Here is a 55686-nt window from a genome sequence, read left to right on the forward strand (position 1 = left end):
CAGGCTGTACGGCGAGGACTCGTACGGCTGCAGGAATTCAGGGAGTTCGGTGCCGTAGTAGGCGAACACTCCCGGCCCGGCCTGCCACCGAGCACCGGCCGCGCCCGCCGCGGAGCGGTCCTCGAACGGCACGTCGAGCACCCACACGCGCTCGCCGGGAGCGGGAGCGCGGAGGTCCGGGTCGGCGGACTTCCGCGTTGCCGCTCGGCGCGGCTTCCGGGTGAGAGCGGCGCGGCGGCTGCCGGCGCGGACGGTGCGGGCGGTGGTGGTGGGTTTGCGAGGAGGCATCGCGAGCAGTCTGACCGATCGAACCGACAACCCGCCCCACCGCCCGGCCGTAGCCTTGCTCGATGCGCCCCCTCCGCTACTCCATCAACGTCTCGATCGACGGGTGCTGCGACCACACGGCCATCCCCGCCGACGAGGAACTGCACGAGGTCGCCGCGGACAACCTCGCGCGCTCCGACGCCCTGCTGTTCGGTCGAGTGATCTACCGGATGATGGAGGAGGCGTTCCGTGGTCCGTCCGATCCCGACGACCCCTTCGCCCGCGCGATCGACGCCGCCCACAAGTACGTGGTCTCATCCACGCTGACGAGCGTCGACTGGAACGCCGAGCTGATCCGCGGAGATCTGCGGACAGCCGTGGAGGAGTTGAAAGCGCAGCCCGGCACCGGCATCGCGACGGGCGGCGTTACTCTGCCGCGCGCACTGGCCGAGATGGGTCTCATCGACGAGTACGAGTTCATCGTGCACCCGAGGATCGTGGGCCACGGGCCGTCGGTGTTCGGCGGCCTGCGCCAAGCCGTCGATCTCGAGCTGGTCGACCGTCGTGACCTCCGGTCCGGGGCCGTCGTGCTGCAGTACCGCCCCGTCGGGCGATGAGTTCGGCTCCCTCGTCGGGTCGATACGACATGACCATTCACACGCTCGCCGTCGACGGCGCCACCCTCACCTACGACGTCCACGGCGACCTGTCGTCGGGGACGCCCTTCGTTCTCGTCGCGTCACCGATGGACGCGGCCGGATTCGAGTCGCTGCGGTCCAGGATCAAGGACCGCCCCGTCGTCACCTACGACCCGCGCAACGCCGGCCGCAGCCGGCGCGACGAGCCCACTGCAGCCGTGACGCCCGAGCAGCACGCAGACGACCTCCACGCCCTGATCGTCGCTCTCGGTGTCGGTCCGGTCGACGTGTTCGCCTCCAGCGGCGGAGCCGTCAACGCTCTTGCCTGCGTCGAGCGCCATCCCGATGCGATGCGCACGCTCGTCGCCCACGAACCCCCCGCCGGCGGCGTGCTCCCGGACCGGGTCGCGATCTCCGCCATATGCGCCGACATCGTGGCAACCTACGACGCGTCCGGGATGGGCTGGGCCATGGCGAAATTCGTCGGCATCGCCATGCATCGCGGACAGGTCGACGACGGCTACCTCGCGCAGCCCGCACCCGACCCCGCGCAGTTCGGGATGCCGACCGACGACACCGGGGACCGTACCGATCCGCTCATGTCGAACCTGCGCGGACTCGGATGCGACTACGCGGCCGACGTCGATCGTCTCCGACAGGCGTCGACACGCGTCATCCTTGCCGTGGGGGAGGAGTCGGGCGGTCCTGACGATGGCGAACTGGCCGGTCGCGCAGCCCATGCCATCGCCGCCGCGCTGGGGAAGGATGCCGTCGTTTTCCCCGGTGGCCACAACGGCTTCCTGGGCGGCGAATACGGCCAGATGGGCAAGCCCGACGAATTCGCCGCCACTCTGCGCGAGGTGCTCAGCTCAGCTGAATGACGTCGAGCTTCCCCTCGGCATGCGAACCCCGCAGCCGCTTCTTGTCGTACTTGCCCACGCTGGTCTTGGGCACCTCGTCGATGAACGTCCACCGCTCGGGCAGTTGCCAGTGGGCGACACGCCCGTCGAGGAACTCCCGCAGTTCCTCCGGGGTGACCGACTGACCGTCCTTGACCACGACGGCAACCAGCGGCCGCTCGTCCCACTTCGGGTCCGGGACGCCGATAACGGCGGCCTCCAGCACGGCCGGGTGCTCGACGACGTGGTTCTCGAGTTCCACCGACGAGATCCACTCACCGCCGGACTTGATGATGTCCTTGGACCGGTCGGTGAGGGTGAGGTAGCCCTCGGGCGAGATGGTGCCGACGTCGCCGGTCCGTAACCAGCCGTCGTCGAACTTGTCGGAACCGTCGGCGCGGTAATAGCTTCCGGTGATCCACGGGCCGCGCACCTCGAGTTCGCCGACCTGCTCGCCGTCCCACGGCAGGACGGTGCCGGCGTCGTCGACCAGCCGCGCTCGGACCCCGGCGACGAAGCGCCCCTGAGTGCAGCGGCGGTCGAATTCGTCCTCGGGCGAGAGGCCCGCGTCGGGACGGCCCGACGTGCCCAGCGGCGACGTCTCCGTCATGCCCCACGCCTGGGAGATCGGCACGCCGTACTTCTCGCGGAACGCGCGAATCAGGCTGGGCGGGCACGCACTTCCGCCCACCAGCACCTCGCGCAGGCTCGACAGATCGACCGGGTGCTCCTCGAGGTGCACGAGCAGGGCCTGCCAGATGGTCGGCACCGCGGCGGTCGCGGTGGGGCGCAGCGTCGACAGCATCTCGGCCAGCGGCGCGGGCTGAAGGAAGCGGTCCGGCATGATCAGCGACGCCCCGACCATCAACGCGGCGTAGGGCAGCCCCCACGACATGGCGTGGAACATCGGCACGATGGCGAGCACCGAATCTCGCTGCGAGAGCGCCATCGCGTCGGTCATGCAGGCCTGCATCGAGTGCAGCCAGATCGACCGGTGCGAGTAGACGACGCCCTTCGGGTCACCGGTGGTGCCGGAGGTGTAACACATTGCCGCGGCGTCGGTCTCGTTCAGCTCGGGCCAGTCGAAGGTCTCGGGGCGGCCGGTCAACAGGTCGTCGTACCCGTGCACGGTGATGGAGCCCGGCGCGTCCACGGAGCTCGGATCCGCCCCGACCACCACGAGGTGCCGCACCGTCGACATTGTCGACAGCAGCGGGACGAGCAGGGGAAGCAAGCTGCCGTCCGCGATGATCACGTGATCCTCGGCGTGCTCGACGATGTAGGTGAGCTGCTCGGGAAAAAGGCGGATGTTGAGGGTGTGCAGCACGGCGCCCATCGCGGGCACCGCCATGTACGCCTCCATGTGGGCCGCGTTGTTCCACATGAAGGTGCCGACGCGCTGATCCCCGTCGACGCCGAGTTCGCGCAGACCGTGCGCGAGTTGCGCGGCGCGACGCCCGAGGTCGGCGAACGTCACGGTGGTCGGGCCCGTCTCTGACCAGGTGGTCACCGTCGCCGTCGCATGGATCGACGTTCCGAACCGCACGAGCTGCCCGATCGACAGCGGGGTGTCCTGCATCGTGCTCTTCATGGCGCTCCTCCGGTCGTCGAGTGGTCCCGGTCACATAGTGCCCGCTGCTGTCGTCGTCGGTGACGGAACGGCGGTGAGGAGGGCCAGGAAGGCCCGGGCGCTCGCGCTCGGGCTGCGCCCGGGCAGCGTGACGACGGCGATCTCCCGCGACACCGACGGAACGAGAGGCCGGTGGACGAGGCCGGCGAACGACATCATCGGCACGACCAGCTCGGGAACCGCCGTGATGCCGAGGCCGGCCGCGACCAGGCCCGCGACCGCACCGACGTTGTGTGCTTGGATCGTCGGACCGGGCGTGACCCCGATGCGCTCGAGTGTGGACGTCACGTACGTCGAGATGCTGGACTCGGGCCCGAACGCAATGAACGGCTGCCCGTTCAGGTCCGACCAGTCGACCGTCTCCCGCTGCGCCAGAGCGTGGCCCGGCGGGAGGGCGCAGACGAAACTGTCGGACCCGATCTGACTCCGATCGAGGTCCGTCGCGCCGCCGGCCGCCGCCACGACGGCGAAGTCCACGGCGCCGTGGCGCACCGCGTTCAACACGTCGTCACGCAGACCGTCGCGAATGTCGACGGCGACGTCGGGATACGCCGCGCGGAACCGCACGATGAACGGCGGCAGAAAGGTCGCGGCGATCGACGGCAGGCAGGCGACGGTCACCGTCCCGCGCTCACCGAAGACGAACCGCCCGATCTCGGCGAGGCCGTCGTCGAATTCGAGCAGGACCCGACGCGCTCGCGCGGCGACCTCGCGCCCGTCACCGGTGACCCGCACGCTGCGGGTGGTGCGTTCGAACAGGCGCGTGCCGAGACGACGCTCGGCTTCGGCGATCGCCCGGCTCAGGTTCGGCTGCGAGATCTGCAGGGCGGTGGCGGCCGTCGTGAAGCTCGCATGGTCGGCCAGAGCCACCACGGCCCGTAGGTGGGTGATGCCGAGATTGATGCCCATGGCGCATGAATGTATGCCTGGTTGACGTTGGACGTGCAGAAGTGATCCGGATAACACTGAGCCGTCCGAATGAAGGAGCGCACATGTTGTCTTTGCTGGGGTTCGGGACGATCCTGGTCATCCTCCTGTTGCTGTTCACGCAGCGCGTCGCCGCGATCATCGCCCTGGCCGGCGTTCCGCTGATCGCCGCGTTCGTGGCGGGGAACTCGCCGTCCGAGGTCGCAGCGTTCGTGAAGAGTGGACTGGGCGGCGTCGTCGGCGTCGCGACGATGTTCCTCTTCGCCATCGTCTTCTTCGGGATCATGCGCGACGCAGGCCTCTTCGACCCGGTCGTCCGGCGCATCGTCCGCCTCGCGGGCAACGCACCGCCCACCGTCGCGGTGGCGACGACGGCTCTGGCGGTCGCGGCCCATCTCGACGGCGCCGGGGCGACGACGTTCCTCATCGCCGTGCCGGCCATGCTGCCGATCTACGACCGCCTCGGGATGAGCCGCCTCGTCCTGGCGACCTGCGTAGGCCTCGGCGCCGGCGTCATGAACGTCCTGCCCTGGGGTGGTCCGACCGCCCGTGCGGCCGCGACGGTCGGTGTCGACGCGAACGAACTGTGGGTTCCGCTCATCCCGGCTCAGATTGCGGGCGTGGTGTTCGCCCTGGCCGTCGCCTACTACCTGGGCCGACGCGAGCGGATCCGGTTGGCCAAGGTGGCCGACGGTGACGCCTCCGCGGTGATCGAGGAATCGACCGCACGGGTCGGCGGGCGCATCGCGGTCGGGTCGGGAAGTTCGATCGGCTCGGGTGGTTCGACGCCGGTCGGGCCGTCGGCAGGCGGCGACGACTCCAGTACCCCGGTTGCATCCGACGCCGCGGAGGCCGACACCCCCGCCGAGAGCGCGGCCCCCGCGAGCGGCGATCCAGCGCTGTTGCGCCCGAAGTTGCTGTGGGTCAATGCTGCCCTGGTGGTGGCCACGCTCGCTGCCCTGATCGCATCGATCGCGCCTCCCGAGATGTGCTTCCTCATCGCGTCGATCCTGGCGCTCCTGATCAACTACCGCGGAATGAAGGCGCAGCAGGCCCGCGTCGAGGCCCATGCGGTGGGCGCGATGCTCATGGTCGGAACCCTGTTGGCAGCCGGGGTTCTGCTCGGCGTGCTCGACGGCAGCGGCATGATCGAGGCCATGGCCGTCAGCGCCGCGAACGTCGTTCCCGACGGAATGACTCCGGCGCTCCCGCTGATCGTCGGCGTGCTCGGCGTGCCGATGAGTTTGCTGTTCGGCCCGGACGCGTACTACTTCGGTGTGCTGCCGGTGCTGATCGAGGTGGGGGACCAGTTCGGGGTCAGCGCAGTGCATCTGGCGCAGGCGTCGATGCTCGGCGAGGAGACGGTCGGATTCCCGATCAGTCCGCTGACCGGCGCGTTCTACCTCCTGGTGGGTCTGGCTTCGGTGGACATCGGCAAGCACATCCGCCACATGATCGGGTGGGCCTGGCTGGTCAGTCTCGGCATGCTCGGCGTGGCCGTGCTGACGGGCGCCATTCCGGCGTGGGCCTCGTGACGCGCAGCGTGCGGGTCGGTGCCGGAGCGGGATTCGCCGGGGACAGAATCGATCCCGCGGTCACGCTCGCCGAACGGGGAAACCTGGACTACCTGGTCTTCGAATGTCTCGGTGAGCGCACGGTGGCCACCGGTCAGGCCCGACGCCTCGCCGACCCCACCACGGGATACGACCCGCTTCTCGCCGCTCGCATGTCGGCGGTCCTGGCACCGACCACCGCGTCGGGATGCACGATCGTCACCAATTCCGGTGCAGCCAACCCCGTCGCCGCCGCGGAGGTCGTGGCGCAGGTCGCACGCCGGACGGTCGACCGGCCGGTTCGCATCGCCGCGGTCACGGGCGACGACGTCCTCGACGCGGTACGCCGCGCCGACCCCGTTCTGTGGGAAACCGGACGACGACTGTCGGAGCACGACGACGCGCTGGTGTCCGCCAACGCCTACATCGGTGCCGACGCGGTGCTTCCGGCCCTCGACGCGGGCGCGGACGTCGTGGTCACCGGACGGCTCGCCGATCCGTCGCTCTACCTCGGCCCGCTCGTGCACGAATTCGGGTGGTCCCTCGACGACTGGCCCCTGCTCGGCGCCGGTACGGCCGTCGGGCACCTGCTCGAATGTGCCGGACAGCTCACCGGCGGTTACTACGCCGATCCGGTCACGAAACCCGTTGCCGGATTGGCTGATCTGGGGTTCCCGTTTGCCGACGTCGCGTCCGACGGCACCGCCGTCTTCGGCAAGGCGGACGGCACCGGCGGCGAGTTGACCATGCGCACGTGCGCCGAACAATTGCTCTACGAGGTCGGTCAGCCGGCGTCGTACCTCACCCCCGACGTCACCGCGGACTTCACCTCGGTGACCTTCGACGACCGCGGATCCGATCGCGTCGGCGTCCGGGGTGCCACCGGTCGCGCGCGGCCCGACGAACTCAAGGTGACCGTGGGGTTCCGCGGCGGATGGATGGGGGAGGGCCAGATGTCGTACGCCGGTCCGCGCGCCCTGCTGCGCGCTCAACTCGCGGCCGACATCGTGCGGGAACGACTCGACCGGGTCCACGGATTCGACACCCGCGGTATCGGTGTCGAATTCATCGGTGCGGGTGCGGCATTCCGCGGTGTGGTGCCGCCGACGGAGGCGCCGGAAGTGCGACTGCGGGTCACCGCGTCGGCGCCGGACCGCGAGACGGCCGCGATCGTCGCGTGGGAGGTCGAGAGCTTGTACACCAACGGGCCGGCCGGCGGAGGGGGCGCCCGCGGTGGACATACCGAGGTACTCGCCATCAGGTCCTGCTCGATCCCCCGCACCGTTGTCCGCACCGAGGTGCACACGGTGGACGTGACGACGGAGGTACACGCGTGAACAGCGAGGTGACCGTGGACGACGTCGCCGACGTCCGCACGGGCGACAAGGGAGACACGGCCATCGTCGCCGTCTTTCCCCGACGCTCCGAGATGTACGACGCGGTGCTGAACGCGATGTCGGAAGACGCGGTGGCGTCGTTCCTAGGCGCCGGGGTCACCGGGCCGGTGCGCCGGACGCCGATGCGGGGAGTGCGGGGCATCGTGTTCGAGGTACCGGGACTCCTCGGCGGCGGCGTCACCGGCAGTCCGGTCCTGGACGGACACGGCAAGTGCCTGAGCTATCTGGTGGCGACCATGCCGCTGCCAGGACTCGGTCACCCCTTGTAATAGACCACCTGATGTCCGGTGGCGAGGAGCTCGCCACTCGCCGACCACAATTCGGCCGACTGGTCGAAGTAGCCGCGGTGGAACCGACGCGCGTGCGCCGTCGCGAGCACGTGAGCGTCACCGTGGGCGGCCAGGTCCTCCGCCGTCGCGAAGTAATGGATGGTGAGCGAGATGGTGCCCGCCGGCAGGTACTGCCCACGGCGCTGAAAGACACGGGGGTAGAAGATGTCGGTCATCGACGTGAGAGCCACGTGGTCCAGCGGGCGCGGTGGGGAGTCGCGCACCCAGAGTGTGGCGACGGAGTCGGCCGAGCCGGTCTCGTCCAGAGCGCCTGCGTGGAACCGCATCTCGTAGTTCTGAGCCCACGCGATGAAGTCCGGCAGGCCGGCCCGCTCGACCTCGTCCGCGGAGGGAACGACAGGTGGGGCGGACTCGATGTCGTCCCACGTCTCCCTGCGGGTGCCGAACACCGCGGTGGCCGTGGTCGCGATCGTGCCGTCCTGCGACAGCTCGAGGTACCAGTGCTGGTTGCTGCGGTTGGTGCGCACCGGCCGCGCGTGAATGTCGAAAGGGCCCTCCGCGACCGGCCCGGCGAAATTGACCGTCAGGCTCACCGGGTCGCCCAGCCGGTCGGGGTGCAGCTCGATCGCCCGCACCAGGATCGCCGCGGTCACGCCGCCGAACGGCCCCACCATGTTGTTGTACGGCGCGGTGGTGCGGCCCCGGAAGCGTCCGTCACCGAGCTGCTCGAGCTCGAGGGCATCGTCGAACGGGTGGGTGCTCATCGGTCTCCCGGGGTCGGTCGGACTGGCCGACCCATTCCACCACCCTGCTCAGCTCACGTGCTCGAGAACCCGCCGCGCCCGCTTGGCCACGGCCTCGTCGATCAGATACCCGTCGGCGTCCACCCCGGTACCGTCGGCCTCCAGCGCCGCGAGGATCGCTTGCGCCTTCCGCACGTCGTCGTCGGTCGGCGACCAGACGTCCCGCGCCGCCGTGACCTGGGCCGGGTGGATGCACGCCCGCCCCACGAAACCGAGGCGCGCCAGGTGGCGGCAGTCTGCCGTGAACGCCTCGACATCCCGGAAGTTGCGGGACACCGCCGCGAGCGGAGCCTGCACCCCCGCCGCCGCACTGGCCGCGACCACCTGCGACCGGGCGAAGAGCAGCGCGCTGTCGTCCGCCTCGGCGTCGACACCCAGATCGACGGCCAGGTCGACCTCGCCGATCTGCAGGAAGCGCACTCGCGGCGCCCGCGCGATCGACAGTGCCTCGAACACCCCGCCGCCCGTCTCGATCATCGGGGACACCTCGGCCTGCGGGCACACCTCGGCCAGCAGGGTGTCCACCGCGGTCACCTCGTCGGCGGACCCGACCTTGGGCAGCCAGAACCCGGTCAGCGTCGGGTGGGCGACCGCGCGGACGTCGTCCGCCTGCAGCGCACCCGGGTTGACTCGAACCCAGATCTCGACGTCACCGGGCTCGACCCGAGCGACCCACTCGGCCACCGTGCGCCGAGCGGAGTCCTTGTCCTGCAATGCCACCGCGTCCTCGAGATCGAGGACGACGGCGTCGGCACCGGAGGCGAGCGCCTTGTCGAATCGCTCCGGCTTGGTGCCGGGAACGTAGAGGTAGGTGAGGGCGCCGCTCACCCGATCACACTCGAGCCCGCGACGAGGGACTTGGCGATGACCGTGCGCATGATGTCGTTGGTGCCCTCGCCGATGGCCATGAGCGGCGCGTCGCGGTAGAGACGCTCGACCACGAACTCGGTGGAGTAGCCGTACCCGCCGTGGATGCGCATGGCCTCCAGGCTCGCGGTGATGGCGGTCTCGGAGGCGAAGTACTTGGCCATCCCGGCCTCCATGTCGACGCGCTTGCCCGAGTCCGCCTGCGAGGCAGCCCAGTACGTCATGAGTCGGGCGGCCTGCAGCTGGGTCGCGATGTCCGCGATCTTGAGCTGGATGGCCTGGAAGTCGGCGATCGGCTGGCCGAACGCGGTGCGCTCCTTGGCGTACTGGAGCGCGGCGTCGTACGCGGCCTGGGCGATGCCGACGCTGCGGCCGGCGATGTTGAGACGGCCGATCTCGAGGCCCGAGAGTGCCTGCTGCAGACCACGTCCCTCGACCCCGCCGAGGAGGGCGTCGACCGGAACGCGCACGTTCTCGAGGGTGATCTCGCAGGACTCGGTTCCCTTGTAACCGAGCTTGCCCATGTCTCGCTGCACCTCGAACCCCTCGGTGGAGGTGTCGATCAGCAGCAGGCTCATGCCCTTGTGGGGCGGGGTGGCCGAGGAGTCGGTCTTCACGAGCACCGGCAGCACGTTCGCGTGGCGCGCGTTGGTGATCCACGTCTTGGCGCCGTTGACGACGTAGTGGTCGCCGTCGCGCTTGGCGGTGGTCTTGATGCCCTGCAGGTCGGTGCCGGCGCCCGGCTCGGTGAGGCCGACGCCCGTGCGCCACTCACCCGCGGACAGCTTGGGCAGCAATGACTGCTTCTGCTCCTCGGTGCCGTGCTTGGCGATCATCCAGCACGAGAGGTTGTGGCTGCCCACGATGCCGGCGATGCCCATCCACCCGCGGGCGAGTTCCTCGTAGACGAGGGTGAACGAGACCTTGTCGAGGTCGATGCCGCCGTACTCCTCCGGCGTGGTGATGCCGAAGAGGCCCATCGCCTTCATGTGGTCGACGATCTCGGTGGGGTAGCGGCCGGAGCGCTCCCACTCGCTCGCGACGGGGACGATCTCCTTGTCCACGAAGGTGCGGAGGGCCTTGCGGAACGCGGTCTGCTGTTCGTCGAACGTGAAGTCCATGGTGAGTCCTTTGTGTTCTCTAGGAAGAAGAGGCGAGGGCGGCGGCGAGGTCGAGCACCGCGGTGAGGTCCGATTCGCCGGCGAGATCGAGCAGCCGTGCGGAGAGTTCCTTCGCTCGCGGCTGGTGGCCGCAGTTGGCCAGGAACTTGTCGGTGAGGTCGTCGTCCGACAGCGGAAGTGCTGCGCTGCCGCGACTTCCGTCGACGGTGCCGGTGAGGACGCGGCCGTCCGTGAGCGCGACGACGGCGCGGCCCGGTGCGGCAGCGGCAGGGCCGTCGGTGACCAGTTCGACCGCGCGGACGCGACGCGCGGTGGCGAGCACGTCGGCGCGCGCGATGGACTCCTCGGTGTAGGTGGCGACGTCGACGACCCCGTCGTGCATCAGCGCGGCGACACTCCACGGCAGGTCGAACTTGCCGTCGTAGGTGCTCCGCGGCGCCGCGACGCCGGCATTGGGCCCGCAGACGATGGGGAGCGAATCCGAATGCACGGCCACCTCGACGTCGGCGATGTCGGACGCGGCGACGTCGTGACCGGCCACGGCGGCGGACACCGCGTCGAGGGCGACGTGCATCAACTGGCAGCTCGGGTACGGCTTGATCCCGATACGCGTTGCTTCCCAGCGGGTTCCGAGACCCTCGGTGAGCGCGGTGAAGTCGGCGGGTCGCGACGTCAGCGCGGCGTAGAGGCCGCGTCGCCCTTCGAGCACGGACGACGGTCCGGTGGCGCCGGCCGCGGCGAGACGAGCGGCGAGAACCCCGTTCAGGCTCGCCGAGCCGGGGTGCAGCGCCTTGGTGTCGGCGTCGGTGTCGAGGAACTCGAGCAGGCCGGCGCCGGACGACCCGGCGATCCCGAGGGCGTGGATCAGGGTCGCCGAGGGGAGCCGGGACAGCCGGCCCGCGACGAGCGCGGCCACCAGTGGACCGACCGCGCCGGTCGCATGGACACCGCCGGAATGGAACCCGTGGGGGCTGACTGCTCCCAGGCGGCAGGCGGTTTCGAGACCGATGGTCCCGGCGAGCAGGACGTCGGAACCGGACGACTGCTTCTCCTGACCGACCGCGATGGCGGCGGGGAGGGTGACGGCGGTGGCGTGGACGAGCGCACCGGCGTGGGTGTCGTCGAAGTCCAGCGCGTGCACCATCACCCCGGTGGCGAAAGCGGCGGCGGGCGCCGACAGCGCCTGCGTCCCGGTCAGCGGCCGGGCCTCGGAAGGACCGCCGAGCGCGGTGGCCACCGTCCACGCGGGACGACCGTAGCCGAGACGTGCTGCGGCAATGGCGTTCCCGACGCCGTCCATCAGATGCCGGGCTGTCGCGTGACGAACGTCGTGGGACAGGTCGGGCAGACCGAGGTCGGCCGCCCACTCGGCAAGCACGGTCGAGGTCATACGGTGGCCTCGACCGGTCCGAAGGCGCCGCCCGACCAGAGGTCGGCCACCCGGTCCGCGTCGTATCCCAGTTCCTTCACGACGTCGGCGAAGTCCTCGTTGCGACGCGGGGCGCGGCGGTACGTCGGACGCTCGGGACCGAAGTTGACCGGCGAAGCGACCTGCTTCACCGTGTCGTACACCGGATGCTCGGTCTCGACGACGAGATTGCGTGCGAGCGTGTGAGGTTCGGTGAGCGCGTGGGCGACGTCGTTGATCGGTCCCGAGGGGACTCCGGCCGGGCCGAGCAGCGACAGCCAGTGCGCCACGGTGTTCGTGGCGAAGGTGTCCTCGAGCATCGGGAGCAGGACGTCCTTGTTCTGCCCGCGCAGAGCGAAGCTGGTGAAGCGGGGATCCTGGCCGAGTTCCGGGCGGCCGATGGCGACCACCAGTCGCTCCCAGAACTTCTCCTTCGCGCAGCCGACGATCAGCCAGCCGTTGCTCGCCTCGAACGCCTGGAACGGGACCAGCGACGGGTGGGCGGAGTTCTTGGTCCGCACGGGCTCGAAGCCCGCGTTCAGGTGCCACGTGGCGGGGTAGGTGAGCAGACTCATCGCGGTGTCGTAGAGCGAGACGTCGCAGTCGCCGCCGATGCCGTCGCGACGCGCGGCGTGCAGGCCGGACAGCAGACTGATCGCGGCGACGAACCCGCCGGAGTAATCCACCAGCGACAGACCGGATTTGGTGGGCGGACCGTCCGGGTCGCCGGTGACGGACATCCAGCCGGCGAGGCCCTGCAGGATGTAGTCGTAGCCGGGCTCCTTGGCCCGCGGGCCGGTCATGCCGAAGCCGGTGAGACTGCAGCACACGATGGCGGGGTTGAGGTGCTTGAGATCGTCGTAGGTGATGCCGATCTTGGCCGGAACGTCGCCGCGCAGGTTGGAGTACACCGCGTCGGCGCCGCGCACCAGGTCCTCGAACACGCTGCGCCCGGCCGGAGTCGACAGGTCGAGGGAGAGGCTGCGCTTGTTGCGGTTGAAGGACTCGAAGAACAGCGAGTCCTCGCCCTGATTGAACGGGGGGACGTAGCGGCCGACGTCGCCGCCGGCGTTCGGGTCCTCGATCTTGATGACGTCGGCCCCGAGGTCGGCAAGGTGGAGGCTGCCGAACGGGCCGGCGCCGTACTGCTCGAGCGAGATGATGCGGACGTCCTCGAGTGGCTTCATGCGGTGGCACCCTTCTCCTCGGGCAGCTGCAGCGGCCCGTTCTGTGCTTCGGGGAAATAGTTCTGGCCGATGCCGCTCTCGCGCGTGGCGACCATGACCGAGCGCTTCCACGAAATGACCTCGACGCCATCCTGATTGAGGCCGCGGGTGATCATGGAGACGATGCCGGCGTAGGGGCGCGACTCGGACTTGCGGAGGCCGGTGCAGATGCTCTCGGCGTAGATGGTGTCGCCCTCGTAGACCGGGTGCGACATCGTGATGTCGGTGAACGCGAGGTTCGAGATGGCGTTCTGGCTCATGTCGAGCACCGAGATGCCCAGCACCACGGCGACGGTGAAGCCGGAGTTGACGATCACCCGACCCTCGGTGATGGGGTTCTGCGCGGCGAGGTGCGCGTTGAAGTGGTTCTGGTTGGTGTTCATCGACAGCAACGTGATCCACGTGTTGTCGGTCTCGGTGATCGTGCGGCCCAGGGGGTGCTGGTACACGTCCCCCACCACGTAATCCTCGAAGAAGCGCCCCAGAACGGCCGGGTGGGTTGCCACGGATTCTCCTCGTGTCGAGTCTGCGAAGTCTGTGTCTCGACACTAAACATCAGATGTTTATGGCGTCAAGAGAATGATTGGACCCGATGTTGCGAGTCAACGAGGCGGGACGAGAACGAAAGAGCAGATCTTTTCCGAATTACGTGGTGCGCAGGGTGTCCATCTGCCGGTACGAGCCGCCCAGGTGGTCCAGATGCCGTCGCATCTCGTTCATCGCGGTCATCGAGTCCCCGGCCTCGACCACCTCGAGGATGGCGCGGTGATCGTGGTCCACGCATTCCCAGAATCCCTCGGGTGCATGGTCGCGACCGAAACGCTTGGACAGCACGCGGAAGACGGGCGCGGTGATGAGCTCCAGGAGGGGGTTGCGGCTCGCCCGCAGCAGCACGAGGTGGAACTCCTGGTTCTTGGCGAAGGTGTCCGGTCCCTGCGTCTCGGTGGGATCGAAGATGGTCTCCCGCAGCTGCGCCAGATCCTCCTCGGTGCGCCGGAACGCGGCCAGGCCCGCCGCCGGCACCTCCATGAGGTTGCGCACCTCCATCAACTGATCGACCGTCACGGTCTCCGCCGCCGTCATCAGCGCGACGCCCGTTTCGAGGTGTTCGCTGATGTGCCCCACGCTGGGGGTGGCCACGAAGCTGCCGCCGGTCACGCCGCGGGTGGTGTGGATCAGGTTCTGACTCGCCAGTGATCGCAGGGCCTCGCGGATGGTGCTGCGTCCGACGCCGAATTCCGCCGTCAGCTCCGCGTCACCGGGCAGGCGCTCACCGGGCTGGAGATCGCCGGAAAGGATGCGTTCGCGCAACCGCGCGGCGAGCACCGCGTAGGCGGGGCCGGACTTGATCGGGGTGTCGGTCACGGTCGAACGGGCCTCTCGTCAGGGTCGCTCTCGTCAGGGTCGCCGGGGCGAGACCGCCCGAGCGTAGCGCGAGGACGGCGTCGGCGGCGGGGGATGAGCGTGTCTCGGCGGAACGGGTAAAGATCGGCTCTTTCGGCGTGATCCGCAGTCGGCTGGGGGGTGCGAAGCCCCGAGCGAAGCGTCACGTGCCCGAAACATCTGAGGTATTGCTTTCGAAACACACTTGGAGCACTATGACTCGTGTCACCCGAACAGGGCGGCCACGATCACCTCCGAGACTCCGACACCGGGCCCGCATCGCGCGTCCCGAGCGGCGAACTCGGATCTTCGGCACCGGCCTCGCACGGCCCGACCTCCCGCTCCTCACGCGAGCGCCGACAGCAGAAACGGATGGCCCATGAAACGAATCGGAGTCGACGTCGGTGGCACCTTCACCGACCTGGTGCTGTGGGACGACGACGGCACGGTGGTGGTCCACAAGACGCCGTCGACCAACCACGATCCGTCGATCGGCACGATGGACGGCATCGCCGTCCTCGCCGAGCGCGCCGGCATCGACCCGTCCGAGATCGACATGTTCTTCCACGGCACCACCGTGGCCACCAACATCGTTCTCGAGCACAACGGGTGCGACGTCGGCATGATCACCACGGAGGGGTTCCGCGACCTCCTGCACATCGCCCGCAAGAAGCGCCCGCTGAACTACTCCAATTACCAGGACCTGCCCTGGCAGAAGTGGCAGCTGGTCCCGCGCCGCAATCGCCGCGTGGTACCCGAGCGCATCGACGCCGCCGGAAACGTCCTCACCCCGCTCGACGAGGACGCGGTGCGCGAGCAGGTTCGCCTGCTGCGCGAGCGCGGCGTCCAGGCCATCGCGGTGGCGTTCCTGCACTCCTACCGCAACCCCACGCACGAGCAGCGGGTCAAGGCCATCATCGCCGAGGAGTTCCCCGGCGTCTTCGTCTCCCTCTCGAGCGAGGTCGCGCCGCAATATCGTGAGTACGAACGCTTCTCGACGGCGGCGCTCAACGCGTTCATCGGACCGAAGACGAGTCAGTACATCGAGAACCTCGCCCGCAAGGCGCGCGACGCGCAGGTCGGCGAGGACGTCCACCTCATGACGTCGGCCGGTGGCCTCGTCACCTCCCGCAGCGCCACCGAGATTCCCGTCTCGCTGCTCACCAGCGGCGTGATCGCCGGACTGCTCGGCGGCTGCGCGATCGGCAAGGCGTCGGGCTACCCCAGCGTCATCACCCTCGACGTGGGTGGGACGTCCGCCGACGTCGGTGTCGCACCGGACGGCGCGCTGCGCATGAAGCACCTGCTGGACACCAGAATCGGCGACTACCACGCCATGGTGCCCATGGCCGAGGTCGACACCATCGGCGCGGGCGGTGGGTCCATCGCCGTCGTCGACGACGGCGGCATGTTCCGCGTCGGACCGCGCAGCGCAGGCGCCGTCCCCGGCCCCGCCTGTTACGGGCGCGGCGGAACCGAGCCGACGTCGACCGACGCGATGGTCATGATGGGCTGGCTGCGGGAGAACAGCTTCCTGTCCGGCACCATGGAGGTTCAGCCGGAGCTCGCGCGCACCGCGATCCAGACGCACATCGCGGACAAGCTGAACACCTCGATCGACGACGCCGCCATGGGCATCTTCAAGATCCTGGCGCACTCGATGACCGAGGCCATCAGCCTGCACTCGGTGCGCAAGGGCTACGACCCGCGCGACTTCTCCCTCATCGCCGAGGGCGGCGCCGGACCGCTGTTCGCCTGGCAGATCGCCGATCAGCTCGGCATCCCGCGCGTCATCGTCCCCGGACACCCCGGCATCACCTCGGCGGTCGGCCTGCTGACCACCGACATCAGGTACGAGGAGCCCACCACCGTGTGGACGTCGTCGGCCGACCCGGACATCGAGCTGCTGAAGGACCAGATCGACCGCCTGTCGAAGCAGGCCGTCGCCCAGCTCGAAGCCGATGGCATCGCGCCGGAGAACATCTCGCTCGAGCGCAGTGTCGACTGCCGCTACGTCGGGCAGGGGTACGAGCTGCGTGTCCAGGCGCCGGACGGCGAGATCGACGACGTCTGGGTCAAGACGACCGCGGAGGCGTTCCACGAGGCCCACGGCCGCACGTACTCGCAGCGGTTCGACGACAAGCCCGTCCAGCTGGTCAACGTGCGCGTCACCGGCGTCGGCGCCGTCCCGCACGTGCAGATCGCCGAGATCGAGCGCGGCACCGCGGATGCGTCGGGCGCGATCAAGACGACGGCGCGTGCGCTGTTCTGGAAGGACGACACCGCAGCCCCCGAGTGGGTCGAAACCCCGGTCTACGAGCGCTCGCAGCTGTTGGCGGGCAACGAGATCAGCGGTCCGGCCATCGTCGAGCAGTTCGACTCCACCACCATCATCGGCATGAACCAGCACGCCACCGTCGACGCCGTCGGTCACATCATCATCGAGAGGAAGTCCGCATGAGCAAGGCGCTGATGCCCACGACGGGAGTCTCGCTCGCCGGCGAGGCCACCCGCACGTGGAACGACGTGGACGTCGACCCCATCACCCTGCGGGTGATCGGTGGCGCCCTGCAGTCCATGGCGAAGGAGATGGCGCAGGTCCTCTACCGCATGGCGTACTCGAGCCTCATCCGTGAGTCCGAGGACCTCGGTGCCGGCATCTTCGACGTCAACGGGCGCGAGCTGTGCGAGTCGGATTCGACTCCGATGCACTGTGGTTCGATCCCCGCCTACATCCGCGGCGTGAACCGGCGACTGGCGGGGACGTACAAGCCGGGCGACGTGATTCTGCACAACCACCCGTACCACGGCGCGGCGCACTCGCCGGACTACGGCGTCATCATCCCCATCTTCTGGGAGGGTGAGCACATCGGATTCGCCGGCTGCACCGGTCACGTGTCCGACGTGGGCGGCAACTTCCCGGGCCTGTGCATGGACGTCGTCGACGTGTGGGCCGAGGGCAAGCTCATGGACTCGATGAAGATCTACGAGGCCGGTGTCCGCAACGATTACCTGATCCAGCACATCCTGGACAACGTGCGGACCCCCGAGCAGAACCGCGGCGACCTCGAAGCTCTGATCGCGTGCTCGCGCATCGGCGAGAAGCGGTTCACCGAGCTGCTCGAGAAGTACGGACTCGACACCGTCATGAGTGCCGGCGAGCGGTGGATGGACTACTCCGAGACCAAGCTGCGCAACAAGATCCGCGAGATTCCGGACGGCAGTTACGAGGCGCCCCTGGGCTACCTCGACGACGACGGCAAGAACCGCGACGAGCCGCTGAAGGTCGCGGTGCGGGTGCAGGTGGACGGCGAGGACATCCTCATCGACCTCACCGGCTCGAACAGTCAGGTGCCCACCGCCTTCAACGTGCCGTTCGAGGGATCGGTTCTGCCCGTCGCGGTCTCCGCGATCCGGACGATCCTGCTCGACGAGGACGTCTCCGAGGACTTCGTGCCCCAGAACGACGGCTGCTTCCGCCCGGTCAAGGCGTATGCACCGGAGGGCACGATCTTCAACCCGGACTTCCCGGCGTCGTGCTTCGCACGGTTCTCCCAGGTCAACCGGGTCTTCGACTCGATCAACCTTGCGCTGGCACCGGTTCTGCCGGACCACGCCGTCGCCGGGTCGTCGGCCGCGCTGTGTGCCATCGCCTACTCCGGCATCGCGCCCGACGGCGAATCCTACTGGGTGTACATCGAGATCAACGAGGGTTCCTACGGCGGCCGGAACGGCAAGGACGGCATGGATGCCGTCGACGCCCTCATGGCGAACACTCGCAACAACCCCATCGAGGAACTCGAGCTCAACCACGCGATGCGGGCGTTGCGCTACGAATTGCGCGACGAGGCACCGGCTCCCGGCAAGTGGCGCGGCGGTATCGGCAGCGTGCGCAAGTGGCTCATGGAGACCGACACCTTCCTCGGATCCGAGGCGGACAACCGGTCCGATGCACCCGCCGGTGCGCTCGGTGGCCACGACGGTGTCTCCGGATCCTTCACTCGCAACGCCGGAACGGACCGCGAGGAGGTGTTGTACTCGAAGGTCACCCAGGAGACCATCAAGTACGGCGACACCCTCGAGATCAAGTTGCCGTCCGGCGGTGGATTCGGAAACCCGTTCGAGCGGGACCCCTTCCAGGTCCTGAGCGACGTGTGGGACGAGTACATCACCGCCGAGGACGCGCGTCGGGACTACGGCGTGGCCGTGGACGTCGATTCGTGGACCATCGACGAGAAGGCCACCGCCGACCTGCGCGCGAGCGCGGTCTGATGGTGCACGGGGGACGGGCCGCCTCGCGCGGCCCGTCCCCGCAGCGGGTCGACGACCACGTGAACAGCGTCGTCACGTGGATCGACGACGCCGGGTCGGGTGACGGTCCGCTCGCGGGCGTGCGAGTGGGCGTCAAGGACAACATCGACGTCGCCGGGGTGCGGTCGACCTGCGCCTCCCGATTCTTCGCCGACCGCGTGGCCGAGACCGACGCCGAGGTGGTGCGCCGGCTGCGCGCCGCGGGCGCCGCCGTCGTCGCCACCCTGAACATGGCGGAGTTCGCCGTCGGTGTGACGTCGCAGAACTCTGCGGCCGGCGGGCCGCGCAACCCGTGGGACACGACACGGGTACCGGCCGGGTCGAGCGGTGGCTCCGGCGCGGCCGTGGCGGCGGGCATCGTGGACCTCGCGCTCGGCACCGACACCGGCGGGTCCGTCCGGCTGCCCGCCTCGGCCTGCGGCGTCACCGGCCTGCGGCCGAGCCGCGGCGCGATCAGCAACGACGGCGTGTTTCCCGTCAGCCCGGATTTCGACACCGTGGGGCCGATGGCCCGGACGGTGCGCGAGGTCGCGGACGCATTCGCGGTGCTGGCCGGACCGCCCGTCGCACGGACGGTACGGCGCATCGGTGTGCCCGACGTGTTCATAACCGCCGACGTCGATCCCGCTGTGGCCGAGGTGGTCTCGGCCGCCGTCGACGATCTGGCGATGCTCGGCTACGAGATCGTGCCCGTCGAGGTGCCGGAGGCGACCTCGGCGCAGGACGTGGTCTACACCGCGATCTATCACGACGCCGCGCGGATTCATTGCGAGCGGTTGGACTCCCGTCCCGACCTCTTCCAGCCCGCCACACTGGAGCGAATCTCGCTGGGGCGGGGCATCTCCGAGGCTGAGAGACGCAACGCGGCGGACGCGCGTCGTCGGTTCTGCGACGGGCTCGCTCCGCTGTTCGAGGACGTCGACGTGGTGCTCACGCCCACCATGCCCGTCGACGTGCCGCGGATCGACGGTGGCGACGACGTTCTGGCGCAGTCGCGTCGGATGGGGCAGTTCACGTATCCCTGGTCCTTGCACGAGGGCCCGACTCTTGCTGTGCCGGTGGGCTTCCACCGCGAATCGGGCATGCCGGTGGGGATGCAGCTGACCGCCCCCGTCGGGCACGAAGGGGCGCTCTTCGGGGTGGGGGAGCGCTACCAGGCCGTGACGCAGTGGCATACGGTGCGGCCGCGCATCTCAACAGTCTGATCTTTACGTGGCGAGTTGCCAGCTTTGTAGATCGAATCCCGCCATTTCCGGCCATCTGCGGCCTATATGTCATATCTTTGACTGCGAACGAGGGCTTCGCGACCACTCGACCTGGTCGCGAAGCGCATCCGACCCGACCCGGCTCACCGACCGCGAGTGGGCAGCGAGGATCACCCATGAGATCGAGACGCCTGCTCCTGGCCGCCGCACTCGCGGCCACGCTCGGAGTCACCGCCTGCAGCTCGGACCCCGGTCCCGACGCGGACCCCGACAACCCGGTGACCATCGACGTCACCGTGTCGGCGGCGGCCGAGATCTACAGCATCCCCTGGCTGGTCGCGCAGCAGCAGGGACTGTTCGAGAAGCACGGTGTCATCGTCGAGAACATCGTGCCCGGCAAAGGCGGCAGCGCCACCATGCGCACCCTCCTCGACGGCAACATCCCCATCGGCGAGGTGAGCTACCCGTCGATCGTGCAGGCGGACGCCGGCGGGTCGGAACTGCGCATCGTCGGCGGCGGCACCCAGGGGCCCTACCCGATGAACTTCTATGCGCTGGCGTCCAATACGAGCATCCAGTCGATCGACGACGTACGGCGCTGGGCCTACACCCGCCCGAACTCCGCGTCCGACGCGCTGACGCGGTTGCTCCCGTCGCTGGCCGGCGCGGACGCCGGTCGCATCGAACGGGTCTCCACCGGCGGGATCGGGGAGGGGTTGGCGCTCCTCGAGGCGGGGTCGGTGGACATCGCGCTCATCCCGTCCATCGTTGCCGAGCAGCGGCCGGAGGATTTCCGGCTGATCGTGTCGAGTCCCGATTACCTGCAACGCTTTCTGCAGTCGACCATCACTACCACCAAGGACTACGCCGCGAGCAACCCCGGCGTCGTCCGTGCCATCAACGCCGGCTACACCGAGGCCGTCGAGTCGATCCGGACCGATCCCGAAGCCGCGGCGCGAATCTACGCTGCCTACACCGGGTTCGATGTCCCGGCCGCGTTGGCGGTGGTGGAGCGTGCGTCGTCCGTCGGTACCTGGGGCGGCGGGTTCGACCCGGCCGCGATCGAATCCGCTCAGGCCGGCGTCGAAGCGTCGGGCAGCGACCGTGACCCCGACTTCTGCACGCTCTTCGACCCCGATTTCCTGCCCGCGGGCGCGGCCACCGAGATCCCCGCTGACTGTGCCTGACCACCGCCCCCACGAAAGCGGACACACCATGACCTCTCCGAACGCCCAGTCCACACCGGCCGCGACCGCGACGTCGCCCATCGCGGTTGCGTCGTCGGTCTCCCGCCACTTCGGCTCCGTGACGGCACTCGACAACATCGACCTGTCCATCGGCCGAGGCGAATTCGTGTCCATCGTCGGCCCGAGCGGGTGCGGCAAGTCCACCCTGCTGGAGGTCTTCGCCGGACTCCAGGATCACGACAGTGGGACGGTGACCGTCGACGACCGCCCGCTGACGGGGCCGCGCTCGCGTACCGCCGTGATCTTCCAGGAGTCCGCCACCCTGCCGTGGCGCACGGTGCGGGACAACGTGGCGTTCGCCCTCGAGGTGCGGGGCGTGGCGAAGAAGGAGCGGCGAGCTCGTGCCGACGAGTTGCTCGAGACCGTCGGGTTGTCCCGGTTCGGCGACCACTACCCGACGCAGTTGTCGGGCGGCATGCGGCAGCGCGTGGCCATCGCCCGATGCCTGTCAATGGAACCCGATCTCATCCTCGCCGACGAGCCTTTCGGTGCTCTCGACGAGCAGACCCGCCTGGTGATGTCGCACGAGCTGCTGCAGATCGTCGACAAGCTGACCTGCGGCGTCCTCTTCATCACGCACAGCATCCAGGAGTCGGTGCTGCTGTCCGACCGGGTGATGGTCATGAGTGCTCGCCCCGGCCGGTTCATCGACGAGGTCGCCGTCGACCTCCCGCGTCCGCGTTCCGAGGACGTGCTGGCCAGCCCGGAGGCCGTCGTGCTGCACGAACGAATCTGGTCGTCGCTGCGTGAGGAAGCCAAGAAGACGATGAGCGTCACCCGATGAGCGAGCGCACCGAGAACCGGTCCGTCGTTCCGAGTTACGTGCGTCCGGCACCGTCCTCCGTCGCGGGACTTCCGCACTGGGGTTGGACGGCGGCCGTGCTGATCACGGTGCTGATCGTGGTCGACGTCATCGCGCGGTTCTTCGCCTCACCGCTGGACATCGTGCCCGTCTCGGACATGGCTTTCACCGCGGTGGACCTGCTCACCGATCCGGACTTCCTGGTCGGCGAACTGGGGCGAACGCTCGCCATCATCGCAATGGCGTTCGTCGCCAGTGGCGTCCTGGGCGTCGCGGCCGCCTACGTGCTGTGGCGATTCGAGCTGTGGGACCGAGCCTTCGAGCCCTACCTCAACGTGTACTACGCGGTCCCCACCTTCGCGCTCTACCCGATCATGGTGGTGCTCTTCGGCGCGGGCGTGACCCCCATCGGGGTGCTCTCGACCGTCTTCGCCTTCGGCGTGGTGACGCTCAACGCGCGCAACGGATTCGCGGCCGTCTCGCCGATCGTCACCAAGCTCGGCACCACCCTGATGCTGACGCGGTGGCAGTTCTTCCGATCGATTCTGCTGCCGTACGCGTTGCCGAACATCGTGACCGGGCTCAAGCTCGGGCTGTCCTACGCCATCATCTCGGTGCTGGCGAGCGAGTTCATCCTGTCGACGCAGGGTCTCGGCCACTTCATCTCCATCGCCTACGACAGCTTCGACATCGCGGAGATGTATGCCGGCATCCTCGTGGTCGCCGCCGTCGCGTTGATCTCGACCTTCGGGATCTCCGCTCTGCTCACCCGATTCGATTGGAGGCGTCGCTGATGACGCAGGCCACGCCCACCGCGGGACCGGCCGAGGCCGGCGCCGTTGCCCCTCCCGCCGTGCCGCCGGCCGCGCGCCCGTCGTCCGCCCGTTCGCAATCGGGCTCGCCGTCGGCCGGGATCTCCGCCGCCCGCCGTGTGCTCCCGCCGCTGGTGGTGGCCGTCGCCGGGGTCGCCCTGTGGTGGCTCGCCGCGGTGATCGCCGACAGCACCATCTTTCCGACTCCGGCGGAGGCAGTGCGCTCGCTCTTCGAGGATCTGGGCAAGGCGGATTTCCGGGCCAACGTGCTCGACTCCATCCGCATCCTGGTGATCGGCTTCCTGGCCAGCACCGTGCTCGGCTCGCTCCTCGGTCTGGCGCTCGGGCTGAGTGCGTTCTGGACCCGCGCGATCCTGCCGATCTTCTACGCGATCAACAGCATCCCGAAGATCGTGCTCTACCCGATTTTCCTGTCGTTTCTCGGCATCGGTGAGCTGAGCCGAGCGGGGTTCACGTTCTACGCAGCGTTCGTCCCGATGTTCCTCGTCGCCGTGGAGAGCACCGCGTCGGTCCACCGCATTCACCTCAAGATGTCCGCCTCGCTGCAGGTGGGGTGGCCGCGCCTGGTCCGGCAAATCGTGATCCCATCCGTCCTGCCGTCTCTGGCCACCGGAATGCGGATGACCTTCGGGCTCGCGTTCCTGGGACTGCTGCTCGCCGAGATGTTCTCGTCCTCCGCCGGCATCGGATACGAGCTGCTGCGCAACGTCAGCCTCGTGCGCATGGAGAACATCATGGGCACCGTGGTGCTGATCCTCCTCATGGCCCTGCCGCCCACCATCGCGCTGCAGTGGCTGGAGAACCGGGTGGTGTCGAAGTACGGCGGTCGGTGACCGGTCAGGAGCGCGTCTGCTCCGCAATGGAGTGCAAGTGGTTCTCGATAGCGGACAAGCCCTCCGGCGGTAGGCCGAGTTCGTGGCGGTGGTCGTCTGCCGCACGCACGAAGATCGGCACCAGCGGTGCGTATTTGGCGGCCAGCTTCAATCGCCTGGCGTCGTCGGCCAGGTACTTCAGGCTTCCGGCGTTGTCGACGAAGTCGGTCAGTTTGACCAGGAACACGCGCCTATCGGCGATCGCGGCGGTGACGTGCTCGGCGTACTGCTCGGCCTTGTCACGCGCAGGATCGCGCTGGGGATTCGTGACGGCAGCGACGAGATCGGCGACGTCGTCGCCGAAGTGGCGCCGCAGCGCGTCGGGGGCGGCGTCGGAGCCGCCGAGCAGGGACACCACGCGGTCCGGCTGGTCCTCTACCACGTCGTGCAGTGCCGTCGCGACGAGCACGGCCTGGTCGGTGCACCCGTATCGCAGGAGACGCAGCGTGTTGCGCGACGGATGCGTGATGTAGGGGTCCGCGACCTGGTCGCCCCGTTGGGTGCGCCGTTGCTCGAGGTGGGCGTACGACGCCACCGCCAGAGCGTGGTCGAGATCTGTTCGGTCGATGCCCCGCGCGTCGGCCTCGATGTCGATCGCGTGTAAGAGCAAGGAGGGGTCCATGTCCTTCAAGGCGGTCGCTCGCAGCGCCGTCAGCAGAAGTTCATGGGTGGACGTCGGGGTGCTGGGTGTCGAAGTGGTCATGCGTCCTCTCGGTCGGTGGCGGGAAGTGCGTCGGCGAAGGAGTAGTCGCAGCCGAGGGCGTCCAGGGCCTCGAGACCGCCGTGGTCGCGAAACCACGCCGTGCACGCACTGGCGGCGAGGTGCAGGTCGGAGGTGAAGAGATACCCGTCCGTGCAGTCGTCGAAATGGCCGTCGTGGTGCCACACGTCGAGCTCCAGGCCTTCGACGGAGTGGTCGCCGAGCCGGAGTCGGCGCAGCACGGTGCGGGAACGCCGCACCATGACCACGCCGTCGTCGAGCACATGGAGCTGGGCGTTGATCACCTCGTCGTCCGGGTCCAGGACGTCGGCGAGCTCGAGGTCGTCGTCGTCCACGTCGTCGACCGGAGCGACATAACCGCCCGGCCCGAGGTCGACGATCAGTCCGGAGCCGTTGCGCACCAGCGTTTCCACGAGCCAGTTGGTCATGCCGTCCCACCGGTCGACCAGGAACTCCGTGCCCTGCGGCGTCGCGAACGACGTGAGCAGCGCACTACCGGGGAGTGTCGCGGTCCAGGCCTCGATGCGGTCTCCGTGCCCGAGCAGATTGACCAGGCCGGCCTCGTCGATCCACACCAGATCGCGGGTGAGCTCTGCGGTGTGTTTCTGCCCGTCCGACTGTCGCGACGCGACCGTCCACCCGTGCAGGTTCGCCGAGCCGTCCGGAACGACCACCATCCGCCCGTCCTCGCCGCCGAGCGCGAACTGCCAGTCGGGAACGCGTGGTGGGTGGTAGCGGGCGCGGTCCTCCAGTTCGAGGTGGTACGTCTGTGACTCGACGACACGAACGCGGTTGATCTGCCACATGTGACCGACTGGGATCAAGCACTTCCCCGCGACGGCGCTGGCGCTGACCAGGCTGCTGCGATTCGGCATGGTCAAAATCAGATGGTGGCGGTCTTCCGGCGCCGGTGTGCAATGAGCGCCCCCAACGGCTCGCAGTTCGAGGAGCGCCCGACCGAGATCGGCCGTCGAACGTCGTACTGACGAGTCCAGCTCCACGGTCACGACTGTGAGGTCCTGGTCCGGTGGGCGACCGGTACTCACCTCGCTCGGCATCGTGGGGAAAATCGGCTCCTCGGCCCATAAATCGGACCGGCAGATCTCGGCCCCGAACACCTCGAACTCGCCCAGCACCGCCTGTAGGACGTCGAGTGCGTCCGTGCCGGCCTGAACCCAACCGGTGTGCGGCAGTTCGTAGACCACCCGGGCGCACCCGGTGGCGGACTGATCGAAGTCCGCCCCGGGGCGTCCGGTCAGCTCGAGGATGCGGCACTGCTGCTCGAGCTCGAGGTCGTACAGATCGGTGCCGATCTCGATGGCGACCGTGAAGCCGGGGTCACCGGCCGGTCGACCGAACAAGCCGAAAGGGGAGTGAGACATGGGGTGCTCCTGGGTGATGCCCGACGAGCGGGACCGTTCACCGCTCACCCCTTGTCTACAGGAGGGGTCCGACAGGAATCAGATCCCGCGCAGGGGTTGGTGGTCGGCGCACATCGTGTAGTGCTCCTCCCACGGGAACACCCCGTAGGCATCCGGCCACACCACCTGCAGAGCGGTGAACTGCGGATAGAGGGCTCGGGTGACCACCATGTCGGACCGGTCCAGCACCTCGACGAACGACAGAGCGGGAATGCCGCCCACCGCCCCGTGGATCGTCATCGACGGGGCCACCAGCGCGGGATCGTCGAGCATCGTCTCGCGCAGCTCGGCGAACACCTCGTAGGCAAGCCGTGCGGGGAGCCCGTGACAGAGCAGCTCCGGCAGTCCGTTTTCGGTGAGCCCGCTGGTGTACGCGAAGTCCCCGCCCCCGTGAACAGCCGTGACGTGCCAGCCGCGGTTCCTGATGTTCTTCTTGACCGTGCCGAGATCGATCGGTCCGTCGCACATGTGGTCCCCCTTGGTGTCGATGTGGACCGCGAAGCTAATGCCGGACCGTGACACGGTTTCCGATCCGCTGCAGTTTCAGCAGTCCGCGCCGCCTGTAGCTCACGCGGAGTGCTGGACCGCGCGCGGATCGGGCCGTTGTGGACAACGCGAAGCCCTGTGGACGGTCACCGCAGTCGCACGAGCCGGTGAGAGACGCTGAGTCGGTGGACATCACGGGGCGAACCTTCCTGACGCGTGCGCAGCTCGCCGCAGCGGGAGTCGGGGACCAGGAGATCAGGACTGCACGTCGGCGGGGCGGACTGGTCTACGTCGGGCGCGGTGTCTACAGCGACGCGGCCGCCTACGCGGAGACGAGTGAGAGGGGCCGGCACCTCCTCGCGGTCCGCGGGGTCGTTGCCGCTCGGACGAACCCCGTCGTCAGTCACGCCTCCGCTGCGGTCCTCCACGACCTGCGGATGTGGAACCCCGACCTGTCGCGGGTGCACCTGAGTGTGGACGCCGCGCGGGGCGGTCGGCGAACTGCCCGCGTACATACGCACACCAACAGGCTGAACGGCTGTCTCACTCGGGTCCGCGGTCTGACCGCCACCACCGTGGCCAAGACGGCCGTGGACCTCGCACGGCAACTACCGTTCGAAGCCGGGGTGTGCGTGGTGGATTCGGCACTCGCGGTGACGTCGCGGGCGGACGTCGATGCCGCGCTCGACGGGTGCGCCGGGATGACCGGGTGCAGCTCGGCCCGTCGAACCGTGGCTTTCGCCGACGGGAGCAGCGAGAGTATCGGTGAGTCGCGAACTCGGGTGTACCTGCAGCGCTTCGGGTTTCCCGCGTTCGAGCTGCAGGTGACTCTGCGTCACGGCTCGTTCGTGTGTCGCCCCGACTTTCTGCTCGACGGGGTGATCGTCGAGTTCGACGGGCGGGTGAAGTACACCTCGGAGCAGGTCCTGTTCGAGGAGAAGAAGCGGCACGACGAGTTGATGTCGCTCGGGTGGGTGGTGGCCCGGCTGACGTGGGCGGACCTCGCCTCGGACGCGGGCGCCGTCAAGGTCCGTCGGGCGATGGCGATGGCCAAGGGCCGACCCCCGCCGCTGACGCACCGAGTGCCGTGACTCGCAGATCCGCCGGTGTTTCAGCGATCCGCGGCGGCTGCAGCAGCAGCGGATCCCTGGAAGTCACGCGGATCGGCGCTGGCCCCAGCGCAAACCCGCCCCCCCTCAACCCCGCGCCGCCACCAGGTGCGCCTCGGACGCGGCCTTCAGGTGGGTCAAGTCGGAGGCGACGGTGGCGAAGGTGAAGCCCTGCGTCAGCCGACGCGCCGCGACCTCGCCGGACGGGGTGTGGATGCCGCAGGCGATGCCCGCGGCCGCGGCGGCGTCGGCGATGCGCACGAGGGCGGCGTCGAAGACCTCGTCGACGGAGCTGTCGGCGGGAGAACTGCCACCGACCGCGATACGCAGGTCCGACGGGCCGACATAGATGCCGTCCAGTCCGGGTACGGCGCAGATGCTTTCGACGTTCTCCAGACCCTCGGGCGTCTCGATCATGGCGAGCACCACCACGGCGTCGTTCGCTTCGGCGGGCAGGGGGCCGACGCGGAGCTGCGAGCGCATGGGCCCGTAGGACCGCACCCCGACGGGTGGGTACCGGGAGTAGGAGACGGCGAGGGCGGCGTCCTCGGCGGTGTCGATCAGCGGCACGATCACCCCGCGGGCTCCGGCGTCGAGCGCCTTGCCGATGTAGGTCCGATCGTTCGCCTCCACTCGGACCAGCCCGGCCGGGCCGTGCGCGGCGTCGACGGCGGTGAGTCCGCGGAGCAGGCCGTCGTAACCGATCAGTCCGTGCTGGAGATCGAGGCAGAGGTAATCCCACCCGACGTGGGCGAGCCACTCGGTGGACACGGGCGAATCGATGACGGACCAGTAGCCCAACACCTGCTCACGGGCGCGCAGGCGGCGGGCGAAATCGTCGACGGACACGAGGGATTCCTATCGGTTGTAGGCGGGCATGGGTCCGCGCAGAGCAGCGCCGACCTCGTCGCAGGCGGCCACCACGTCGGCCGGCAGCGGGCCCCGGCCGAGGGCGTCGATGTTGGCCTGCAGGTGGGAGGTTCGGGATCCGCCGAGCAGGATCGGGCCGGCGGTGGGGGTCGAGCGCAGCCACCGTAGGGCGAGCTCGGTCAGCGGCAGGCCGGCGCCGTCGGCCACGGCGGCGAGCCGCGACACGGCGTCGAAGATATCGGCGTTCCAGTAGCGTTCGCGGTACATCCCGGCCAGACGGGAATCGCCGAAGCGCCCTTCGCCGGGCTCGTCGGAGAAGGTGTGCTTGCCCGTGAGCAGGCCGCCGCCGAGGGGGTTGTAGACCATCGTGGCGATGCCGGTCGTCGCGGCGAACTCGGCGTACTCCTCCTCGATGCGGCGGGCGAGAAGGTTGTAGAGCTGCTGGGCGACGACGGGTCGGGGCGCGCCGACCTGGTCGCACACGCGGTTCACCTCGGCGATCTGCCAGGCGGCGAAGTTCGAGACGCCCAGCGCGCCGATCTTGCCCTCGGCGACGAACTTCGCGACGGTGGACAGAGTGTCGTGCAGCGAGGCGGCGCGGTCGGGCTGGTGCAGGTAGTACAGATCGACGTGATCGACGCCGAGCCGCGCGAGACTCGCCTCCAGGCTCAGCCGCAGGCCTTCGGGGGACAGGGGCGAGTGACCTCCCGCGTCGCCGAGGTACATGCCGGCCTTGGTGGCGACGGTGACGCGATCACGACGGCCTGCGAGCAGCTCGGCGAGCATGCGCTCCGCGTCACCGGCCGAGTAGCCGTTGGCCGTGTCGAGGTGGGTGATGCCGGCGTCGAGCGCGACGTCGAGCAGAGACCGCGCCCCGTCGAGGTCGACGGTGTCACCGAAGGTCATGGTGCCCAGCACCATCGAACCGAAGTGCGTTCCGGATTCCATTGTCGTCAGACTCCTCGGGTGGCGACGGGGGCGGGGCGGCCGGACAGAACGTAGCGCGGCTTGAGGCCGACCATGGTGGTGGGGTCCAGGGCAGCGGCACGCAGCGCTGCGCTGTAGGGGTGCTGCGGATCGGCGAGAACGCCCGCGGTGGAACCGGATTCGACCACCGCGCCCTTGCGCATGACGATCACGTGATCGCTGATCTCGCGCACGACCCCGAGATTGTGCGAGATGAACACGTAGGTGATGCCGGTGTCCTGCTGGATCGACCGCAGGAGATCGAGCACCTGCGCCTGGACGGACACGTCGAGTGCGCTGGTGGCCTCGTCGCACACCAGGATCTCCGGACCCGACGCCAGAGCGCGGGCGATGCCGATGCGTTGACGCTGGCCGCCGGAGAACTCGGCGGGACGGCGCCCGAGGGACGACGGCGGCAGCTGGACCTGGTCGAGCAGTTCGGCGGCGCGACGGTGGCGTTCGGATTTCGACCGGATGCCCTGCAGGCGCAGGGGTTCGCCGACGATGTCGACGGCGGTCAGGTGTGGATCGAGCGAGCCGTACGGGTCCTGGAACACCATCTGCACTCGGGACCGGAACGGGCGCAGTGCTCGCTCCGACAACCGGGCGATGTCCGTGCCGTCCACCAGGATCCGCCCGGACGTCGGGGTCAGCAGCCGCACGATCGATTTGGCGATGGTCGACTTGCCGCATCCCGACTCACCGACGACGGCGAGCGTGGAGCCCTTGTCGACGCTGAAGCTGACGTGATCGACGGCGCGGAACGGTCCGGTGGCCACGGGGTAGTCGACGACGAGGTCCTCGACGGTGAGCAGGCTCATGCGAGCACTCCTTCGCGGGTGGCGGGGGCCCCGGACCAGTCGCCGAGTTGGGGCACGGCCCCGAGCAGCTTGCGGGTGTAGGCGTGGGTGGGGTTGTCGACGAGGGTGCGGGCGTCGCCGCTTTCGACGAACGTGCCGGCCTTCATGACGTGGATGCGATCGGACATCAGGCGCGCGACCCCGAGGTCGTGGGTGATGAGCAGCATGCCGATCCCGGTGCGCTCCTGAAGTTCGAGCAGCAGATCGAGGATGCTCGCCTGCACCGTCACGTCCAGCGCACTCGTGGGCTCGTCGGCAACGATGAGGGCGGGGTCGGCGGCCAGCGCGCAGGCGATGAGCACGCGTTGGAGCATGCCGCCGGACAGCTGGTGCGGGTACCGCCCGAGCTGATCGGCGGGGTTGACGATGTGCACCCGTTCGAGCAACTCAACCGCCCGGGCGGTCTGGGCGCTCTTGCCGCGGATACCGCTGTGATGAACGGCTTCTCGTAGCTGCGATCCGATGGTGTGCACCGGTGAGAGTGCTGTCATCGGGTCCTGGGGAATCAACGCGATCTCGGACCCGCGGACCCGGCGCAGCGCGGCGTCGTCGCCGAGAATGTCGGCGGACTTCCACTGCGCTCGGCCGGACAGGACGGCGAGGTCGGTGGGGAGCAGACCGAGCAGGCCCATGGCCGTCGTCGACTTGCCGGATCCGGATTCGCCGATGATGCACACCGTTTCGCCGGCCGCGATGGTGAAGGAGACGCCGTCGACCGCGCGGACGACACCGCGGTCGGTGATGAGCTCGATCTGGAGTTCGTCGACGGAGAGCAGGGATTCGGTCATGTCAGGCCTTCTTTCCCGTGAGTGCGAGGCGGCCCAGCAGGGCGCGGAGGCCGGATCCGGCGGGCCGGTCGCGGAGTCCGTCGCCGAGCAGGTTGACGCCGATCACGAGCAGGACGATGACCAGGCCCGGCAGGGTGACCAGCCACCACGAGGTGGTGATGTAGTCCTGGCCGTCGGAGATGATGCGACCCCAGGTCGCGAACGGGCGCTGGGGGCCGGCGCCGAGGTAACTGAGCGCGGACTCGAGCAGCACGGCCTGTGCGAGGAGCAGCAGCACCACCAGGGAGGTCTGCTTGATCACGTTGGGGACGATGTGCCGGGTGAGGATCGCGGTCTTCCCGAGACCAAGGACGCGTGAGGCGGCGATGTACGGCTTCTCGCGTTCCACGAGGACCAGAGACCGTGTGAGACGGGCGATCTCGGGCCACTGCGCGATGGCGATGACGAAGGTGATGACCGGGATCGACGGGCCGAACAGCGCGACGACGAGCAACAGCATCATCAGCAGGGGGAGGGAGAGCTGCGCCTCGAGGAGTCGGCTGACGACGGTGTCGACCCAGCCACCGAAGTAGCCGGCCATCGAGCCGAGGACGAGGCCGATCAACCCGGAGACGAGGACGGCGAGAATGCCCACCAGCAGCGAGACCTGGCCGCCGTAGAGGATGCGGGCCAGTAGGTCGCGGCCGAGCTGGTCGGTGCCGAACAGGTGCCCGTCGGTCAGCGGCGGCAGGCGGCGCGAGCCGAGGTCGGTCGCGTCGGGGTTCTGCAGCGGCAGCACGCGGGCGAACGCGACGGGCAGGATCACGATCAGCGCGCAGACGCTGCCCACCCAGATCTTGAGGCGGCTGTCGCGGGCGCGCCGGGTGGCGCCGGCCGCTGCGAGATGCTTCGGAGTGACCGCGGACGGTCGTTCGCGTCGCGTCGGGTCGGCCGGTGCCGGACCGGACGCGTCGAGGGTGGCGGTCATCTAGGACGTTCCCTTCCCCAGCCGGACGCGGGGGTCCAGCAGCGGGTAGCAGAGGTCGACGAGCAGTTGGACGAGGACGGCGAGCACGGCGGTGACGAGGACCGTGGCCTGGATGAGCGGGTAGTCACGGGTTTCGAGTGCGCGGACCACGAGCGATCCGACGCCGGGCCAGGCGAACACGACCTCGACGACCACGACGCCGTTGAGCATCGAGGCGAAGCGAGTGCCGAGGGCGGTGAGCACCGGGATGGAGGAGTTGCGCAGGGCGTACCGCCAGACGAGTTTTCGCTCCGATACACCGCGGGCGCGGGCGACGGTGGCGTACTGGGAGGAGAACGCGCCCACCATCTCTCGTCGCACCATCCGGGAGATGAGGGCGATCTGGAGGATCGCCACGGTCACCATCGGCAGGACGAGCGAGGACCACGTGGCGAAGCCGGCGGCGGGGAAGATCGGCAGCACCACCGCGAAGAGGGTGATGAGCATGAGGCCCGTCCAGAAGTCGGGCATGGACTGGCCGGCGATGGTGAGCACGTTCGCGCCCAGTTCGCGGCGGGTGTCCGCGCGGCGGGCCATCCACACGCCCAGCGGGATCGCGAGCAGCGTGGTCAGGCCGATGGACGCGACGGTGAGCGTCAGGGTGTAGGGCATACGGTCCAGCACCACGTCGAACGCGGGTGCCTGGAAGGAGTACGACGTGCCCAGGTCCAGCTGGAGAAGTCCCTGAAGGTACTTCCAGTACTGCGTGACGATCGACTGGTCGAGGCCCATCGACTGGCGGATGCGCTCGATGTCCTCGCTCGAGGCGAGGGGGCCGGCCATTGCGTAGGCCGGGTCGCCCGGCGCCATGCGGACGAGGACGAACACCGTGGTGAGCGTCAGGAAGATCGCCAGTGCGCTCTGACCGAGGCGCTTGACGACGTAGCGGGCCGTGCCGGCGGACCGGGATTTCGTCTTCGCCGATCCGGCCGTCGGGTCGGCGGGCGCCGAGGTGGGCTCGTCGGCCGGCGCGATCATGCCGGCGGTCATCGCGCGCTCGACAGACGGTGGCGTGAGCAGGGCTGATGCATCGATCGACCTTTCTGCGGACTCGACGCTCCGGGCGGGATCCGGGTACGGAGCTTCCGTCTCCGGCGTCGTTGTAACTCAGCTCACAATGACACCCGTGCGCGAATCGCGCAAGTGGCAATCGGTAGTTGCGTGTTTCGTGCAGATCTGCGTACAGTCCCGGTGTGCTCGCAGTCACAGCCCCGCCGTCGGCGACGGGCGTGCCGGGCCCCACGACATCCTCGATCGAAAGAGGTCGACCATGACCGATTCGTTGCTCCACCAGCGGTTCTCGCGGCGCAACCTGATGCGCGGCGGGCTGCTGCTCGGCGGCGGTGTCCTGCTCGGCGGGGCCGCCGCCGGATGCGCGACGCCCACCGGTACGCCCGGACCCACCACAGTGAGCCTCGCGCTCAACCGGTCCCTGGTCAGCCTCGACAACAAGCTCAACCAGTTCGACGCCGCACTCACCGTGCAGCGCGGCGTCCGGCAGGCCCTCACCGAGATCGACGCGAACCTGAAGCCGCAGTTGGTCCTCGCCGATCGCTTCGAACTGGTCGAGCCGACGCGGTGGTTCGTGCACCTGCGCGACGGCGTCCGCTACTCGGACGGCTCGCCCGTCCGCGTGGAGGACGTGGCCACCGCTCTGAAGATGTACAGCGAGGTGGACGGATCTTTCGTCGGCGGATTCTTCCCCGAGTGGCCCACCGTCGAACCGATGGACGCCTCGAGCTTCTCGCTGCTCACCACCAAACCGGTGCCGGTGCTCGACTACCTGATGTCGAACATCCTCATCACCCCCGCCGCGGCCAACCGGCCCGAGGAGTTGCAGTCCGGCGTCGGATCGGGACCGTACGTGGTGACCTCCTCCGACCGCGGCACCGGCAACTACACCCTCGAGCGCAACACGCAGTACTGGGGACCGGCGCCGAACATCGAGACCGTCCGCGTGCGCTTCGTGCCCGAGGAGTCCTCCCGCGTGGTCACGCTGCGCAGCGGGGAGGTCGACGTCATCGACTCGATCACTCCCGACGCCGCCGATCAGCTCGAGGGCCTGTCGAACGTCGGCGTGGAGCGGGTCGACGGAGTGCGTCTCAACCAGCTGTTCTACAACTTCCGCAAGCCGGCCGATCACCCGCTCGCGAACGCGCGGGTACGCAAGGCGCTGACGTACGCGATCAACGGCCCCGCGCTGATCGATCAGGTCATGCAGGGATCGGCCACGGCCTCCCGCGGCGTGATCCCGTCGATCCTCGACGGTGCCATCGAGACGGGCGAGTACGTGTACGACCCCGCCCGTGCTCGCGGCGAACTCGACGCACTCGGTGTGCGGGACCTGAACCTCAAGATCATCTGGGAGTCCGGCGAATTCGCCGCGGACACCGACATCATGGAGTCGGTCGTGCAGATGTTCTCCGACATCGGGGTCCGAACGTCGTTGCAGCAGTTCGAGCCCGGCGGCGACATCATGCAGTGGCGTCAGGGCAAGGCGGGCGACTGGGACGTGCTGGGCAACGGCTTCCCGAGTCCGACCGGGCTCGCCATCACGATCATGCAGGGCATGTACGCCGGCACCCCGGAGAAGGAAGCGACCCGCGACACCTACCACGGGTACCAGTTCCCGGAGATCGCCGCCGCCATCGCGCGCGCGTCCGAGGAAGTCGACCCGACCCGTCGCGGTCAGCTGCTGGCCGACGCGCAGCGCCAGATCTGGGACACCGTCCCGTGCCTCTGGTCGTTCGTCCCGAAATCCGTGCTGGCCAAGCGCGATCGGATCCAGGACGTCACGCTGCGCCCGACCAACTCGTACAACCTGTCCGCCGCCACCCTCGTCTGAACGGGAGATTCGCCGTGACCACCGCCCTCGATGCCGACGGCATCGTTCGTCCCACCGCCGACGCCGGCCGTCGGGACGCCCTGCTGTTCCCGCCCGAGGTCCAGAATCACGCCGCGAATCTCGCCGTGCTGCCGGACGGCACCCTTGCCTGCGTCTGGTTCGCCGGGACGCAGGAAGGCGTGCCGGACATCAGCGTCTGGTTCTCCCGCCGCGAGGGCGACGCGTGGTCCGAGCCCGTACGGCTCTCGGACGACCCCGGGCGGTCCGAACAGAACCCTGTGCTGAACGTGCGGGCGTCGGGTGAGGTGTGGTTGCTGTGGACCTCGCAGCATGCCGGCAACCAGGACACCGCACGCGTGCTGCGTCGCGTGTCGACCGACGGGGGCCGCACCTGGGGCGCCACCGACGTCCTGGTCCCCGAGACCGACGCGGGCGGCGTCTTCGTCCGGCAGCCGATGGTCACCCTGCCGTCGGGCCGCATCCTGCTCCCGGTCTTCCACTGCGTGAGGATCGACGGCCGGAAGTGGGTGGGCGATCGCGACTACTCCGGCGTGATGATCTCCGACGACGACGGCGCGTCCTGGCGCGAGGTCACCGTGCCGGAGAGCACGGGGTGCGTCCACATGAACATCGGCCGACTGTCCGACGGGCAACTCGTCGCGCTCTACCGCAGCCGTTGGGCCGATCACGTGTATCGCTCGGTCTCCGACGACGACGGCGAGACGTGGAGTGCGCCCGAGCCGACCGACCTGCCGAACAACAACTCGTCGGTGCAGTTCGTCGTGCTGGACGGCGACCGACTCGCGTTGGTGTACAACGAATCCAGCCGTGCGGACGCCACCGAGCGGCGGCTCTCCCTCTACGACGAGATCGACGACGACGGCATCGCGGAGACGCAGGGCACGGTGGAGGAGAGCGCACCGCTCACCGACGGCGATCCGCGTCAGGCGTTCTGGGGTGCCCCGCGCGCGCCGATGACGCTCGCGCTGTCCGACGATCGCGGAGTGACCTGGCCGCGCCGGCGCAATCTGGAGGAGGGCGACGGTTACTGCCTGTCCAACAACTCCCGCGACGGCCTCAATCGTGAGTTCTCGTACCCGTCGATCGTCGCCGACGGCACGACGCTGCACGTGGCGTTCACCCGCTTCCGGCAGGCCATCGAGTACTGCGAGCTGACCCCCGAGTGGCTCTCGTGAAGCACGCCGTCGTCACCGGCGTCAGTTCCGGCATCGGCGCCGCCGTCGCGACCACCCTCGTGGACGAGGGATGGCGCGTCACCGGTCTGAGCCGGCGCGAACCCGTGGTCGTCGGACTCGACTGGATCCAGGCCGATCTCGCCGATCTGGACCGGGTGCGTGCCGTCGCGGCCGAGCTGACCGATGTCGACGCGGTGGTGCACGCGGCCGGTCTGCAACGCTCGGCGCCGCTCGGCCGCCTGAACGTCGCCGATCTGGAGGCGATGTGGCGCGTCCACGTCGCCGCCGCGGAGGTGCTGGTGAACGGGGTGGTGGACCGAATCGCCGACGGCGGACGCATCGTCCTCATCGGCAGCCGGACCATGACCGGGAACGCCGGCAAGAGTCAGTACGTCGCCACCAAGTCGGCGTTGACGGGCATGTCGCGGTCGTGGGCCATGGAACTGGTGTCGCGCGGTATCACCGTGAACGTGGTGGCACCCGGGCCGACCGACACGGCGATGCTCGGCGACCCGTCGCGCGCGCACACGCCGCCCCGGACCCCGCCGTTGGGCTCGTTCATCGAGCCCGCGGAGGTGGCCGGTCTGACCGCGTTCCTGCTCGGTCCGCTGGGCCGCAACATCACGGGCCAGACCATTGTGCAGTGCGCCGGAGCGTCGTTATGATGCTGCGCGAAACACGCAATACGCGTACGATGGTTTGCGTGATTCGCGCAACAAGGGAGGTGGCGACATGACCCGCACCGTGGTGCTGGCCGACGACCTCTCCGGCGCGGCCGAGGTGGCCGGAATCGTGTTCGAGCGCACGACGGATCTCGAACTGTCACTCTCCGGTGTCGACGGGTTCACCGCGGCCGTCGGCATCGTCGACCTCGACACCCGCTCGCGATCGGCTGCCGAGGCCGGCGCCCGCCTGTCCGACGCGCTGGACGCCGTCCCCGCGGGGACTCGGGTCGTCGTCAAGATCGACTCGCTGCTGCGCGGTCACGTCGCCACGACCGTCGACGTGCTCGCCCGCCGGGGCCGCGTCGTGGTCGCCGCCGGTCATCCCGGTCTCGGCCGCATCGTCCGGAACGGCGTGCTGTACGTGAACGACGTTCCGCTGCACCGCTCGTCGGTGTGGAACGCCGAGCCGGGGCTTCCGCCCGCCTCCGTACGCGACGTCGTCGGCACGGCGCCGTCCGTCGCCGTTCCGGACGTGACCGGCGACCGCGATCTCGACGACGTGGTGGCCTCGGTGGCCGACGATCCGGACGTCGTCCTCGTGGGGTCGGGCGCTCTGGCCGCCGCGCTGGTCCGCACGCTGCCCGCAGCGACCGCGACGCGAGACACGCATCCCGCCGACGCCACGCGTGACGTGCTCACCGTCGTCGGCACGGCATCCGTCGGCGCCCGCGACCAGGTCGCTCGGCTGGCCGAGGACGGCGTGCCCGTCGTGTCGGTCGACGCCGCCGCGGTCCTCGCGGGACGCGCCTCGACCGCCGAGCTCGAGGGCGCCCTGGCCCGCGGATCCGCCGTCCTCACCGTCTCCGGCCCGCTCGACCCGTCCGCCTCCGGCCGCCTGGTCGTCGCGCTGGGGCACCTCGTCGCCCGGGTCGCGGTGGGGCGCGCCGTCGACCTCACCCTGACCGGCGGGGAGACCGCCCGCGCCGTCGTCGACGCGCTCGGCATCACCACCCTGCGGCCCGTCGGCCAGGTCCACTACGGCGCCGTCGTCCTCCGTGCCCCGGACGGCCGTCGCATCGTCACCCGACCGGGCAGCTTCGGCGACCGCCACAGCCTGTCCGCCATCCACGCCCACCTCGCCGGCCTTCCCGTCGGTACCGTCTCCCAGAGCTGAGGACCCACCATGACGTCCACTCCCACCCTCGACCTCCCGGTCGTCGCCCTCACCATGGGCGACGCGGCCGGTATCGGGCCCGAGGTCATCGTGCCCGCCGTCCTCGACGAGCGGGTCGCCGCGTGGTGCCGGCCCGTCGTCATCGGCGACGTGGCCCGGTTGCGTTCCGCCGCAGAGATTCTCGGTGTTACGTGCGACGTCGTCGCCGTCGACCACGTCCGCGACGCCGAGTTCCGGCCGGGGCGGATCAACGTGGTCGATCTGGGTCTGATCCCGGCCGACCTGCCCTGGGGTGAGCTGTCGTCCGTGGCCGGTCACGCCGCCTACGAGTACATCCGCGTCGCCAGCGAGCTCGCGGTGGCCGGCGAGGTCCAGGCCATCTGCACGGCACCCCTCAACAAAGAGGCACTGCACGCCGCCGGACACGTCTTCCCGGGTCACACCGAGCTGCTCGCGCATCTCACGGGCACCGAGGAAGTGTCGATGATGCTCTCGACGCCGAAGCTCAAGGTCATTCACGTGACCACCCACATCGGACTGCTCGACGCGGTGGCGAAGATCGAGCCGGGCCTGGTGGAGCGGACGGTGCGACGGGGGCACGACGCCCTGGTGCGCTCGGGCACGCCGAACCCGAAGATCGGTCTCTGCGGCATCAACCCCCACGCCGGGGAGAACGGACTGTTCGGCTACGGCGAGGAGGACCTGAAGATCGTTCCGGCCGTGGAGGTTCTGCGCGCGGACGGCATCGACGCCGTGGGCCCGCTGCCCGCCGACACCGCGTTCTTCCTCGCCGGGCGGGGCGACTACGACCTCATCGTCGCGATGTACCACGACCAGGGGCACGGTCCGGTGAAGGTGCTGGGAATCGAAGCGGGCGTGAACATCACGGTCGGCCTCCCCGTCATCCGAACCTCCGTCGACCACGGCACGGCCTTCGACATCGCCGGCAAGGGCATCGCCGAATCCGGCAGCATGGTCGAAGCGCTCCGGCAGGCGGCCGAACTCGCGACCAGCACCACCCCCGTCGGCTAGGTTCGGGTCGGAGCGAAGGAGGACCGGTGGCGGTGCGGGAGTCGGAGGTGCGGCGCGCGGAGATCGTGCGACTGGCCAAGACCAGTGGTCTGGCGAGCGTCGACGAGCTCTCGGCGCAGTTCGGCGTGACCGCGTCGACCATCCGCCGGGACCTGTCCCACCTGACGACGCGGGGTCTGCTCGCGCGCACCTACGGCGGCGCCATCGCGCTCGATCCGCATCCGGAGTCCTCGATCCGCCAGCGTGCGGTGGAGGGGTTCGACGCCAAGCGGGCTATCGCGAAATGGGCTGCGGGCGAGGTGCACCCGGGTGAGACGGTACTGCTGGACGCCGGCACCACCGTGGGGGCGATGGGCGAGTTCCTGCGGGACTGCCCTCGCCTGACCGTGATCACGGCCGGCCTCACGGCACTGGAATCGCTCGCGGACGCGGACGACGTGCGGGTCGAGTGTCTCGGGGGAACGCTGCGGCATCTGTCGCAGGGTTTCGTCGGTCCGCTCGCCGAGGCGTCCCTCGCGCGGGTGTCCTACGACCGCGCGTTCCTCGGGGCCGACGCGGTCACGGCGGACCGGGGGATCTGCGAGGCCGAGATCGAGCAGACCCGGCTCAAGGAACTGATGATGGATCGCGCCGGCAGCATCTACGTGCTGGCGCACGCCGCCAAACTGGGACGACGGCCGTTCCACGCGTGGGCGCCCTTGCCGGCGGGGGTGACGCTGGTGACCGACGCGACCGCCACCGCGGCCGACACCGCGCCCTTCGAGGACGCCGGCATCGTCGTCGTGCGGGTGTAGGCGCTGGCCTGACCACCCCGATCCGCTTCTGTTCCAGCGATCCGCTGCCGTTGCAGCAGACGCGAATCCCTGGAAGTCGCGCGGATCGAGTGGGGAGGGGCGGGGACCGGCCACAGGCCCACCCCGATCCGCTTCTGTTCCAGCGATCCGCTGCGGTTGCAGCAGGCGCGGATCCCTGGAGGTCGCGCGGATCGGGTGGGGAGGGGCGGTCAGAGCTCGTCGAGGGTGATGTAGCCGTCCTGCAGGGCCCGTGCCACCAGCGCGGCTTTGGACTTGGCCGACCGGCCGACCGCCTCGTACTTGTCGCGGACGCGGGCGATGTGGGTGCCGACGGTGGCGGGGGAGATGTAGAGCGACCGTGCAACGTCGTCCTTGGAATCGCGCACGATCCAGGCCAGGAGGACCTCGACCTCCCGCGCACTGAGCGCCGGGCGCACCTTCTCGTCCATCAGCGTCTGCATCCGTTCCCCCCGGGCCGTTCCTGCGGCGTCGATCGACCGCCGGACCGACCGTATGTTCCGATGCGGGGACCGCGACAGACCCCATTTCTGGGGGCACTGCGGGAGAAGGTGCTGAGCGAATGCAACCACACGGACGAGGTCGCCGTCTGTCCCTCGAGCGGCGGACAGACGGCGACCGGTGATGCAGGCCGGGTCAGGCGATGATCGCGAACAGCACGCCCGCGACGGCGAAGCTCACCACCGACAGGACGGTTTCGAGCACCGTCCAGGTCTGCAGCGTCTGCTTGACCGTCATGTTGAAGAACTTCGCGATGATCCAGAATCCGCCGTCGTTGACGTGGCTCAAGATGATCGACCCCGCGGCGATGGACATCGCGATCAGCGCCACGGCCACCTGCGAGTAGTCCTGGGCCGCCACGAGCGGTCCGACGATGCCGCCGGTGGTCACGATGGCGACGGTCGCCGAGCCCTGGGCGATACGCAGGGCGCAGCTGATGATGTACGCCAGCACGATGATCGGCAGGCCGGCGGCGGACATGGTGTCCGCGAGCGCCGTGCCGATACCGGTGGCCGAGATGACCTTGCCGAAGAACGCGCCGGCACCGACGACGAGCAGCAGCATGCCGACCGGGCGCAGCGATTCGCCGGTGAGCGTGGACAGTTCCTGCACGGTCGAGCCGCGACGGATGCCGAGGACGTAGAACGCGATGAGCACGGCGATCAGCAGCGCCACCGCGGGCGTCCCGAAGAAGGTGAGCACCTGCAGAAGGCGACCCTCGTCGAGCAGGATCGTGCCGAAGGTGGCTCCCAGGATGAGGATCAGCGGCACCGCGATGATGGCGCCGATGGTGCCCACCGACGGCGGGGTGGTGACGCGGGGACGCGCGGTGGTCACGGCCGTGCCGCCCGAGACGTGCGGGCCGCCCTGCTCGTCGGTCTTGGAGGCCGACCCAGTGGTGCCCCCGTCGGCCTCGTTGACGAAGTCCTCGGGCACGTCGACGATGACGCGCTTGCCGATGTAGCTACCCCACAGCAGGCCGGCGGCGATGAAACCGGGGATGCCGCAGACGAATCCCATGAGGATGAGCCAGCCGAGGTTGACCTCGAGCAGGCCGCCCAGGGCGACGGGGCCGGGGTGCGGCGGGAGGAAGGCGTGGGTCATCGACAGGCCGGCGAGCATCGGCATCGCGTAGAGCACCAGCGACTTGCCACCCTGGCGCGCGGCGACGTAGACGAGCGGCGCGAGGACGAAGATGCCGATGTCGAAGAACACGGGGATGCCGAAGATCAACCCGAGCAGGCCCATGGCGATCGGGGCGCCGCGCTCGCCGAACACGCCGAGCAGGCGCGCTGTGAGAGCCTGTGCGCCGCCGGACCGTTCGAGGATCGCGCCGAGCACGGTGCCGAGTCCGATGATGACCGCGATGTGGCCGAGGATGCCGCCGAACCCCGTCTCGAGGATGGAGTCGCCGCTCTTGATGGCGGTGCCGACGATCTGCGAGACGGGGAGTCCGGCCGCCAGGGCGAGACCGAGACCCACGATCAGCAGGGCGATGAACGGTTCCAGCTTGATCCTGATGATGACGAACAGCAGTACCGCGATCGCGATACCGCAGAGCACGAGCAGTCCGGGTGTGGACGTCCGGAGCCAGTCGACGACGGAACTCATGGGGGTGTGCCTTTCGAGGGGGTTACGGGCGCGCGATCGCGCGGACGAAATGGGCGGCGCGAGAGGTGATGTCGTCCCACCGACCGGCGGCGACGGCATCGGGCGGAACGACGTCGGTCCCCGCGGTGACGGCGACGGCGCCGCGCGCGAGGAAGTCGGCGGCGTTGTCGGCGTTGACTCCGCCGGACGGGATGAGAGCGGTGTCCGGGAACGGCCCGCGCAGATCGGCGAAATAGGACGGCCCGAACAGCTTGGCGGGGAACACCTTCACCGCGGCCGCGCCGAGGTCGACGGCGACCATGATCTCGGACGGGGTGAGCGCGCCCATGACCACGGGGACGTTCCGCTCTGTCGCGACGCGGGCGACGTCGGGCCGCAGGCCGGGGGTGACGAGGAACGTGGCGCCGCTGTCGATCGCGGCCGCGGCCTGCTCGGCGGTGACGACGGTGCCCGCGCCCACCACGGCGCCGGACGCGGCGGCCTTCTCGAGGCAGGACAACACGTCCGGGGTGGTGAACGTCAGCTCGACGGCGCGCAGTCCGCCCGCGGCGAGGGCCTCGGCGAGGGCGACCGGGTCGGGGATCGCGGGCGCGCGCACGACGACGAGTGCGCGGTCCTCGAGGACGGTGGAGATACTCATGCGGTTCCTGTCGGAGAGTGGCGGAGGGAGCGGCCGGCGAGAACGCCGGTGGGCGCGCCGTCGCGGACGGCGAACCGGCCGGCGACGAGAACGTGGGGAATGCCGGCGGCGGCCTGCTTCGGACGGTCGAACGTGGCGGTGTCCCGGACGGTCTCGGGATCGAGCACCACGAGGTCGGCGGCGTGGCCGGGGCGGACCAGGCCGCGGTCGCGCAGCGACAGACGCGCGGCGGGGCGCCCGGTGAGGTGGTGGATGCAGTCCTCGAGGGACAGCAGACCGACCTCGCGCACGTAGTGGCCGAGGTAGCGGGGGAACGTACCCCAGGCCCGCGGGTGCGGACGATCGCCGACGAGAATGCCGTCGCTGCCGCCCATGTGATGCGGATGCACCATGATCGCGCGCACGTTGTCCTCGTGGCCCACGTGCTGGAGGATCGTCGTCGCGAACGAATCCCGTTGCAGCAGATCGAAGAACACCTCGACTGCGGGTCGGTCCTCGTCGGCCGCGATCTCGGCCACGGTTCGGCCAACGTAGGCATCGAGCTCGCGGTGGGCCACCCCGCTCAGCTGGATCGTCGTCCAGTCGACGGTGACCCCGTGACATCCGTCCGAGCCGTAGCGGGTGACGTCGTCGGTGATGCGCCTGCGGGCGTCGGGGTCGGTCAGGCGGGCGAGAGCGGCGTCGAGGCCACCCGACATGGCCCAGCTCGGCAGCAACGCCGAGAGGGTGGTCGCGCCCGGCAGGTACGGGTAGGTGTCGAGCGTGATGTCGCAGCCCTCGGCCACGGCGGCGTCGACCATCTCGAGGAATTCCCCGGCGCGGCCGCGGTTCTCCTCGAAGTTCATGGTCGCGTGGGTGAGGTGGAGCGCGCAGCCCGTCTCGCGGGCCAGGTCGATCATCTCCCGGTAGGCGTCCAGCGCACCGCGGCCGTACGAGCGGGTGTGCGGGGCGTAGAAGCCGCCGCGGCGCGCCACCACCTCGCAGAGTGCCCGCAGTTCGCCGGTGTCGGCGTACATGCCCGGCGTGTAGGTGAGGCCGCTGGACATGCCGACGGCACCCTCGTCCATCGCGCGCTCGACCAGGTCGGCCATGTGGTCGACCTCGCGGCGCGTCGCCGGTCGCTGGTCGGCACCCACCGTCAGGTAGCGCAGCGTGCCCTGCGGAACGAGGTACGCGGCGTTCGGGGTGATGCCGGCGTCGAGCCGGTCGAGGTACTCGCCGACCGTGCGCCACGAGAAGTCGAAGTCCGCGGGATTGCCGTTCCACCCGGCGATCTGACGGCGCACGACGGCCAGGGTCGCGTCGTCGATCGGCGCGTAGGACAGCCCGTCCTGGCCGATGACCTCCGTCGTCACACCCTGGGTGATCTTCGCGACGTGGCCGGGGTCGGTGAGCAGACCGAGATCGGAATGGGCGTGCATGTCGACGAATCCGGGCGCGACGACGTGGCCGGGCGGGACGTCGAGCACGTCCGCCGCGTCGACGGCGGCGCCGGCCGGGACGACGTCCTGGATACGTCCGTTCGCCACGAGCACGTCGGCCCGGACGCGGGCGGCACCCGTGCCGTCGACGACGTCACCGCCGCGCAGAATCAGATCGATCACGGCGCGCTCCTAGAAGAAGGTGTGGATCAGGTCGACGACGCGCGGGTTCGCCCCGTCGGCGTCGTCGACGACGGGCAGCAGGCGCCACTTGTCGAAGGCGGTGCACGGGTGCGACAGACCCAGTCGCACGACGCTGCCGACGCCGGCGTGGTCCGCGTCGGCACCCGGCATGCGCAGGAAGGCGTGCTGATCGTTCACGGCCGAGATGTGGTGGTCTGCAGCGACGTCCACGGTGTCGACTCGCTGCGGGGTGGGCAGTCCCTCGTCGAACGGCACGTCCCGCTTGCCCGCGTCGAGCAGGGCCAGCTCGGGCTCGGGGCGGGAGACGACGCGCGCCCAGCCGTGCATGGCCGACGCGAGATGATCGGCGCCGACGCGGGATTCGATCAGCGGCGAGATGTCGGCGTAGAAGCCGTCGTCGTGGACGAGGTAGGCGCCGGACCGCAGGACGACGCGGGTGGGAACGTCGGCGGTCTCGGTGAGTCCGGCGAGGTGTTCCGCGACCAGGTCGGGATACGCGCTGCCACCTGCGGTGACGACGGCGTCGCCCGGGTAGAGACCCTCCGCCGCCAGCGTGCGATGCAGGTCGGCCACCGCGCCCAGGTACCGGGCGACGGCGGCGAGCCCGTCGGGCGTGCGATCGTGCGCGAGTGCGCCCTCGTAACCGCCGACGCCGGCGAGGGTGAGGCCCGGGGTCTCCGCGACGCGGCGGGCGACCGCGACGGCGGCGTCGACGGTGCGCGCGCCGGTCCGGCCGTGCGGGCCACCGAGTTCCACCACGACGTTCACCGGGCGTCGGGGGGAGCCGAGGACCTCGGCCATGCGGACGACGGTCTCCTCGCTGTCGGCCCAGCAGAAGAAGTCGAACTCCGGGTGGTCGTCGAGCTCGGCCGAGATCCATCGCAGGGCAACGGGATCGACCAGAGCGTTGGCCAGCATGATGCGTTGCACCCCGAAGGCGCGGGCGAGCTGGACCTGCCAGGGGGTGGCGAGGGTGATCGCCCAGCTCCCCGCGACGAGCTGCTCGCGCCACAGTGCAGGTGCCATCGTGGTCTTGCCGTGGGGGGCGAGATCGACGCCGCGTGCCGCCGCCCAGTCGGCCATCACGGCGATGTTGGACGTCAGTCTGGTCCGATCGAGGGACACGACCGGAGTCTGGAAGTCCGCCAACGTCGGTGCGGTGCCGAGGAACTCGTCCACGGTCAGTCCCCACGCCGACGGTGGGACGGACTTGTGTTCCGGGCCGAGTCGTCGTTCGCGTAGAGCGTCGACGGCGCGGGTGTCGATCATGGCTGTCCTCCGGTCGGGCTCGGATCGGCACCGTTCTGCGGCGATCCCGGCAGTTCGTTGCGTATTACGCAACGTTGATTGCACAATGTGTTCGGTGTCGTTAGTCTGCTACGAGAACGGCAGGAATGGCAAGAGAATGCTGAGAAGAGCGAGGATCAGACTGTGACGAGCCCCCGAGCGGTGTGTGTCGGCGAAGGGCTCGTGGTGATGGTCGCCGAGCCCGGGCCGTTGGAGGACTCGGGCCGCTTCACACGCGGCGCCGGCGGCGCCGAGGCCAACGTCGCCCGCGTCCTCGCCCGGTTGGGGGTGGTCACCGCCTGGGCCTCGCGCGTCGGGGACGACGGGTTCGGTCGCTACCTCCGATCGGACCTGGTCGACGCCGGAGTCGACACCTCCGCCGTGCTCGTCGATCCCACGCGCTCCACCGGCCTCTACGTCAAGGAACGGGGTGCGGGCACCTCCCACCCCTACGACCTCGCGTTGGGGGAGAGCCGCATGGCCTACTTCAGGTCCGGGTCCGCCGCGAGCGCCCTGTGCGCCGACGACGTCGACTGGATCGCCGGGCGCCTCGCCCCCGCCGACCTCGTGCACGTCAGCGGCATCACGCTCGCGCTGTCGGACTCGGCGCGTGCCGCGGTGGCGCGCATCGACGCTCTCGGCGCGACGGTCAGCTTCGACCTCAATCACCGACCCGCACTGTGGAATTCGGGAGTCGAGGCGGCGCGTGTGCTCGGTGAGCAGGTGCGCCGCAGCGACGTCGTGCTCATGGGTGCCGACGAGGCGGAGGTGGTCTTCGGGACGGGCGATCCGGCCGCGCTGCGCGCCCTGTTCCCCGAGCCGCGGCGTCTGGTGGTCAAGAACGATTCCGCCGCCGTCACGGCCTACGACGGTGAGGACGCGGTGGTGATTCCCGCCGTGCGCGTCGAGGTGGTCGAGAAGATCGGTGCGGGAGACGCATTCGCGGGCGGCTACCTCGCGGGGGTGCTGCACAGCGTCGGGACAGCCACGGCCGTGCGGTGGGGACATCTCTGTGCGGCCGCCGCGCTGACGGCGCACGGAGACGGCGCCGCCGTTCCGACCGTCGCCGACCTGACCGCCGCCGCGGACGTCACCGACGACGAGTGGTCGAAGCTGGCGTGGGTCGACGTCGCCGGATCGGTGGCGTCGTGAGTCAGTCGCTCGCTCGGGCTCTCACGATCCTGCGTGCCCTGGCCGACGGTCCGCGATCCCTCGACGACCTCGCCGCGCACCTGGACGTGCACAAGACGACGGTGCTGCGGTTGCTCAGGACCCTGGAGGCCGACCGGTTCGTCACCCACGACGCCGAGCACCGATATCGGCTGGGAGCCGGGCTGTTCGAGCTGTCCAACCGTGCGCTCGAGCATCGCGACATCCGCGTGATCGCGCGCCCGCATCTGGTCTCGCTCAACACCGACACCCGGCAGACGGTGCACCTGGCCACCTACGAATCCGGCGAGGCGATCTACGTCGACAAGCTCGACGCGACCCAGAGCGTGCGCATGTACTCGCGGGTGGGCAAACCCGCGCCGCTGCACTGTACGGCCGTGGGGAAGATTCTCGTCTCCGGACTGCCCGCCGACGAGCAGACACGTATCGCTCACCGGCTCGACTACACGCGCTTCACCGAGCGCACCATCGACTCGCCGGAGCGCTACCTCGCCGAGCTCGACCTCGTGGCGCGGCAAGGGTTCGCCGAGGACCGGGAGGAACACGAATCGTTCGTCAACTGCATCGGCGTGCCGGTGCGGGACGGAACGGGCGCGATCGTCGCTGCGGTGTCGATGTCGGTGCCCGACATGTTGCTGGACCATGCCCGCGTGCTGGGCACCCTCCCCAGGGTTCGAGCCGCCGCCGACGCCGTGTCGGTGGAACTGGGCTGGAGCCCCCCGTCGTCCCCGGAAGGACCCCGATGACCGAGAAGATCGCCGTACTGACCACCGACGCGCCCGCCCCCGCGCACACGTTCTCCCAGGGCGTCCGTAAGGGCAACTTCGTGCAGGTCTCCGGCCAGGGTCCGGTGGACCCCGAGACCAACGAGTACCTGTACCCCGGCGACGTCGCCGCGCAGACCACCCGCACCCTGACCAACGTCAAGGCCATCGTCGAGGCGTCCGGCGCCACCTTCGACGACGTGGTGATGCTCCGCGTCTACCTCACCAAGCGCGAGGACTTCGCGATCATGAACGACGCCTACGGCGCCTTCGTGCTCGAGCACACGCGTGGCGACGTCCTGCCCAGCCGCACCACCGTCTTCACCGGACTGCCGCGCGAGGAGATGCTGGTGGAGATCGACGCGGTGGCGATTCTCTGACGCGGTGCGTCTCGAGACGCTCTGACGGCCCGACGCGGCTACACCTCGAGGCGCTGCCGAATGTTCCGATCGGTCATGGCCACACCCTGGCCGATGAACGGCTCGACGATCTTGGCCAACGCTCGCCCGGTGAGCCCGCCGGGGAACTCGTAGCCGAACTCGACGTCGGCGCGGCACCGGTCGTCGTCGATCGGGGTCACGCGCCACCGCGAACTCGTCTCGAACCCGGCCACGGACTGCAGCGCGAAGACCTCGTTCTCCACCCACTCGACCACGTCGAGCGTGGACGTCAGGGTCTTCGGGCCGAGCTTCATCACCGCGTCGAACCGGTCGCCCACGTCCCTGGTCACCGGCCGGACCGGGTCGAACGAGGTGACGCCGAACATCCAGTGCGGCACGTTCGCGTGATCGGACAGGTAGGCGAAGGCGCCGGCCGCGGACACGGCGATCTCGACCTCGCGAGTGATGACGGGCATGCATCCTCCGTGGTGCGTGCAGCCGGACGGGCCGGCAGGGTCGGGCCCCGACAGCTGGACTCGACGACCGTAGGTCACCGGGGGAGGGGAGCGGACGCGAAACGCCGACCTGTGTCGTGACACGACGAATCGGGCACTCGTGGATCATGTCCCGATTCCGCGCTCCCGTGGCCGTGTCCGCCGGCGTTCTCGCCCTCGTTCTGTCCGGATGTTCGTCGACGCAGGACGGGCAGCCCACGGCCGACCCGGCGGCGTCGTCGACCGGGACCGTGGCCTCGTCCACGGCGCAGTCCGCCACGGCGTCACCCGAGTCGGCGTCGTCGGCGTTCGTCTACCGACTGCCGGGAACGGGCGTCTTCCCGGAGGGGATCACCGCCGACGACGACTCGTTCTGGGTGACGTCGACGTCCGACGGGGCGGTGTTCCGCGGCACCGTCGGCGATCCGGAGGTTCGGCCGTTCCTGGCGGCCGGGGAGAACGGACGCACGGGTGCCGCCGGGCTGGACGTCGAGGACGGGGACGACGACGAGTCCGGCGTCCTGGTGATCGCCGGCGGAGCGACCGGTCGAGTGTGGGTTCACGATGCGGAAACCGGCGAGCTCCGGGCGACCCTGACCAACGGTCTCGGCGCGGACGCCACGTTCCTCAACGACGTCGTGGTGGGTGACGACGGCGAGGCCTACGTGACCGATTCGCGTAGCCCCGTGCTGTGGCGCGTGCCGCCCGGCGCGCAGGGCGACGGGCAGCTCGAGCCGGCGGTGAGCTTCGACGGCACGCCCTTCGTCTACGGCGAGGGCTTCAATGCGAACGGCATCGTCGAGGTCGACGACGACGCTCTGGTGATCGTGCAGTCCTCCACCGGCAACCTGTACCGCGTCGACGAGGGCTCCCGCGAGGTGACGCAGGTCGACCTTGGGGGCGCGACCGTGCAGAACGGCGACGGTCTCGAGTACGACGACGACACGCTGTACGTGGTGCGGAACCGGGACGGCCTGATCGCTCGCGTCGACCTGTCCGACGACGGCCGCTCGGGCCGGGTCACCGGGGAGATCCGCGACCCGAGCTTCGCCTACCCCACGACCGCGGCGGCCGTGGACGACCGGCTGCTGGTGGTGAACAGCCAGTTCGACAAGCGGGGCGGCGAGCCGGTGGAGCCGTTCACCGTGAGCGCCGTTCCGCGCTGACGACTCGGCTGCGGAGGAGTGCGGCCATCGTTATCGGCCGCCGAGGAGTGCGGCCATTGTTCTCGGAAACGACGCGCCCGGGAGGCGCTCGTAGAGCTCGGCCGGTCGGCCGCCGTCCGCCGCGGTGACCTCCCCGGTGCCGTGGATCGCGCCGAGGGCGTGCCGACGGAAGGTGTCCTTGGGGAGCGTGCGGTCGAAGACGATCTCGTAGAGGCGACGGAGGCGTAGCAGGGTGAATCGCGGCCCGAGCAGGCCCGACGGGTCGGGGGCGTCGGCGTAGCGCGTGCGCAGGTCCAGGACGGCGGCGGCGACCATGTCGGCGTGGTCGAAGGCCATGGGCACGGTGGGTCGGCCGTGCTCGATGGTCACCGCGCGGCCGTCGGGCGGCAGGGTGGTCGCGGCGACCTCGGTGGCGTGCGCCATCGACAGCACCCATCCGCGATCGTCGCGATCCGGTGCGTCGAACATGCGGAGCTGGTGGAACGCCACTCCCTCGATTCCGGCTTTGGTGCGGAGCGCGCGGCCGGCCGCGTCGGCCAGGGTCTCGCCGGGGTGCAGGAACGTTCCCGGGAGTGCGTCGCCCCATCGTGAGTCCACGGTCACGACCGCCGGCCCGTGGTCGGTGACGGTGAGCACGGCGACGTCGACCGCGACTGACGGGCGGGGGAACTCGGTGAGGTCGGACGGCACGCTTGCATCTTAGCGCAGGGCTGATCTATGGTTAGCGCAGAATCGAGCAAAGGGGTACGCAATGTCGACGACGGATCGGATCGACCGGGCCGAGGGTGTCCTGCTGGGAACAGCGGCGGGCGACGCCCTCGGGGCGGGCTACGAATTCGGGTATCCCACCCCCGATCAGGAGATCGCGATGATCGGGGGCGGGCCGTTCGACTGGGCGCCCGGTGAATGGACGGACGACACGTCGATGGCGTTGTGCGTCGCCGACGCGCTGGCTCTGTGCGCCGCCGACGCACTCGCCGGACACGCCGACGCCGGATTGCTCGACGCCGTCGCGGCGAACTTCGTCACCTGGTACGACACCCGGCCGCCGGACATCGGGAACCAGACGCGGGCCGTGCTATCCCACCGCGACCCGTCGGCCGACGCGATGACTCGGCGGGCCGCGGGTCTGTCGGGCCGAACCGGGGGCAACGGCTCGCTCATGAGAACGGCGCCCGTCGCCCTGGCGTTCCTGCACGACGAGCGCGCGCTTGCCGACGCGGCCACCCGCATCAGCGCGTTGACCCACTCCGATCCACAGGCCGGGGAGGCGTGCGCCCTGTGGTCCGTCGCCATCCGCCACGCGGTGCTGCACGGAACGTACGACGGCCTCCGCCTCGCCCTGTCCGCGGATCCTGCCCTGTCGCATACCTGGTCGCCCCTGCTCGAGGCGGCGCAAACCGGAACGCCGGCGGACTTCGCGAACAACGGGTGGGTGGTCCACGCCCTGCAGACCGCGTGGTGGGCCATCGCCACGACGGAGGAGGACGAGCGCCAACTGCCGCGGGCGCTCGAGAAGTGTGTCCGGGCCGGCGGCGACACCGACACCACGGCGGCCATCGCGGGTGGGCTGCTCGGTGCGCGCTGGGGACGCTCGGCGATCCCGCCGGAGTGGATCGCGTTGCTGCACGGGTACCCCGGACGCCGGGCGGCCGACCTGATCACCCTGACCCACACCCTCACGGACGGAGCGTCATGACCACCTCGGGACCCCGGCGACTCGACGTCGTCCTCGGCGACATCACCACGATCCGGACGGACGTGGTGGTCAACGCCGCCAACTCCACCCTGCTCGGCGGCGGCGGGGTGGACGGCGCGATCCACCGGGCCGGTGGGCCGGCGATTCTCGATGCCTGCCGCCTGTTGCGCGCGACGACGCTCCCCAACGGACTCGACGTCGGCGCCGCCGTCGCCACCACGGCGGGTCACCTGCCGGCGCACTGGGTGATCCACACCGTGGGCCCGCGGTACTCGGCACGCGAGGACCGGTCGCCGCTGCTGCGGGCCGCGTACGAGCGGTCGTTGATCCTGGCCGACTCGCTGGGAGCCTCGTCGGTCGCGTTCCCGCTGATCTCCGGCGGCGCCTACGGGTGGCCGGTCGAGTCCGCCGTCCGGGAGCAGATCCGGGCGATCCTCGGCGCCGCCACGGCCGTCGACGTGGTCACCGTCGTGGCCTTCTCCGCCGCCGTCCGAGACCTCACGCTGCGCGCGATGGCCTAACGCGGTCGCGCCATGCGGCCCACGCGCCGGTACTCCACAGCGCCCAGCCGATGAGCAGTGGCTGGAAGAGGAGTCGGATCGCGCGGGCGTTGTCGCTGTCGAGGCCGAACGCGTCCGTGCCGGTCAGATACTGCGAGACGTTGCCGGGGAACACCGCGACGAAGAACGCGGCGACGATCCACCCGACGACGGTCCGTCGCCACCCGGAGAGCAGGAGCACCCCGAGCACCACCTCGACGACGCCCGACGCGAGCACCACCGCGTCGACGTCGAGAGGTACCCACGTCGGGACCTGGGCGCGGAATTCCTCACGCGCCCAGAACAGGTGGGACAGACCCGCGAAGGTGAGGAAGGCGCCGAGAAGCACGCGGGTGACGGTGCGCGGCGCCGACGTCCGGTGGTCCGCCGCGGGTCGTGTCGTCATGTCCGCCAACCTACGCGGCGGATGGGTCTGCACTCGAGGTGATTCTGAACCTGGACCCGAGGCGGGCGGCCGACGACCGTCGTCGGCATGACTTCTGCGAAGACCTCCGTGAAGACCTCCGTCGTCCCCTTCGTCGTCGACGCCCGCGGTACCGGCGTCGCCCAGCACCTGTCGGTGCAGGGCACGGCCGGCCACGAGTTCGACGCCGACGCGTACCCCGCCTTCGGCGGCCGGGACGCCGCGCCGAGCCCGCTGTTCTACGCGCTGGGCGCGCTCACGTCCTGCAACCAGGTGACGGCCAGCCTCGTGGCCAAGGACCTGGGTATCACGCTCGGCGAATTCACCTTCCGCGTGCAGGGCGATCTGGACACCGGCGTTCTCGTGGCGGGGGAGGACGGTAACGCGAACTTCGACCGCGTCACCGTCGAGGCGACCGTGCAGACCGACGCCGAGGGTGCGGCGTTCGATCACTTCGTGGCCGAGGTCGAGCGGCGCTGCCCGGTCTCGCAGCTGTTCGTTCGCAGCGGCCTCGAATTCGTCAATCGCTGGGAGCGTGCGGACCTGACCTGACCCCGACGGTGCCGGTTCCGATTCTTCGCGTGGGCGCACCCGAGATCAGCCACCATGGGTGGTGACCTGCGAGAGGATGGCGACCGTGCAGGACGACATGGAGAGCAGGCATCTGTCGGTGGTGATCGCGGCCCCGGCGCGCGAGGTCTACGACTTCGCCCGACGCCCGGAGAACCTCACGGCATGGGCGGCGGGCCTCGCGTCGGGGGTCACCCGCGACGGTGACGATCTGGTGACCGAGTCGCCGATGGGAACGGTGCGGGTCCGGTTCGCGGCCGAGAACGACCTCGGCGTGCTGGACCACACCGTCACCCTGCCCGACGGCACCGAGGTCCTGAATCCGCTGCGCGTCGTCCCGCATCCGCACGGTGCGGAAGTGCTGTTCACCGTGCGTCGGCTGGGCATGACCGACGTCGAGTTCGACCGGGACTGCGCCGCGGTCCAGCGTGATCTCGAGACCCTGAAGAGGCTGATGGAGACGTGATCAGGGTGCGGACCGGGCCCGCACCTTCTTGGTCACGAACCAGGCCAGGAACGTGACCACCAGACCGATGACGACGTATTGGAAGACCGAGGCGTAGTTCTCCACGTAGTGCCAGTTCTCGCCCAGGTAGTACCCGGCGAGCACGAAGATCGAGTTCCACAGCAGGCTGCCGGCGGTGGTGTAGAGCAGGAACTGCCAGAAGGGCATGCGGGAGACGCCGGCCGGGACGGAGATGCCGGACCGCACCATCGGGATCATGCGGCCGAAGAAGACGGCCGACCGGCCGTGGCGGGCGAACCAGTCCTCCGCCTTCGCCAGATCCTCGGTGTCGACGAGGGGCATCCGGTCCACGATCGCGTAGAGGCGGTCCCGGCCGAGCTTCACGCCCAGCCAATAGAGGACGGCCGCGCCCACCACCGAACCGAGCGTCGTCCAGAACAGCGCGCTGAACAACGAGAAGCCGCCCTGCGACGCCGTGAACCCGGCCAGCGGAAGGATGATCTCGCTCGGAATCGGGGGGAAGAAGTTCTCCACGGCGACGGCGAGGCCGGCGCCGGGGCCGCCGATGGCCTCCATCAGCCCGACGGCCCACCCGGCGAATCCACCCAGTTCTGTACTCGCGGCAGCGGTGACGGTGTCGCTCATGCCTGGTACTTTACCGACGGTTTACTCTCCGAGCCGCCGCGCGAGATGCCGACCGGTGTGGCCGGAGTCTCGAACGAGGTCCGCCGGAGTGCCGGTGAACACCACCCGGCCGCCGTCGTGACCGCCGTCCGGGCCGAGATCGATCACCCAGTCCGACGCCGCGACGACGGCGAGATCGTGCTCGATCACCACCACCGATCGGCCCTCGTCGACCATGCCCGACAGCAGCGCCACCAGGTTGTTCACGTCCGAGGGGTGAAGACCGGTGGTGGGCTCGTCGAGCACCAGCAGCGCCGCCGTGCCGGTGAGCTCGGTGGCCAGCTTCAGTCGTTGGCGCTCCCCGCCGGAGAGCGAGGTGAGGTTCTGGCCCACGTGAGGTAACCGAGACCGACATCACGGCACCGCCCCAGCACAGCGCGAATCTTCGGCGCCGTGAAGAACTCGAACGCGGCGTCGACGGCCATCTCGAAGACGTCCGCGATGGACACGCCGTCCACCGTGTACTTGATCGCTCCCGAGCGGAACCGGCGTCCCTGACACGTCTCGCAGGTGCTGGTGACCGGGTCGGTGAAGCCCAGCTCGGTGAAGATGGTGCCGGTGCCCTGGCAGTCCGGGCAGGCCCCGTCGGAATTGGGGGAGAAGAGCGCCGCCGGGCGGCCGGTGCGTTTGGCGAAGTGCGCCCGGATCGGATCCAGCAGGCCGGTGTACGTCGCGGGCGACGATCGCCGCGACCCGCGGATGGGGGACTGGTCGATCATCACGGCGTCGGGGCGGACGGCCGGCAGATGGTGGTGGATCAGGCTGGACTTGCCGGACCCGGCGACTCCGGTGACGGCGACGAGCACGCCGAGCGGCACGTCGACGGTGACGCTGCGCAGGTTGTGGGTGCGGGCGTTCTCGAGGCGAATCGATCCGGTGGGCGTCCGCGGACGACGAGGTGCGGTGGCCACCTCTCGCAGGGCACGCCCGGTACGCGTGTCCGCGGTGCTCAGCTCCTGCGGCGTGCCGACGAAGACGACGGTGCCGCCGTCCGCCCCCGCCCCGGGACCGATCTCCACGATGCGATCGGCGACGGCCATCACCTCGGGATCGTGCTCGACCACCAGGACCGTGTTGCCCTTGTCGCGCAGGGCCAGCAGCATCGCGTTCAACCGGTGGACGTCGCGGGCGTGCAGACCGGTGGTGGGCTCGTCGAAGACGTAGAGCATGTCGTTGAGCGTCGACCCGAGGTGGCGCACCATCTTGATGCGCTGCGCCTCGCCGCCGGACAACGACGACGTCGCGCGGTCGAGGCTCAGGTACCCCAGGCCGAGATCGCCCAGGCGACGCAGCTGGGTGACCACCTCCCGCCGCGGTGCGTCGAGAACGCCGAGAGACCAGCCGTCCATGACGTCCGCGAGATCGGAGACCTGCATCGCGAACGCCTCGGGGATCGACAGACCCTCGAGGCGTGCGCCGTGAACCGTCGGGTTGTACCGAGAGCCGCGGCAGGCGGGACAGACGCCGCGGGTGACGATGCGCTCGTAGGCCTCCTTGGCCTTGCCCTTCAGCGTGGCCGCGTCCTTGGTCAGGTAGCTGCGACGGAACTTCGAGAGCAGTCCCTCGTAGGTGGTGAACACGCCGTCGGTGTTCGGCATGGCCACCTCGCCGGGGGCGGCGTCGAGAAAGATGTGCCGCTCCCGCGCCGAGTACTGCTCGAGCGGAACGTCGAGATCGAACAGGCCCGAGTCCGCGTACAGCCGGTAGGGCCATTTGCCCGGCTGGAAGTCGGGATGACGAATGGGTCCTTCGCGCAACGACTTCGAGAAGTCGACCAACTCGTCGACGTCGATCACCTTGGCCTCGCCGAGTCCCTCGCAGTCCGGGCACATGCCGGCCGGATCGTTGAACGAGAACGCGTTGGCGTGGCCGATCGACGGACGGACCCCGCGGGCGTAGAGCATGCGCAGCCAGTCCCCGATGTCGGTGATGGTGCCGACGGTCGATCGGGGCGAGCCGAACAGACGCTTCTGGTCGACGATCACGACGGCCGACAGGTTCGCGATCAGGTCGGCGTCCGGACGCCCGTACGAGGG

General features: G+C 69.6%; 55 protein-coding genes and 1 pseudogene (2 of these 56 only partly in view). 27 read left to right on the forward strand and 29 right to left on the reverse strand.

Going from position 1 to position 55686, the window contains the following annotated elements; all coding sequences use genetic code 11:
* Nucleotides 1-288: the beginning of a helicase-related protein gene (locus tag A3Q40_RS03280; RefSeq protein WP_235606423.1), read on the reverse strand. It extends 1569 nt beyond the left edge of the window; only the first 288 of its 1857 coding nucleotides appear in the window; it begins with the start codon at nucleotides 286-288; its stop codon lies off the left edge, out of view.
* Nucleotides 289-350: 62 nt separating this feature from the next.
* Between A3Q40_RS03280 and A3Q40_RS03285 the strand changes: the two genes are divergently transcribed.
* Nucleotides 351-884 carry a dihydrofolate reductase family protein gene (locus A3Q40_RS03285; protein ID WP_068099778.1) on the forward strand — a complete coding sequence of 178 codons (534 nt, stop codon included), beginning with the start codon at nucleotides 351-353 and terminating at the stop codon, nucleotides 882-884.
* Between the two features lie 29 nt (nucleotides 885-913).
* A complete protein-coding gene (locus tag A3Q40_RS03290; protein ID WP_082833728.1) occupies nucleotides 914-1786 on the forward strand; it encodes an alpha/beta fold hydrolase in 873 nt (290 codons plus the stop codon).
* On the opposite strand, the gene A3Q40_RS03295 is transcribed toward A3Q40_RS03290, so the two are convergent.
* Both A3Q40_RS03295 and A3Q40_RS03300 read right to left on the reverse strand, forming a co-directional pair.
* The gene (locus tag A3Q40_RS03295) at nucleotides 1770-3395 is read right to left on the reverse strand and encodes a long-chain fatty acid--CoA ligase (protein ID WP_068099780.1); all 1626 of its coding nucleotides are present in this window, start codon (nucleotides 3393-3395) and stop codon (nucleotides 1770-1772) included. The two genes, A3Q40_RS03290 and A3Q40_RS03295, sit on opposite strands and share 17 nt — an antisense overlap.
* Before the next feature lie 30 nt (nucleotides 3396-3425).
* Nucleotides 3426-4343, reverse strand: a complete 918-nt coding sequence (locus tag A3Q40_RS03300) for a LysR family transcriptional regulator (protein WP_068099781.1) — start codon at nucleotides 4341-4343, stop codon at nucleotides 3426-3428.
* Nucleotides 4344-4426: 83 nt separating this feature from the next.
* On the opposite strand from A3Q40_RS03300, the gene A3Q40_RS03305 reads away from it, so the two are divergent.
* From A3Q40_RS03305 to A3Q40_RS03315, 3 genes are read left to right on the forward strand one after another with little or no spacing between them, the layout of a single operon-like run.
* Nucleotides 4427-5896 (forward strand): CitMHS family transporter, encoded by a 1470-nt coding sequence (locus A3Q40_RS03305; RefSeq protein WP_068099782.1) that lies wholly within the window; start codon nucleotides 4427-4429, stop codon nucleotides 5894-5896.
* A complete protein-coding gene (locus A3Q40_RS03310; protein WP_068099783.1) occupies nucleotides 5884-7251 on the forward strand; it encodes an acyclic terpene utilization AtuA family protein in 1368 nt (455 codons plus the stop codon). Before A3Q40_RS03305 ends, A3Q40_RS03310 begins: the two co-directional genes overlap by 13 nt.
* A complete protein-coding gene (locus A3Q40_RS03315) occupies nucleotides 7248-7580 on the forward strand; it encodes an AtuA-related protein (RefSeq protein WP_069972893.1) in 333 nt (110 codons plus the stop codon). Before A3Q40_RS03310 ends, A3Q40_RS03315 begins: the two co-directional genes overlap by 4 nt.
* Here A3Q40_RS03315 and A3Q40_RS03320 read toward each other — a convergent pair.
* The 7 genes from A3Q40_RS03320 to A3Q40_RS03350 all read right to left on the reverse strand — a co-directional run bounded on the left by A3Q40_RS03320 (nucleotide 7568) and on the right by A3Q40_RS03350 (nucleotide 14391).
* Nucleotides 7568-8365: an acyl-CoA thioesterase gene (locus tag A3Q40_RS03320; protein ID WP_068099784.1), complete on the reverse strand. Its 798-nt coding sequence runs from the start codon at nucleotides 8363-8365 to the stop codon at nucleotides 7568-7570. The genes A3Q40_RS03315 and A3Q40_RS03320 overlap by 13 nt on opposite strands.
* Before the next feature lie 48 nt (nucleotides 8366-8413).
* Complete coding sequence (locus tag A3Q40_RS03325; protein ID WP_068099785.1) at nucleotides 8414-9232, reverse strand: HpcH/HpaI aldolase/citrate lyase family protein; 819 nt, start codon at nucleotides 9230-9232, stop codon at nucleotides 8414-8416.
* The gene (locus tag A3Q40_RS03330) at nucleotides 9229-10392 is read right to left on the reverse strand and encodes an acyl-CoA dehydrogenase family protein (RefSeq protein WP_068099786.1); all 1164 of its coding nucleotides are present in this window, start codon (nucleotides 10390-10392) and stop codon (nucleotides 9229-9231) included. The genes A3Q40_RS03325 and A3Q40_RS03330 overlap by 4 nt, the downstream gene beginning before the upstream one ends.
* Nucleotides 10393-10411: 19 nt before the next feature.
* Nucleotides 10412-11782, reverse strand: a complete 1371-nt coding sequence (locus A3Q40_RS03335; RefSeq protein WP_068099787.1) for an MmgE/PrpD family protein — start codon at nucleotides 11780-11782, stop codon at nucleotides 10412-10414.
* Nucleotides 11779-12987, reverse strand: a complete 1209-nt coding sequence (locus A3Q40_RS03340; RefSeq protein WP_068099788.1) for a CaiB/BaiF CoA transferase family protein — start codon at nucleotides 12985-12987, stop codon at nucleotides 11779-11781. Before A3Q40_RS03340 ends, A3Q40_RS03335 begins: the two co-directional genes overlap by 4 nt.
* Entirely contained in the window at nucleotides 12984-13532 is a 549-nt protein-coding gene (locus A3Q40_RS03345) for a MaoC family dehydratase (RefSeq protein WP_068099789.1), read from the reverse strand. The genes A3Q40_RS03340 and A3Q40_RS03345 overlap by 4 nt, the downstream gene beginning before the upstream one ends.
* Before the next feature lie 139 nt (nucleotides 13533-13671).
* A complete protein-coding gene (locus tag A3Q40_RS03350) occupies nucleotides 13672-14391 on the reverse strand; it encodes a FadR/GntR family transcriptional regulator (protein WP_068099790.1) in 720 nt (239 codons plus the stop codon).
* Between the two features lie 397 nt (nucleotides 14392-14788).
* Here A3Q40_RS03350 and A3Q40_RS03355 point away from each other — a divergent pair, with 397 nt between their 5' ends.
* The 7 genes from A3Q40_RS03355 (at nucleotide 14789) to A3Q40_RS03385 (ending at nucleotide 23640) form a co-directional block, all read left to right on the forward strand.
* Entirely contained in the window at nucleotides 14789-16870 is a 2082-nt protein-coding gene (locus A3Q40_RS03355) for a hydantoinase/oxoprolinase family protein (RefSeq protein WP_068099791.1), read from the forward strand.
* Entirely contained in the window at nucleotides 16867-18681 is a 1815-nt protein-coding gene (locus A3Q40_RS03360) for a hydantoinase B/oxoprolinase family protein (protein WP_082833729.1), read from the forward strand. Before A3Q40_RS03355 ends, A3Q40_RS03360 begins: the two co-directional genes overlap by 4 nt.
* Entirely contained in the window at nucleotides 18681-19925 is a 1245-nt protein-coding gene (locus tag A3Q40_RS03365) for an amidase (RefSeq protein ID WP_082833730.1), read from the forward strand. The genes A3Q40_RS03360 and A3Q40_RS03365 overlap by 1 nt, the downstream gene beginning before the upstream one ends.
* A gap of 176 nt (nucleotides 19926-20101) precedes the next feature.
* A complete protein-coding gene (locus A3Q40_RS03370; protein WP_068099792.1) occupies nucleotides 20102-21112 on the forward strand; it encodes an ABC transporter substrate-binding protein in 1011 nt (336 codons plus the stop codon).
* A 28-nt stretch (nucleotides 21113-21140) separates the two neighbouring features.
* The gene (locus tag A3Q40_RS03375) at nucleotides 21141-21956 is read left to right on the forward strand and encodes an ABC transporter ATP-binding protein (RefSeq protein WP_068099793.1); all 816 of its coding nucleotides are present in this window, start codon (nucleotides 21141-21143) and stop codon (nucleotides 21954-21956) included.
* Nucleotides 21953-22768 carry an ABC transporter permease gene (locus A3Q40_RS03380; RefSeq protein ID WP_068099794.1) on the forward strand — a complete coding sequence of 272 codons (816 nt, stop codon included), beginning with the start codon at nucleotides 21953-21955 and terminating at the stop codon, nucleotides 22766-22768. Before A3Q40_RS03375 ends, A3Q40_RS03380 begins: the two co-directional genes overlap by 4 nt.
* Entirely contained in the window at nucleotides 22768-23640 is an 873-nt protein-coding gene (locus A3Q40_RS03385) for an ABC transporter permease (RefSeq protein WP_082833731.1), read from the forward strand. The genes A3Q40_RS03380 and A3Q40_RS03385 overlap by 1 nt, the downstream gene beginning before the upstream one ends.
* Nucleotides 23641-23644: 4 nt before the next feature.
* Here A3Q40_RS03385 and A3Q40_RS03390 read toward each other — a convergent pair whose 3' ends face one another.
* From A3Q40_RS03390 to A3Q40_RS03400, 3 genes are all read right to left on the reverse strand, one after another.
* A complete protein-coding gene (locus A3Q40_RS03390) occupies nucleotides 23645-24382 on the reverse strand; it encodes an HD domain-containing protein (protein ID WP_068099795.1) in 738 nt (245 codons plus the stop codon).
* Nucleotides 24379-25782, reverse strand: coding sequence for a hypothetical protein (locus A3Q40_RS20735; protein ID WP_235606426.1), 1404 nt, complete (start codon nucleotides 25780-25782; stop codon nucleotides 24379-24381). Before A3Q40_RS20735 ends, A3Q40_RS03390 begins: the two co-directional genes overlap by 4 nt.
* Nucleotides 25783-25860: 78 nt before the next feature.
* Nucleotides 25861-26343, reverse strand: coding sequence for a DUF4262 domain-containing protein (locus A3Q40_RS03400; RefSeq protein WP_157889486.1), 483 nt, complete (start codon nucleotides 26341-26343; stop codon nucleotides 25861-25863).
* A 149-nt stretch (nucleotides 26344-26492) separates the two neighbouring features.
* Between A3Q40_RS03400 and A3Q40_RS03405 the strand changes: the two genes are divergently transcribed.
* On the forward strand, nucleotides 26493-27398 hold the full coding sequence (locus tag A3Q40_RS03405; RefSeq protein WP_068099797.1) for a type IV toxin-antitoxin system AbiEi family antitoxin domain-containing protein: 906 nt from the start codon (nucleotides 26493-26495) through the stop codon (nucleotides 27396-27398).
* 105 nt (nucleotides 27399-27503) lie between these two features.
* Here the strand turns inward: A3Q40_RS03405 and A3Q40_RS03410 are convergent, their stop codons facing one another.
* From A3Q40_RS03410 to A3Q40_RS03435, 6 genes are read right to left on the reverse strand one after another with little or no spacing between them, the layout of a single operon-like run.
* A complete protein-coding gene (locus A3Q40_RS03410; protein ID WP_068099798.1) occupies nucleotides 27504-28265 on the reverse strand; it encodes an HpcH/HpaI aldolase family protein in 762 nt (253 codons plus the stop codon).
* Nucleotides 28266-28274: 9 nt separating this feature from the next.
* The gene (locus A3Q40_RS03415) at nucleotides 28275-29234 is read right to left on the reverse strand and encodes an aldo/keto reductase (RefSeq protein WP_068099799.1); all 960 of its coding nucleotides are present in this window, start codon (nucleotides 29232-29234) and stop codon (nucleotides 28275-28277) included.
* Between the two features lie 5 nt (nucleotides 29235-29239).
* Complete coding sequence (locus A3Q40_RS03420) at nucleotides 29240-30073, reverse strand: ATP-binding cassette domain-containing protein (RefSeq protein ID WP_068099800.1); 834 nt, start codon at nucleotides 30071-30073, stop codon at nucleotides 29240-29242.
* Entirely contained in the window at nucleotides 30070-30900 is an 831-nt protein-coding gene (locus A3Q40_RS03425) for an ABC transporter ATP-binding protein (protein ID WP_068099801.1), read from the reverse strand. The genes A3Q40_RS03420 and A3Q40_RS03425 overlap by 4 nt, the downstream gene beginning before the upstream one ends.
* Before the next feature lies 1 nt (nucleotide 30901).
* On the reverse strand, nucleotides 30902-31867 hold the full coding sequence (locus A3Q40_RS03430) for an ABC transporter permease (RefSeq protein ID WP_068099802.1): 966 nt from the start codon (nucleotides 31865-31867) through the stop codon (nucleotides 30902-30904).
* A complete protein-coding gene (locus tag A3Q40_RS03435) occupies nucleotides 31868-32896 on the reverse strand; it encodes an ABC transporter permease (protein WP_235606427.1) in 1029 nt (342 codons plus the stop codon).
* Nucleotides 32897-33176: 280 nt separating this feature from the next.
* On the opposite strand from A3Q40_RS03435, the gene A3Q40_RS03440 reads away from it, so the two are divergent.
* The 6 genes from A3Q40_RS03440 (at nucleotide 33177) to A3Q40_RS03465 (ending at nucleotide 39612) form a co-directional block, all read left to right on the forward strand.
* The gene (locus A3Q40_RS03440; protein WP_068099803.1) at nucleotides 33177-34751 is read left to right on the forward strand and encodes an ABC transporter substrate-binding protein; all 1575 of its coding nucleotides are present in this window, start codon (nucleotides 33177-33179) and stop codon (nucleotides 34749-34751) included.
* A 14-nt stretch (nucleotides 34752-34765) separates the two neighbouring features.
* A complete protein-coding gene (locus tag A3Q40_RS03445) occupies nucleotides 34766-35947 on the forward strand; it encodes a sialidase family protein (RefSeq protein ID WP_068099804.1) in 1182 nt (393 codons plus the stop codon).
* Complete coding sequence (locus A3Q40_RS03450; protein ID WP_082833732.1) at nucleotides 35935-36612, forward strand: SDR family NAD(P)-dependent oxidoreductase; 678 nt, start codon at nucleotides 35935-35937, stop codon at nucleotides 36610-36612. Before A3Q40_RS03445 ends, A3Q40_RS03450 begins: the two co-directional genes overlap by 13 nt.
* A 67-nt stretch (nucleotides 36613-36679) precedes the next feature.
* Nucleotides 36680-37786: a four-carbon acid sugar kinase family protein gene (locus A3Q40_RS20740; RefSeq protein WP_069973012.1), complete on the forward strand. Its 1107-nt coding sequence runs from the start codon at nucleotides 36680-36682 to the stop codon at nucleotides 37784-37786.
* A 9-nt stretch (nucleotides 37787-37795) separates the two neighbouring features.
* Complete coding sequence (gene pdxA / locus A3Q40_RS20745) at nucleotides 37796-38818, forward strand: 4-hydroxythreonine-4-phosphate dehydrogenase PdxA (protein WP_068099807.1); 1023 nt, start codon at nucleotides 37796-37798, stop codon at nucleotides 38816-38818.
* Nucleotides 38819-38844: 26 nt separating this feature from the next.
* Nucleotides 38845-39612, forward strand: a complete 768-nt coding sequence (locus tag A3Q40_RS03465; protein ID WP_068099808.1) for a DeoR/GlpR family DNA-binding transcription regulator — start codon at nucleotides 38845-38847, stop codon at nucleotides 39610-39612.
* A 209-nt stretch (nucleotides 39613-39821) separates the two neighbouring features.
* Here the strand turns inward: A3Q40_RS03465 and A3Q40_RS03470 are convergent, their stop codons facing one another.
* The 5 genes from A3Q40_RS03470 to A3Q40_RS03490 all read right to left on the reverse strand — a co-directional run bounded on the left by A3Q40_RS03470 (nucleotide 39822) and on the right by A3Q40_RS03490 (nucleotide 45276).
* Nucleotides 39822-40073: a helix-turn-helix transcriptional regulator gene (locus tag A3Q40_RS03470; RefSeq protein ID WP_068099809.1), complete on the reverse strand. Its 252-nt coding sequence runs from the start codon at nucleotides 40071-40073 to the stop codon at nucleotides 39822-39824.
* A gap of 193 nt (nucleotides 40074-40266) precedes the next feature.
* The gene (locus A3Q40_RS03475) at nucleotides 40267-41742 is read right to left on the reverse strand and encodes a GntP family permease (RefSeq protein WP_068099810.1); all 1476 of its coding nucleotides are present in this window, start codon (nucleotides 41740-41742) and stop codon (nucleotides 40267-40269) included.
* Nucleotides 41743-41764: 22 nt separating this feature from the next.
* Nucleotides 41765-42382, reverse strand: a complete 618-nt coding sequence (locus A3Q40_RS03480; RefSeq protein ID WP_068099811.1) for a bifunctional 4-hydroxy-2-oxoglutarate aldolase/2-dehydro-3-deoxy-phosphogluconate aldolase — start codon at nucleotides 42380-42382, stop codon at nucleotides 41765-41767.
* The gene (locus A3Q40_RS03485) at nucleotides 42379-43983 is read right to left on the reverse strand and encodes an N-acyl-D-amino-acid deacylase family protein (RefSeq protein ID WP_068105096.1); all 1605 of its coding nucleotides are present in this window, start codon (nucleotides 43981-43983) and stop codon (nucleotides 42379-42381) included. Before A3Q40_RS03485 ends, A3Q40_RS03480 begins: the two co-directional genes overlap by 4 nt.
* Nucleotides 43984-43995: 12 nt before the next feature.
* Entirely contained in the window at nucleotides 43996-45276 is a 1281-nt protein-coding gene (locus A3Q40_RS03490; RefSeq protein ID WP_068099812.1) for an alanine racemase, read from the reverse strand.
* A gap of 162 nt (nucleotides 45277-45438) precedes the next feature.
* Here A3Q40_RS03490 and A3Q40_RS03495 point away from each other — a divergent pair, with 162 nt between their 5' ends.
* From A3Q40_RS03495 to A3Q40_RS03505, 3 genes are read left to right on the forward strand one after another with little or no spacing between them, the layout of a single operon-like run.
* A complete protein-coding gene (locus tag A3Q40_RS03495) occupies nucleotides 45439-46446 on the forward strand; it encodes a sugar kinase (RefSeq protein ID WP_235606429.1) in 1008 nt (335 codons plus the stop codon).
* The gene (locus tag A3Q40_RS03500; RefSeq protein ID WP_068105099.1) at nucleotides 46443-47210 is read left to right on the forward strand and encodes an IclR family transcriptional regulator; all 768 of its coding nucleotides are present in this window, start codon (nucleotides 46443-46445) and stop codon (nucleotides 47208-47210) included. Before A3Q40_RS03495 ends, A3Q40_RS03500 begins: the two co-directional genes overlap by 4 nt.
* Nucleotides 47207-47608, forward strand: coding sequence for a RidA family protein (locus tag A3Q40_RS03505; protein WP_068099814.1), 402 nt, complete (start codon nucleotides 47207-47209; stop codon nucleotides 47606-47608). The genes A3Q40_RS03500 and A3Q40_RS03505 overlap by 4 nt, the downstream gene beginning before the upstream one ends.
* Nucleotides 47609-47646: 38 nt before the next feature.
* Here A3Q40_RS03505 and A3Q40_RS03510 read toward each other — a convergent pair whose 3' ends face one another.
* Nucleotides 47647-48084, reverse strand: coding sequence for an SRPBCC family protein (locus A3Q40_RS03510; protein ID WP_068099815.1), 438 nt, complete (start codon nucleotides 48082-48084; stop codon nucleotides 47647-47649).
* A 116-nt stretch (nucleotides 48085-48200) separates the two neighbouring features.
* On the opposite strand from A3Q40_RS03510, the gene A3Q40_RS03515 reads away from it, so the two are divergent.
* Complete coding sequence (locus A3Q40_RS03515) at nucleotides 48201-49268, forward strand: SMP-30/gluconolactonase/LRE family protein (protein ID WP_068099816.1); 1068 nt, start codon at nucleotides 48201-48203, stop codon at nucleotides 49266-49268.
* Between the two features lie 30 nt (nucleotides 49269-49298).
* On the opposite strand, the gene A3Q40_RS03520 is transcribed toward A3Q40_RS03515, so the two are convergent.
* Nucleotides 49299-49958, reverse strand: a complete 660-nt coding sequence (locus A3Q40_RS03520; protein WP_068099817.1) for an NUDIX hydrolase — start codon at nucleotides 49956-49958, stop codon at nucleotides 49299-49301.
* A 61-nt stretch (nucleotides 49959-50019) separates the two neighbouring features.
* Between A3Q40_RS03520 and A3Q40_RS03525 the strand changes: the two genes are divergently transcribed.
* Together A3Q40_RS03525 and A3Q40_RS03530 are read left to right on the forward strand one after the other, a co-directional pair.
* Complete coding sequence (locus A3Q40_RS03525) at nucleotides 50020-50967, forward strand: ADP-ribosylglycohydrolase family protein (protein WP_068099818.1); 948 nt, start codon at nucleotides 50020-50022, stop codon at nucleotides 50965-50967.
* On the forward strand, nucleotides 50964-51488 hold the full coding sequence (locus tag A3Q40_RS03530) for an O-acetyl-ADP-ribose deacetylase (protein ID WP_068099819.1): 525 nt from the start codon (nucleotides 50964-50966) through the stop codon (nucleotides 51486-51488). The genes A3Q40_RS03525 and A3Q40_RS03530 overlap by 4 nt, the downstream gene beginning before the upstream one ends.
* Here the strand turns inward: A3Q40_RS03530 and A3Q40_RS03535 are convergent.
* Entirely contained in the window at nucleotides 51466-51912 is a 447-nt protein-coding gene (locus A3Q40_RS03535; protein ID WP_068099820.1) for a DoxX family protein, read from the reverse strand. The two genes, A3Q40_RS03530 and A3Q40_RS03535, sit on opposite strands and share 23 nt — an antisense overlap.
* A gap of 87 nt (nucleotides 51913-51999) precedes the next feature.
* Here A3Q40_RS03535 and A3Q40_RS03540 point away from each other — a divergent pair, with 87 nt between their 5' ends.
* Nucleotides 52000-52482 (forward strand): OsmC family protein, encoded by a 483-nt coding sequence (locus A3Q40_RS03540; RefSeq protein WP_068099821.1) that lies wholly within the window; start codon nucleotides 52000-52002, stop codon nucleotides 52480-52482.
* An 85-nt stretch (nucleotides 52483-52567) separates the two neighbouring features.
* Entirely contained in the window at nucleotides 52568-52966 is a 399-nt protein-coding gene (locus A3Q40_RS03545; RefSeq protein WP_371831464.1) for an SRPBCC family protein, read from the forward strand.
* Here the strand turns inward: A3Q40_RS03545 and A3Q40_RS03550 are convergent, their stop codons facing one another.
* Together A3Q40_RS03550 and A3Q40_RS03555 are read right to left on the reverse strand one after the other, a co-directional pair.
* Entirely contained in the window at nucleotides 52967-53611 is a 645-nt protein-coding gene (locus A3Q40_RS03550) for a DedA family protein (RefSeq protein WP_068099822.1), read from the reverse strand.
* A 21-nt stretch (nucleotides 53612-53632) separates the two neighbouring features.
* Nucleotides 53633-55686, reverse strand: a pseudogene (locus A3Q40_RS03555) (ATP-binding cassette domain-containing protein); it runs 207 nt beyond the window's last position.

The organism is Rhodococcus sp. PBTS 1 (assembly GCF_001620025.1).
GTDB classification, from domain to species: domain Bacteria; phylum Actinomycetota; class Actinomycetes; order Mycobacteriales; family Mycobacteriaceae; genus Rhodococcoides; species Rhodococcoides kroppenstedtii.

What these genes read in the sequence shown, in the direction of transcription:
- A3Q40_RS03380 (WP_068099794.1), top strand. Translation starts at nt 21,953, where the DNA reads ATGAGCGAGCGCACCGAGAACCGGTCCGTCGTTCCGAGTTACGTGCGT.
- A3Q40_RS03360 (WP_082833729.1), top strand. Translation starts at nt 16,867, where the DNA reads ATGAGCAAGGCGCTGATGCCCACGACGGGAGTCTCGCTCGCCGGCGAG.
- A3Q40_RS03550 (WP_068099822.1), bottom strand. Translation starts at nt 53,611, where the DNA reads ATGAGCGACACCGTCACCGCTGCCGCGAGTACAGAACTGGGTGGATTC.
- A3Q40_RS03340 (WP_068099788.1), bottom strand. Translation starts at nt 12,987, where the DNA reads ATGAAGCCACTCGAGGACGTCCGCATCATCTCGCTCGAGCAGTACGGC.
- A3Q40_RS03300 (WP_068099781.1), bottom strand. Translation starts at nt 4,343, where the DNA reads ATGGGCATCAATCTCGGCATCACCCACCTACGGGCCGTGGTGGCTCTG.
- A3Q40_RS03430 (WP_068099802.1), bottom strand. Translation starts at nt 31,867, where the DNA reads ATGACCGCCACCCTCGACGCGTCCGGTCCGGCACCGGCCGACCCGACG.
- A3Q40_RS03305 (WP_068099782.1), top strand. Translation starts at nt 4,427, where the DNA reads ATGTTGTCTTTGCTGGGGTTCGGGACGATCCTGGTCATCCTCCTGTTG.
- A3Q40_RS03390 (WP_068099795.1), bottom strand. Translation starts at nt 24,382, where the DNA reads ATGACCACTTCGACACCCAGCACCCCGACGTCCACCCATGAACTTCTG.
- A3Q40_RS03285 (WP_068099778.1), top strand. Translation starts at nt 351, where the DNA reads ATGCGCCCCCTCCGCTACTCCATCAACGTCTCGATCGACGGGTGCTGC.
- A3Q40_RS03355 (WP_068099791.1), top strand. Translation starts at nt 14,789, where the DNA reads ATGAAACGAATCGGAGTCGACGTCGGTGGCACCTTCACCGACCTGGTG.
- pdxA (WP_068099807.1), top strand. Translation starts at nt 37,796, where the DNA reads ATGACGTCCACTCCCACCCTCGACCTCCCGGTCGTCGCCCTCACCATG.
- A3Q40_RS03490 (WP_068099812.1), bottom strand. Translation starts at nt 45,276, where the DNA reads ATGATCGACACCCGCGCCGTCGACGCTCTACGCGAACGACGACTCGGC.
- A3Q40_RS03335 (WP_068099787.1), bottom strand. Translation starts at nt 11,782, where the DNA reads ATGACCTCGACCGTGCTTGCCGAGTGGGCGGCCGACCTCGGTCTGCCC.
- A3Q40_RS03295 (WP_068099780.1), bottom strand. Translation starts at nt 3,395, where the DNA reads ATGAAGAGCACGATGCAGGACACCCCGCTGTCGATCGGGCAGCTCGTG.
- A3Q40_RS03525 (WP_068099818.1), top strand. Translation starts at nt 50,020, where the DNA reads ATGTCGACGACGGATCGGATCGACCGGGCCGAGGGTGTCCTGCTGGGA.
- A3Q40_RS03440 (WP_068099803.1), top strand. Translation starts at nt 33,177, where the DNA reads ATGACCGATTCGTTGCTCCACCAGCGGTTCTCGCGGCGCAACCTGATG.
- A3Q40_RS03480 (WP_068099811.1), bottom strand. Translation starts at nt 42,382, where the DNA reads ATGAGTATCTCCACCGTCCTCGAGGACCGCGCACTCGTCGTCGTGCGC.
- A3Q40_RS03365 (WP_082833730.1), top strand. Translation starts at nt 18,681, where the DNA reads ATGGTGCACGGGGGACGGGCCGCCTCGCGCGGCCCGTCCCCGCAGCGG.
- A3Q40_RS03320 (WP_068099784.1), bottom strand. Translation starts at nt 8,365, where the DNA reads ATGAGCACCCACCCGTTCGACGATGCCCTCGAGCTCGAGCAGCTCGGT.
- A3Q40_RS03425 (WP_068099801.1), bottom strand. Translation starts at nt 30,900, where the DNA reads ATGACCGAATCCCTGCTCTCCGTCGACGAACTCCAGATCGAGCTCATC.
- A3Q40_RS03370 (WP_068099792.1), top strand. Translation starts at nt 20,102, where the DNA reads ATGAGATCGAGACGCCTGCTCCTGGCCGCCGCACTCGCGGCCACGCTC.
- A3Q40_RS03435 (WP_235606427.1), bottom strand. Translation starts at nt 32,896, where the DNA reads ATGACCGCCGGCATGATCGCGCCGGCCGACGAGCCCACCTCGGCGCCC.
- A3Q40_RS03330 (WP_068099786.1), bottom strand. Translation starts at nt 10,392, where the DNA reads ATGGACTTCACGTTCGACGAACAGCAGACCGCGTTCCGCAAGGCCCTC.
- A3Q40_RS03535 (WP_068099820.1), bottom strand. Translation starts at nt 51,912, where the DNA reads ATGACGACACGACCCGCGGCGGACCACCGGACGTCGGCGCCGCGCACC.
- A3Q40_RS03510 (WP_068099815.1), bottom strand. Translation starts at nt 48,084, where the DNA reads ATGCCCGTCATCACTCGCGAGGTCGAGATCGCCGTGTCCGCGGCCGGC.
- A3Q40_RS03290 (WP_082833728.1), top strand. Translation starts at nt 914, where the DNA reads ATGACCATTCACACGCTCGCCGTCGACGGCGCCACCCTCACCTACGAC.
- A3Q40_RS03540 (WP_068099821.1), top strand. Translation starts at nt 52,000, where the DNA reads ATGACTTCTGCGAAGACCTCCGTGAAGACCTCCGTCGTCCCCTTCGTC.
- A3Q40_RS03385 (WP_082833731.1), top strand. Translation starts at nt 22,768, where the DNA reads ATGACGCAGGCCACGCCCACCGCGGGACCGGCCGAGGCCGGCGCCGTT.
- A3Q40_RS03375 (WP_068099793.1), top strand. Translation starts at nt 21,141, where the DNA reads ATGACCTCTCCGAACGCCCAGTCCACACCGGCCGCGACCGCGACGTCG.
- A3Q40_RS03420 (WP_068099800.1), bottom strand. Translation starts at nt 30,073, where the DNA reads ATGAGCCTGCTCACCGTCGAGGACCTCGTCGTCGACTACCCCGTGGCC.
- A3Q40_RS03415 (WP_068099799.1), bottom strand. Translation starts at nt 29,234, where the DNA reads ATGGAATCCGGAACGCACTTCGGTTCGATGGTGCTGGGCACCATGACC.
- A3Q40_RS03475 (WP_068099810.1), bottom strand. Translation starts at nt 41,742, where the DNA reads ATGAGTTCCGTCGTCGACTGGCTCCGGACGTCCACACCCGGACTGCTC.
- A3Q40_RS03505 (WP_068099814.1), top strand. Translation starts at nt 47,207, where the DNA reads ATGACCGAGAAGATCGCCGTACTGACCACCGACGCGCCCGCCCCCGCG.
- A3Q40_RS03530 (WP_068099819.1), top strand. Translation starts at nt 50,964, where the DNA reads ATGACCACCTCGGGACCCCGGCGACTCGACGTCGTCCTCGGCGACATC.
- A3Q40_RS20735 (WP_235606426.1), bottom strand. Translation starts at nt 25,782, where the DNA reads ATGTCTCACTCCCCTTTCGGCTTGTTCGGTCGACCGGCCGGTGACCCC.
- A3Q40_RS20740 (WP_069973012.1), top strand. Translation starts at nt 36,680, where the DNA reads ATGACCCGCACCGTGGTGCTGGCCGACGACCTCTCCGGCGCGGCCGAG.
- A3Q40_RS03470 (WP_068099809.1), bottom strand. Translation starts at nt 40,073, where the DNA reads ATGCAGACGCTGATGGACGAGAAGGTGCGCCCGGCGCTCAGTGCGCGG.